Here is a 56,633-nt window from a genome sequence, read left to right as displayed (position 1 = left end):
CTCGGCGGCCTGTTCGTGCTGATCACCATGTCGGTGGTCATCCAGGTCGGCTCCTTCAAGCTCACCGGCAAGCGCGTCTTCCGGATGGCGCCACTCCAGCACCACTTCGAACTCAAGGGCTGGTCCGAGGTCCTGGTGGTGGTCCGCTTCTGGATCATCCAGGGCATCTGTGTGATCGTCGGACTGGGCCTCTTCTACGCGGGATGGGCAGCGGACAAGTGACCGACTGGCAGGGGAAGAACGTCACCGTCGCCGGGCTCGGCGTCTCCGGCATCCCGGCGGCCAAGGCGCTGCACGGGCTCGGCGCGAACGTCACGGTCGTCAACGACGGCGACGACGCACGCGCGCGTGAACAGGCCGCCGAGCTCCGGGCCCTGGGCGTCACCGTGCGCCTCGGCGACGGGGCCACCCTGCCCGAAGGCACCGAACTCGTCGTCACCGCACCCGGCTGGAAGCCCGACAAGCCCCTCTTCACGGCCGCACGCGAAGCCGGTGTGCCGGTCTGGGGCGACGTCGAACTGGCCTGGCGGCTCAGGGGACCCGACGCGGCTCCCTGGCTGTGCGTCACCGGCACCAACGGCAAGACGACCACCACCCAGATGCTGGCGTCGATCCTGAAGGCGGCCGGCCTGCGCACGGCGGCCGTCGGCAACATCGGCGTCTCCCTGCTGGACGCCGTCCTCGGCGAGGAGCGCCACGACGTCCTCGCCGTGGAACTCTCCAGCTACCAGCTGCACTGGGCGCCCTCGCTGCGCGCCCACTCCGCCGCCGTCCTCAACCTCGCCCCCGACCACCTCGACTGGCACGGCTCCATGGAGGCGTACGCCAAGGACAAGGGCCGTATCTACGAGGGCAATCGGGTCGCCTGCGTCTACAACGTCGCCGACAAGGCCACCGAGGACCTGGTGCGCGAGGCGGACGTCGAGGAGGGCTGCCGGGCCGTCGGCTTCACCCTCGGCGCGCCCGCCCCGTCCCAACTCGGCGTGGTGGACGGCATCCTGGTCGACCGCGCCTTCGTCGAGAACCGGCAGAAGAACGCCCAGGAGCTCGCCGAGGTCTGCGACGTCAACCCGCCCGCCCCGCACAACATCGCCAACGCCCTTGCCGCAGCGGCCCTCGCCCGTGCCTTCGGGGTGCCCCCCAAGGCCGTCCGGGACGGCCTGCGGGCCTTCACCCCCGACGCCCACCGCATCGCCCTCGTGGCGGACCTGGACGGCGTCGCCTACGTCGACGACTCCAAGGCCACCAACACGCACGCGGCACAAGCCTCCTTGGCCGCGTACGAGTCGATCGTCTGGATCGCGGGCGGGCTCGCCAAGGGCGCGACCTTCGACGAGCTGGTCGCGGGGTCGGCAAAGCGACTTCGCGGAGTCGTGCTCATCGGCGCGGATCGCGCCCTGATCCGTGAAGCCCTGGCGCGACACGCCCCGGAAGTACCCGTCGTCGACCTCGACCGGACCGACACTGGGGCGATGCTCGCGGCTGTCCAGGAGGCCCGGCGCCTCGCAGTCGAAGGCGACACGGTGCTGCTCGCCCCGGCCTGCGCCTCCATGGATATGTTCGTCAACTACAACCAGCGCGGTGACGCGTTCGCATCGGCGGTTGGCGAACTCGGAACCTGACCCGGCCGCCTGCCGGGCGACCTTGGGAGGGACGCGTGGGACCGTCACGGCCGACGTACGGCGCAGCGACCGGGTACAGCGCCCGCGCCGCGCACAGCGGAGCAGCGGATGCCCGGTAGCCGTACCGGGCGTCCGCCCGTCCAGCGGACCGTCCGCAGACCCGCCGTCTCCCGGCCGCGCCGCGACAACCCCCTGCGCCGGCTGTACACGCGCGCCCAAAGGGCCTGGGACCGGCCGCTGACCGCGTACTACCTGATCTTCGGCGGCAGCCTGTTGATCACCGTGCTGGGCCTGGTGATGGTCTACTCTGCCTCCCAGATCACCGCGCTGCAGATGTCGTTGCCGGGATCGTTCTTCTTCCGCAAACAGTTCCTGGCCGCCGCCATCGGGGCCGTGCTGCTGCTGGTCGCCTCCCGGATGCCGGTGAAGCTGCACCGGGCGCTGGCCTACCCGATCCTCGCCGGGGCCGTCTTCCTGATGGCCCTGGTGCAGGTGCCGGGGATAGGGATGTCGGTCAACGGCAACCAGAACTGGATCTCGCTCGGCGGCTCCTTTCAGATCCAGCCCAGCGAGTTCGGCAAGCTCGCGCTGGTGCTGTGGGGCGCCGACCTGCTCGCCCGCAAACAGGACAAGAAGCTGCTCACGCAGTGGAAGCACATGCTGGTGCCCCTCGTGCCGGTCGCGTTCATGCTGCTCGGCCTGATCATGCTCGGCGGCGACATGGGCACGGCGATCATCCTCACGGCGATCCTGTTCGGCCTGTTGTGGCTGGCGGGGGCGCCCACCCGGCTCTTCGTCGGGGTGCTGTCGATCGCCGCCACCCTCGGCGTGATCCTCATCAGGACCAGCCCGAACCGCATGGCCCGACTGCAGTGCATCGGCGCGACCGACCCCGGGCCGGGCGACGCCTGCTGGCAGGCCGTGCACGGGATCTACGCCCTGGCCTCGGGCGGGATCTTCGGCTCCGGGCTCGGCGCGAGTGTGGAGAAATGGGGACAACTCCCCGAAGCGCACACCGACTTCATCTTCGCCGTCACCGGTGAGGAACTGGGCCTGGCGGGGACGCTGTCGGTGCTCGCCCTGTTCGCGGCTCTAGGCTATGCGGGTATCCGCGTGGCCGGACGCACGGAGGACCCCTTCGTGAGGTATGCCGCGGGAGGCGTGACCACCTGGATCACCGCTCAGGCGGTGATCAACATCGGTGCGGTGCTCGGCCTGCTGCCGATCGCCGGCGTCCCGCTCCCGCTGTTCTCCTACGGGGGTTCCGCCCTGCTGCCGACCATGTTCGCCATCGGGTTGCTGATCGCCTTCGCACGCGACGAGCCCGCTGCGCGGGCGTCGCTTGCGATGCGACAACCCCGTTTTGGTAGAAAACGGGGGGCGGGGGGCTCTGCCCGGTCCAAAAGGCCGGCCGGAGTCTCCCGGAGATGGAACACGATGCGACGGCGTGCCTCGGCGGCGCGCCCGTCCGGAGAGCGGTGAATTTCGGTGCATGTCGTACTCGCTGGTGGGGGGACCGCCGGCCACATCGAGCCCGCGCTCGCCCTCGCGGACGCCCTGCGCAGGCAGGACCCCTCGGTGGGGATCACGGCCCTGGGCACGGAGCGCGGCCTGGAGACCACGCTCGTTCCGCAGCGCGGCTACGAGCTCGCGCTGATCCCCGCCGTGCCGCTGCCGCGTAAGCCCACCCCCGAGCTGATCACCGTCCCGGGCCGGCTGCGCGGCACGATCAAGGCCGCCGAGCAGATCCTGGAGCGCACTCGGGCGGACGCCGTCGTCGGCTTCGGCGGTTACGTCGCCCTGCCCGGCTACCTCGCGGCCAAGCGCCTCGGAGTGCCGATCGTGGTGCACGAGGCCAACGCCCGCCCCGGCCTGGCCAACAAGATCGGCTCGCGCTACGCGGCCCGGGTCGCCGTCTCCACGCCCGACAGCAAGCTCCGGGACGCCCGCTACATCGGCATCCCGCTGCGCCGCTCCATCGCCACCCTGGACCGCGCCGCCATGCGTCCCGAGGCCCGGCACATGTTCGGGCTCGACCCCAACCTGCCCACGCTGCTGGTCTCCGGCGGCTCGCAGGGCGCCCGCCGCCTCAACGAGGTGGTCCAGCAGGTCGCGCCCTGGCTGCAGCAGGCCGGCATCCAGATCCTGCACGCGGTCGGCCCGAAGAACGAACTGCCGCACGTACAGCAGATGCCGGGAATGCCCCCCTACATCCCGGTACCGTACGTGGACCGGATGGACCTCGCGTACGCCGCCGCCGACATGATGCTCTGCCGCGCGGGCGCGATGACCGTCGCCGAACTCTCCGCCGTCGGGCTCCCGGCCGCCTACGTCCCGCTGCCCATCGGCAACGGCGAACAGCGGCTGAACGCCCAGCCGGTGGTCAAGGCGGGCGGCGGACTGCTGGTCGACGACGCGGAACTGACCCCCGAGTGGGTCCGGGAGACCGTCCTGCCCGTCCTCGCCGACCCCCACCGGCTGTACGAGATGTCCCGCGCGGCCAGCGAGTTCGGTCGCCGGGACGCCGACGACCTGCTCGTCGGCATGGTGTACGAGGCGATCGCGGCCTCTCGTGCACACCGATAGGCGCGGGTGACGAAAGGACAGGGAGCGTGGCCGGATCCGCCACCGCCGAGCGCGGGGCACGCCAGCAGGAGTCGTCCGGCCCGCCCCTCGTCCGGCGGTTGGGGCCACGCCGACTTCGTATGATCATCGTTCTCGCGCTGGTCGTCGTGCTCCTCGGCGCGGGCGCGGTCTGGGTGTTGTACGGCTCGCCGTGGCTGCGGGTGGAGCGCGTCACGGTCTCCGGTACGAGTGTGCTGACGCCGCAGCAGGTGCGCGAAGCCGCCGACGTGCCGGTCGGATCACCGTTGATCTCCGTCGACACCGATGCGATCGAAACCCGGCTCCGTACGGAACTGCCGCGAATCGACTCGGTCGACGTGGTTCGTTCCTGGCCCCGTGGAATCGGCCTGAAAGTGACCGAGCGTACGCCGGTTCTGCTGGTCCGAAAAGGGGCGAAGTTCGTGGAAGTGGACGACGAAGGCGTCCGTTTCGCTACGGTTTCCGAGGCCCCGAAAGGCGTTCCGCTTCTCGAAATGGCCGTTTCCTCCTCACGGTCGGTCGCCGCGAGCCTGCGCCGCTTCGGCGAGGACCGACTGGTACGGGAGGCGGTGAAGGCCGCCGGCTCCCTTCCGGCCGCCGTCACGCGGGAGACCCGGCTGGTCAAGGTCCGTTCCTACGACGACATCTCGCTGGAGTTGGGCGGCGGCCGCACGGTCGCGTGGGGCAGTGCCGAGAAGGGCGCCGCGAAGGGCCGTGCACTCACCGCTCTCATGAAAGCCGCCCCGGCCGCACGGCACTTCGATGTCAGTGCTCCCACCGCCCCTGCGTCATCGGGGAGTTGACGCACATCCGCGCAGGCCAGCACCCTGGTTGGGCAGCGACACGGCTGATCACATAGGGTGAAAAGAAAAACGGGAGGTTCGGCGTGTTCGTTGAACGGGCGCCACTTGTCGACTTAGTGTCCTGTTCAGAAGACTTCAAGGAACAGACACACTGGTAACCCTAAACTTCAGCGTTAGGGTTCGGGTCGGCGAAACGGACCGTCCCATTCGGCATCAGTCGTCGGATCGCATCACCTGTGAGGCGACGACACGTAACTCGAGGCGAGAGGCCTTCGACGTGGCAGCACCGCAGAACTACCTCGCAGTCATCAAAGTCATCGGTGTCGGCGGCGGTGGTGTCAATGCCATCAACCGGATGATCGAGGTCGGTCTCAAGGGCGTCGAGTTCATCGCCATCAACACCGACGCGCAGGCGCTGTTGATGAGCGACGCCGACGTCAAACTCGACGTCGGCCGCGAACTGACCCGCGGACTCGGCGCCGGCGCCAACCCGGCCGTCGGCCGCAAGGCCGCCGAGGACCACCGCGAGGAGATCGAGGAGGTCCTCAAGGGGGCCGACATGGTCTTCGTGACGGCCGGTGAAGGCGGCGGCACCGGCACCGGCGGCGCGCCCGTCGTGGCCAACATCGCCCGCTCCCTGGGCGCCCTCACCATCGGCGTGGTCACCCGCCCGTTCACCTTCGAGGGCCGGCGCCGCGCCAACCAGGCCGAGGACGGCATCGCCGAACTCCGCGAAGAGGTCGACACCCTCATCGTCATCCCCAACGACCGGCTGCTGTCCATCTCGGACCGCCAGGTCTCGGTCCTGGACGCCTTCAAGTCGGCCGACCAGGTCCTGCTCTCCGGCGTCCAGGGCATCACCGACCTGATCACCACCCCCGGTCTGATCAACCTCGACTTCGCCGACGTCAAGTCGGTCATGTCCGAGGCGGGTTCGGCCCTCATGGGCATCGGCTCGGCCCGCGGCGACGACCGCGCGGTGGCCGCCGCCGAGATGGCGATCTCCTCGCCGCTCCTGGAGGCCTCCATCGACGGCGCCCGGGGCGTCCTGCTCTCCATCTCCGGCGGCTCCGACCTCGGCCTGTTCGAGATCAACGAGGCCGCCCAGCTGGTCAGCGAGGCCGCCCACCCCGAGGCCAACATCATCTTCGGCGCGGTCATCGACGACGCGCTGGGCGACGAGGTCCGGGTCACCGTCATCGCGGCCGGCTTCGACGGGGGCCAGCCCCCGGCCCGCCGGGAGACCGTCATGGGCTCCTCGTCGGCCTCGGCCCGCCGCGACGAGCCCACTCCGGTACGGCAGCCCGAGAGCCGCCCGTCCTTCGGCTCGCTCGGCAGCGTGACGCCCAAGGAGGAGCCGGAGCCGGCGCCCGAGCCGGTGGCCGACCTCCCGGTCTCCCCGCCGGTGCCGCCGTCGCGGACCTACTCGGACAGCGCCGCCGAGGAACTGGACGTCCCGGACTTCCTGAAGTGATAGGACAGCGCGAGAGCGTGAGCGGCGCGCACTTCGCCTTCACCGACCGGTGGGGCGGGGTGAGCGCCGCTCCGTATGCGGAGCTCAACCTCGGCGGAGCGGTGGGCGACGACGCCGAGGCCGTACGCGCCAACCGCGAGCTCGCCGCCAAGACGCTGGGACTCGACCCGGGCCTGGTCGTCTGGATGAACCAGGTGCACGGCAGCGAGGTGGCCGAGGTCGACGGCCCGTGGAATGTGCGGAACGTGCCGCAGGTCGACGGACTGGTGACGTTCGGACGGGGAGTCGCTCTCGCCGTGCTCACCGCCGACTGCGTGCCGGTCCTGCTGGCCGACCCGGTCGCCCAAGTGGTCGGCGCGGCCCACGCGGGCCGGCCCGGCATGGTCGCCGGGATCGTCCCCGAAACCGTACGGACCATGGTGCGGCTCGGCGCCGACCCAGCCCGGATCGTCGCCCGCACCGGCCCCGCCGTCTGCGGCCGGTGCTACGAGGTGCCGGAGACGATGCGCGTCGAGGTGGCCGCCGTGGAGCCTGCGGCGCACGCCGAGACAAGCTGGGGCACGCCCGCCGTCGACGTCACCGCCGGGGTGCACGCGCAGCTCGACCGGCTCGGAGTGCACGACCGGGAGCGGTCGCCGGTGTGCACCCGGGAGTCGGAGGACCACTTCTCGTACCGCCGCGATCGCACCACGGGGCGACTCGCGGGATATGTCTGGCTGGACTGATCGGACATGACGGACCGTAAGGATGAACTCGCCGGAAATCTGGCGAAGGTGGAGGAGCGCATCGCCGCCGCGTGCGCGGCCGCCGGGCGGGGGCGGGAGGAGGTGACCCTGATCGTGGTCACCAAGACCTACCCGGCGAGCGATGTGCGGATCCTGTCGGAACTCGGCGTGCGCCATGTCGCCGAGAACAAGGACCAGGACGCGGCGCCCAAGGCCGCCGACTGCTCGGACCTGCCCCTTCAGTGGCACTTCGTCGGCCAGTTGCAGACCAATAAGGTGCGATCCGTGGTCGGTTACGCGGATGTCGTGCAGTCGGTCGACCGCGCCAGGCTGGTGACGGCCCTGTCGAAGGAGGCCGTGCGCGCCGCGCGCGAGGTGGGCTGCCTGATCCAGGTGGCCCTCGATGCCGGGGACAGCGAGCGGGGTGAGCGGGGTGGCGTGGCCCCCGGCGGCGTCGAGGAGCTGGCCGCTCTGGTCGCCGGCTCCCCGGGGCTGCGACTCGACGGACTGATGACCGTCGCACCCCTGACCGGGGAGTACGCGGGGCGCCAACGAGCGGCGTTCGGGCGGTTGATGGATTTGTCGACTGACCTGCGCCGAGCCCATCCGGCTGCGAACATGGTGTCGGCAGGGATGAGTGCGGACCTCGAGGAGGCCGTGGCGGCCGGAGCGACACATGTACGCGTAGGCACCGCGGTACTCGGAGTCCGCCCCAGGCTCGGGTAACGTCGCCAGGAAGTCGGACCACAGCAGAAAATATGGTCATTACCGCCGAAAGGCGGGTATAACGGCCACGTGGATCGCGGGACTTGGCAGTCGAAAGTCGATCCACCACAGAGCGGAGGACTCAGAGCATGGCCGGCGCGATGCGCAAGATGGCGGTCTACCTCGGCCTCGTGGAGGACGATGGGTACGACGGCCGGGGATTCGATCCCGACGACGACTTCGAACCCGAGCTCGATCCCGAGCCCGAGCGGGACCACCGGCGGCACGAGCCGGCCCACCAGTCCCACAGTGCACATCCGTCCCAAAGGGACGAAGAGGTGCGAACCGTACAGCCGCCCGCCCCCCGTGAGCCGGTGGCCCGGTCGGCTTCGCTCGCCGCGGAATCCGGGCGTCCGGCGCGGATCGCGCCCGTGGCATCCATCACACAAGAACGTCAGTCCCTGGAGAAGAACGCACCGGTGATCATGCCCAAGGTCGTGTCGGAACGAGAGCCGTACCGGATCACCACGCTTCACCCCCGGACCTACAACGAGGCCCGTACCATCGGGGAACACTTCCGTGAGGGCACCCCGGTGATCATGAATCTGACTGAGATGGATGACACAGACGCGAAGCGACTTGTCGACTTTGCGGCCGGTTTGGTGTTTGGTCTTCACGGCAGCATCGAGCGGGTGACGCAGAAGGTGTTCCTGTTGTCGCCTGCTAACGTCGATGTCACGGCGGAGGACAAGGCCCGCATCGCAGAGGGCGGGTTCTTCAACCAGAGCTGAGACGCAAGACCGGAAAAGCAGTACAGAGCAGTACAGATCAGCAGCACGGAACAGGGGAGAGGGAAGCACCGAACATGAGCGTGGTCCTGGATGTCGTCTACATCGCGCTGATGGTCTTCCTCATCGTGCTCATCTTCCGGTTGGTCATGGACTACGTCTTCCAGTTCGCCCGCTCATGGCAGCCCGGCAAGGCGATGGTGGTCGTTCTGGAGGCCACCTACACTGTCACCGATCCACCGCTCAAGCTTCTGCGGCGGGTAATCCCGCCGTTGCGTCTCGGGGGCGTGGCGCTCGACCTGTCCTTCTTCGTACTGATGATCATCGTCTACATCCTGATCTCGATCGTGAGCCGGCTGTGAGCGATGTGAACTACCGTCTTGCCGATGCCGACGACTACGTTGAGGTGAAGAGATGCCGTTGACCCCCGAGGACGTGCGGAACAAGCAGTTCACGACCGTCCGCCTCCGAGAAGGCTATGACGAGGACGAGGTCGATGCCTTCCTCGACGAGGTCGAAGCCGAACTGACCCGCCTGCTCCGGGAGAACGAGGACCTGCGCGCCAAACTGGCCGCGGCGACGCGTGCTGCTGCCCAGAACCAGCAGAACATGCGCAAGCCTCCGGAGCAGGACCAGCAGCAGGGCGGCATGCAGCAGCAAGGTGGCATGCCGCAGCAGGGCATGCAGCAAGGCGGTATGCAGCAGGGCGGCATGCAGCAGGGCGGTATGCAGCAGCAGGGCATGCCGCAGCAGGGCATGCCCCAGCAGGGGATGCCGCAGCAGGGCATGCGAGGTCCCGGCGGCCCGGTGCCCGCCGGCATATCGGGCCCGCCGCAGCAGCAGATGGGTGGCCCCATGGGTGGCCCGCCCCAGCTGCCGAGCGGTGCCCCGCAGCTGCCCGCCGGTCCCGGCGGTGGTCAGGGCGGTCCCCAGGGTCCCGGTCCGATGGGCCAGGGTCCGATGGGCCAGGGCCCCATGGGTCAGGGTCCGATGGGCGGCCAGCCCCCCATGCAGCAGCAGATGGGTGGTCCGATGGGCGGCCCCATGGGCGGTCCTATGGGCGGCCCCGGTCAGGGCCCCGGTGGCGACAGCGCCGCCCGTGTCCTCTCGCTGGCTCAGCAGACCGCCGACCAGGCGATCGCCGAGGCCCGCTCCGAAGCCAACAAGATCGTCGGTGAGGCGCGTTCGCGTGCCGAGGGTCTCGAGCGTGACGCCCGTGCCAAGGCCGACGCCCTGGAGCGGGACGCCCAGGAGAAGCACCGCGTCGCCATGGGCTCCCTGGAGTCCGCCCGCGCGACGCTGGAGCGCAAGGTCGAGGACCTGCGTGGCTTCGAGCGCGAGTACCGCACGCGGCTGAAGTCCTACCTCGAGTCGCAGCTGCGTCAGCTGGAGACCCAGGCGGACGACTCGCTCGCCCCGCCGCGCACTCCGGCCACGGCCTCCCTGCCGCCGTCCCCGGCGCCCTCGATGGCTCCGGCCGGCGCGAGCGCCCCGTCCTACGGCGGCAACCCGGGCATGGGCGCGCCGAGCCCGGCCGCTCCGTCCTACGGCGGCCAGCAGCAGATGTCCCCGGCCATGACGCAGCCGATGGCGCCGGTGCGGCCGCAGGGCCCCTCCCCGATGGGCCAGGCTCCCTCGCCGATGCGCGGCTTCCTCATCGACGAGGACGACAACTGACGGCCAGTAGTACGCCTTAGGCGTCGGCAGCGTTCAAAGGGCGGGACCCCGGATTTTCGATCCGGGGTCCCGCCCTTTTTACGCGTGTTGACGATGTTGACGAAGTCACCGGAGATGTCGACCGGGGATGTGGGCCTGAGATGTCGAAGGGCCCGGTTCCCCAGGGGACCGGGCCCTTCTCGTCGCCGTTATGCCTTGCGCAGGCGGAACGTCAGCGTCAGGCTCTCGTCGGTGAACGGGGCGCCGTAGGCGTCGTCGGCCTCCCCCTGGGCGAAGTCCGTGGCGAGGACCTCGTCGGCGATCAGGGCCGAGTGACCGGCGAGCGCGTCGACGGTCGCCGGGTCCGTCGCGGTCCAGCGCAGCGCGATGCGGTCGGCGACGTCGAGGCCGCTGTTCTTGCGGGCCTCCTGGATCAGCCGGATCGCGTCACGGGCCAGGCCGGCCCGGCGCAGTTCCTCGGTGATCTCCAGGTCCAGGGCGACCGTGGCACCGGAGTCGGAGGCGACCGACCAGCCCTCGCGCGGGGTCTCCGTGATGATCACCTCGTCGGGGGCGAGGGCGACGGTCTCGCCGTCCACGTCCACGGACGCCGTGCCCTCGCGCAGGGCGAGGGACAGCGCGGCCGCGTCGGCGTTCGCGACGGCCTTGGCCACGTCCTGCACGCGCTTGCCGAACCGCTTGCCCAGGGCCCGGAAGTTGGCCTTGGCGGTGGTGTCCACCAGGCTGCCGCCCACCTCCGACAGGGACGCCAGGGACTCGACGTTCAGCTCCTCCGTGATCTGCGTGTGCAGCTCGGGGGAGAGGGCGTCGAAGCCGGTGGCCGCGATGAGCGCCCGGGACAGCGGCTGGCGCGTCTTGACGCCCGACTCCGCACGCGTGGCGCGTCCCAGCTCCACCAGGCGGCGGACCAGGACCATCTGCTTCGACAGCTCCGGGTCGATGGCGGCGAGGTCGGCCGCCGGCCAGGAGGAGAGGTGGACCGACTCCGGGGCGCCCGGGGTGACCGGCACGATCAGGTCCTGCCAGACCCGCTCGGTGATGAACGGCGTCAGCGGTGCCATCAGCTTGGTGACCGTCTCGACGACCTCGTGCAGGGTGCGCAGCGCGGCCTTGTCGCCCTGCCAGAAGCGGCGCCGGGAGCGGCGCACGTACCAGTTGGACAGGTCGTCGACGAACGCCGAGAGCAGCTTGCCGGCCCGCTGGGTGTCGTAGCTCTCCAGAGCCTGCGTCACCTGGTCGGTGAGGGCGTGGAGTTCGGACAGCAGCCAGCGGTCCAGGACGGGCCGCTCAGCCGGGGCCGGGTCGGCCCCACTGGGCGCCCAGCCGGACGTGCGGGCGTACAGGGCCTGGAAGGCGACCGTGTTCCAGTAGGTGAGGAGCGTCTTGCGGACGACCTCCTGGATGGTGCCGTGGCCCACCCGGCGGGCCGCCCAGGGCGAGCCGCCGGCCGCCATGAACCAGCGGACCGCGTCGGCACCGTGCTGATCCATCAGCGGGATCGGCTCGAGGGTGTTGCCCAGGTGCTTGGACATCTTGCGGCCGTCCTCGGCGAGGATGTGGCCGAGGCAGACGACGTTCTCGTACGACGACTCGTCGAAGACCAGGGTGCCGACCGCCATCAGCGTGTAGAACCAGCCGCGGGTCTGGTCGATGGCCTCGGAGATGAACTGCGCCGGGTAGCGGGACTCGAAGAGTTCCTTGTTCTTGTACGGGTAGCCCCACTGCGCGAACGGCATGGAACCCGAGTCGTACCAGGCGTCGATGACCTCCGGCACGCGCGTGGCCGTGCGCCCGCAGTCGTCCTGGGGGCACGCGAAGGTGACCGCGTCGATGAACGGGCGGTGCGGGTCCAGCTGCGACTGGTCGGCGCCGGTCAGTTCGGTGAGCTCCGCGCGCGAGCCGACGACGGTGAGGTGGTCGTCCTCGCAGCGCCAGATCGGCAGCGGGGTGCCCCAGTAGCGGTTGCGGGAGAGCGCCCAGTCGATGTTGTTGTTCAGCCAGTCGCCGTACCGGCCGTGCTTGACCGTGTCCGGGAACCAGTTGGTCTTCTCGTTCTCCTGGAGGAGGCGGTCCTTGACGGCTGTGGTGCGGATGTACCAGGACGGCTGCGCGTAGTAGAGGAGCGCGGTGTGGCAGCGCCAGCAGTGCGGGTAGCTGTGCTCGTACGGGATGTGCCTGAAGAGGAGGCCGCGCTGCTGAAGGTCCTCGGTGAGCTGTTCGTCCGCCTTCTTGAAGAAGACGCCGCCGACCAGCGGTACGGACTCCTCGAAGGTGCCGTCCGGGCGCACCGGGTTCACCACCGGCAGGCCGTAGGAGCGGCAGACCTTGAGGTCGTCCTCACCGAAGGCGGGGGACTGGTGGACCAGACCCGTGCCGTCCTCGGTGGTGACGTACTCGGCGTTGACCACGTAGTGCGTTTCGACGTCGGCCGGGAACTCCACGAGCTCGAACGGACGTTGGTAGGACCAGCGCTCCATTTCGGCGCCGGTGAAGGTCTGGCCGGTGGTCTCCCAGCCTTCGCCGAGCGCCTTGGCGAGAAGCGGCTCGGCGACGACGAGCTTCTCCTCGCCGTCGGTCGCTACGACGTAGGTCACGTCGGGATGCGCGGCCACGGCCGTGTTGGAGACCAGTGTCCAGGGGGTCGTCGTCCACACCAGGAGGGCGGCTTCATCGGCGAGCGGACCGGAGGTGAGGGGGAAACGGACGTACACGGAGGGGTCGACGACCGTCTCGTAGCCCTGGGCCAGCTCGTGGTCGGAGAGGCCGGTGCCGCAGCGCGGGCACCAGGGGGCGACGCGGTAGTCCTGGACCAGCAGGCCCTTGCCGAAGATCTCCTTGAGCGACCACCAGACCGACTCGATGTACGCGGGGTCCATCGTGACGTAGGCGTCGTCGAGGTCGACCCAGTAGCCCATGCGGGTCGTCAGCTCGGAGAAGGCGTCGGTGTGGCGGAGCACGGACTCGCGGCACTTGGCGTTGAAGTCGGCGATGCCGTAGGCCTCGATGTCCTTCTTGCCGCTGAAGCCGAGTTCCTTCTCGACCGCCAGCTCCACCGGGAGGCCGTGGCAGTCCCAGCCGGCCTTGCGGGCCACGTGGTAGCCGCGCATGGTGCGGAAGCGGGGGAAGACGTCCTTGAAGACGCGTGCCTCGATGTGGTGGGCGCCCGGCATGCCGTTGGCGGTGGGCGGGCCCTCGTAGAACACCCACTCGGGGCGGCCCTCGGACTGCTCCAGGCTCTTGGCAAAGATCTTCTGCTCGCGCCAGAAGTCGAGCACCGCGTGCTCGAGGGCGGGCAGGTCGACCTGGGCGGGCACCTGGCGGTACTGCGTCATCGATCTTCCTCCGGCGGACGTACTGCCTTCCGTCGGAGGGACGAGAGCCTTGTTGTCTGTCTACGCCGTGTGCGGCGCGCTCCCGCGGTACCACCCTCCTTGGCCCTCCGGTGCGCTCTACGCGCCGGTGAGCCCCCTCATTGGGGTCGCGATGCCGGTTCTACCAACCCGGGGAGGGTCTTCTTCCGGCGGCTCCGGGGTGATCTTCACGTCGCGCTCGCCCCCGGGCTTCCACCGTCCCCGGGTCGCTCTGGGCTGCGTACGCCGCTACTCGTCCCCATCCACGCTTTTCGCTCCGCCCAGTGTACGGCTCCCCGACGACAGCAGCCGACCGGTTTACGGGGCCGTCGGGCGCGGGGCATAGGCAGGTCCGGGATGCCCCGAATGGTGGCTCTATGTGGAGATACGCGTGTTCGCATTCCGGGATGCCCGGATCGGCGGATTACCCGGCGGGGAGCTGGGCACAACGCATGCAGGCTTGCCGCGTGGCGTGCGCGAGGCGGGCGAATCGGGCGGTGCGCCCCGTTGCCGCGGGCTCCAAGTCGATTTATCGTCCCAGCACGATTCGCGTGCAAGATCACAATATGTGAAGGGGCCGCGGCCATGGTGGCGAAGAAGACCGCCGTACAGCAGTCGGCATCCGGCAGGTCCAGGGGTGCCTCCGGCGGCGCGGCCAAGGACGCCAAGGACGCCAAGGCCGTGAAGACGGTGCGGTCGTCCGCCGTCACGGGGACGAAGAAGGCGGCACCCGAGAAGACGACCGCGAAGAAGGCGGCGGCCAGGAAGGCGGTGGTCAAGAAGGCGGCGGACCGAAGACCTGTGGAGAAGGCGGCGGAACCCGTCGGGAGGGCGAGGCCGGTCGGGAAGGCGGCCGCGAAGAAGCCGGCCGCGAAGAAGGCCACCGCCGACAAGAAGATCGGTGGTGCCAAGGGCGTGGCCGCGGCGAGCGCGGGCAGGAAGAGCACGGCCAAGAAGGTGGGCGCGGCCTCGGCCGCGGAGCAGACGGGAGCCACGACAGTGGTTGCGAAGAAGACTCCGGGTACGGCCACGGCGGCGAAGACCGCCGTCCCCAAGGCACGCCTCGCCGCGGTGGAGCCGGGCGAGCTCGCGGTGCGCCCCGGCGAGGAGCCGTGGACGCCCGAGGAGGTCGAGGAGGCCCGCACGGACCTCGAGTCCGAGCAGGCGCGGCTGCGGGCGGAGCTCGCCTCGTCCGAGACGGCCCTGGCGGGGCTGATGAGGGACTCGGGGGACGGCGCCGGCGACGACCAGGCGGACACCGGGACGAAGAACATCACCCGCGAGCACGAACTGGCGCTGGCCGCCAACGCGCGCGAGATGCTGATCCAGACCGAGCACGCCCTGGAACGGCTGGACGCCGGTACCTACGGGCTGTGCGAGAACTGCGGCAAACCCATCGGCAAGGCCCGGATGCAGGCCTTCCCGCGGGCCACGCTGTGCGTCGAGTGCAAACAGAAGCAAGAGCGCCGGTACTGATCTCCTGGCTGTCGGGGGGCGTGCCGTACCCTCGTCCTCAGTCAGGTACCTAAGTTGAGGGACTCACGTGGCAGAGGCGGAGCGCGTCATCGGTACGCCGGACACCCCAGAGGCGGGGTCCGAGCCGGAGCAGTCATCCGGCCCGGGCGAGCAGGAGAGCACCGAGGCACGGCCCAGGGGCAAGCGCCGGATCGCCGTGCTCTTCGCCGTGGCCACGTTCGCGTACGTACTCGACCTGGTCAGCAAGATGATCGTGGTCGCCAAGCTGGAGCACCACGCACCGATCGAGATCGTCGGTGACTGGCTGAAGTTCGAGGCCATCCGCAACGCGGGCGCGGCCTTCGGCTTCGGGGAGGCCTTCACCATCATCTTCACGGTGATCGCCGCGGCCGTGATCGTGGTGATCGCCCGGCTCGCCCGCAAGCTCTACAGCCTGCCCTGGGCGATCGCGCTGGGCCTGCTGCTGGGCGGCGCGCTGGGCAACCTCACCGACCGGATCTTCCGTGCGCCGGGCGTCTTCGAGGGCGCGGTCGTGGACTTCATCGCACCGAAGCACTTCGCGGTCTTCAACCTCGCCGACTCGGCGATCGTGTGCGGCGGAATCCTGATCGTGCTGCTGTCCTTCAAGGGGCTGGACCCGGACGGCACCGTCCACAAGGACTGAGCGTGCGTTCGGGGGTGTCCGACCCGTCCGGCATACTCGACGGGTGAGCACGATTCCCGAGATCCGTACCCTGCCCGTGCCGGACGGCCTGGAGGGCGAGCGCGTCGACGCCGCCATCTCCCGCATGTTCGGCTTCTCCCGCACCAAGGCCGCTGAGCTCGCCGCGGCGGGGAAGGTCTCGGTCGACGGCTCGGTGGTCGGGAAGTCCGAGCGGGTGAGCGGCGGGGCCTGGCTGGAGGTCGAGATGCCGCAGGCCCCCGCGCCCGTGCAGATCGTGGCCGAGCCGGTCGAGGGCATGGAGATCGTGCACGACGACGAGGACGTCGTCGTGATCGTCAAGCCGGTCGGCGTGGCCGCGCACCCGTCGCCGGGCTGGAGCGGGCCCACCGTCATCGGCGGGCTCGCCGCGGCCGGCTACCGCATCTCCACCTCCGGCGCCGCCGAGCGCCAGGGCATCGTGCACCGCCTCGACGTCGGCACGTCCGGTCTGATGGTGGTCGCCAAGTCGGAGCGGGCGTACACGTCACTGAAGCGCCAGTTCAAGGAGCGCACGGTCGACAAGCGCTACCACACGCTCGTCCAGGGCCACCCCGACCCGACGAGCGGCACAATCGACGCGCCCATCGGCCGACACCCCCAGCACGACTACAAGTGGGCGGTCACGGCCGAGGGCAAGCCCTCCGTCACGCACTACGACCTGATCGAGGCGTTCCGCGCGGCCTCCCTGCTGGACGTGAAGCTGGAGACGGGCCGTACACACCAGATCCGCGTCCACATGGCCGCCCACCGCCACCCCTGCGTCGGTGACCTGACGTACGGCGCCGACCCGACGCTCGGCAAGCGGCTGGGGCTGACCCGGCAGTGGCTGCACGCCGTCCGGCTGGGCTTCGAGCACCCCGGGGACGGGGAGTGGGCGGAGTTCGCCAGCGACTACCCCGAGGATCTGCGGAAGGCGCTGGACCAGGTTCGCGAGGAGACCTACGGATGAGCACCCCGCGCGCGTACACGGTGCGCGTCGCCGAGGACCCCGCCGACCGCGAGGCGTGTTTCGCGGTGCGCAAGGAGGTCTTCGTCGGCGAGCAGGGCGTGCCGGAGGACCTGGAGTACGACGCGCATGACGCCGGCGCCGTGCATGTGCTGGCGGTGGGGGAGGACGGCCTGCCGCTCGGGACCGGGCGGCTGCTGTACGGCGAGGCGGCCGCGGCCAGGACCGGCGGCGATCCGTCGGTGGGCTCGCTGGGGCGGCTCGCCGTGAGGTGCGAGGCGCGCGGGCTGGGCGTGGGGGTGGCGCTGGTGCGGGCCATCGAGGAAGCGGCACACGCGCGTGGGCTCAGGGCCGTGGACCTGCACGCGCAGACGCACGCACTGGGCTTCTACGAGCGGCTGGGGTACGTGGCGTACGGGCCGGAGGACCTGGAGGCGGGGATCGCGCACAGGTCAATGCGGCGTTCGCTGTAGCCCCCGGTGGCCGTGCGACGCTTGAGGTCTGGATGCTCTTGATCGTCTAGACCCCGGAGCCTGACCGTGGATCAGTTGGCCCTGTTGTTCATCCTGTTGCTCGGGGCCGTGGTGAGCGTCCCGTTCGGCGACCGGCTGGGGCTGCCCGCGCCGGTGCTGATGACGTTGCTCGGGATCGTTCTCGCGGTGCTCGACTTCGTGCCCAACGTGAACATCCCGCCGGACCTCATCCTGCCCCTTCTGCTGCCGCCCCTGCTGTACGCGGCGGTACGGCGGACCTCCTGGCGGCAGTTCGCGGCGAACGTGCGGCCGATCATCCTGCTCGCCGTGGCGCTGGTGTTCGTCACGACGGTGTGCGTGGCGGCCGTGGCCCACGCGATCGTGCCGGGACTGCCGGTCGCCGCGGCCGTCGCGCTCGGGGCGCTGGTCGCACCGCCCGACCCCGTCGCCGCCACCGCCGTGGCCGGACAGCTCGGGCTGCCCCGCCGGCTGGTGTCCATCCTGGAGGGCGAGGGGCTGTTCAACGACGTGACGGCCATCGTGCTGTACCACGTCGCGATCGCCGCGGCCGTGAGCGGGACGTTCTCACCGTGGCGGGCCGGGCTCGACCTGGTGCTGTCCGCCGTGGTGGCGGTGGCCGTGGGCGTCGCGCTCGGCTGGGGCGCGAACAGGCTGCTGGACGTGCTCGGCGACACGACCCTGCAGATCGGGCTGACGCTGCTGGTGCCGTACGCCTCGTACGTGCTGGCGGAGGAGTTCCACGGGTCCGGGGTGCTGGCCGTGCTGACCACCGCGATGTTCCTCGCGGAGTACGCCACCGACCCCGACGACGTGCTGACCCGGCTGGCCGGTCACACCTTCTGGGACATCATCGACACCCTCGTCACGGGCGTCGCGTTCGGCCTGATCGGCCTGGAGCTGCACAACGCGATCCGCACGGCGTCCGGGCGCTGGGGGGAGATGCTGGGCTGGGCGGGCGTCATCGTGGCCGTGGTCGTCGTCGTACGGCTGCTGTGGCTGATGCCGGCCACCTGGCTGACGAAGCGGCTGCACGCCCGGCGGGACCACGACGAGGACATTCCGATGAGCTGGCGGGAGACCGTCGTCATGTGGTGGTCCGGGATGCGCGGGGTGGCGTCGGTGGCGCTGGCGCTGGCCGTGCCGCTGAAGACCGAGGACGGGGGCGCCTTTCCCGACCGGGACGAGATCGTCTTCATCGCGTTCGGCGTGATCATGGCGACGCTGATCCTTCAGGGGCTGACCCTGCCGTGGCTGGTCAAGCGGCTCGATGTGCAGTCGGACGCCGACCACGAGAAGGAGTTCGAGAAGGAGCTCGCGGTGCGGGCCGCGAAGGCGGCGAAGCGGCGGCTGCGGGAGATCGAGGCCGAGGAGGAGCTGCCGGAGGAGTTGTCCGAGCAGATGCTGCGGCGGGCCTTCGACATCGGGCTGCGGATCAGCCCGGACGTCGGGGAGGACGAGCGGCGGGAGGCGCACGAGCACCGGGTGCGGCGGCTGAAGCGGGTGCGGCGGATCCAGGGGGAGATGCTGAGCGCGGCGCGGCACGAGGTGGTGGCGGCGCGGAGCGAGCCGGGCGCGGATCCGGAGATCGTGGACCGGGTGCTGCGGCATCTGGACGTCCGCAGCCTGCGGTGACCCCGGTCCCCGGTCCCCGAGCCGGCTCGCCTCACCCGTGGCGGACGGCCCCGTCCGGGGAGGCGGCACCGTCCCGGGAGGAGGACTGGGCCGGGAGGCGTCCGCCCGGCGGTGGCGTCGCGTCGGCCGTGTTGACCCTGGGGAGCGCGTAGGGGTGCTCCCGGGCCAGCCAGCGGACCATCTGCTCGCGGACCGTGACCCGCACCGTCCAGATGTCGTCGGCGTCCTTCGCCGTGACCAGGGCCCGCACCTGCATCGTGTTCGGGGTGGTGTCGGTGACGTCCAGGCCGCAGGCGCGGCCGTCCCAGGCGGGACACTCGCGCAGGATGTCGCGCAGCTTCTCGCGCATCGCCTCGATCGGCGCCGTGTGGTCGACGTGGAAGTAGACGATGCCGGTCATCTGCGGGGTGCCGCGCGACCAGTTCTCGAACGGCTTCGAGGTGAAGTACGACACCGGCATGGTGATCCGGCGCTCGTCCCACGTGCGGACGGTCAGGAAGGTCAGGGTGATCTCCTCGACCGTGCCCCACTCGCCGTCCACCACCACGGTGTCGCCGATGCGCACCATGTCGCCGAAGGCGATCTGCAGCCCGGCGAACATGTTGCTCAGCGTCGACTGGGCGGCCACACCGGCGACGACGCCGAGGATGCCGGCCGAGGCCAGCAGCGAGGCGCCCGCGGCGCGCATGGCGGGGAACGTCAGCAGCATCGCGGCCACGGCCACCACGCCGACGACGGCCGCCACCACTCGCATGATCAGCGACACCTGGGTCCGCACCCGTCGCACCCGTGCGGGATCGCGGTGCATGCGCGCATAGCGCGAGTACGACGTCTCCACGATCGCCGCCGCGATCCGGATCACCAGCCACGCCGCCGAGCCGATCAGCACCAGGGTGAGGGCCTGGCCGATGCCGGTCCGATGGTCCTGAAGCATCTGCGCGGCGTCGTAGGACCCTCTCAGCATCGCCGCGCACAGCACGAGCTGGTACGGGATGCGGCCACGGCGCAGCAGACCCCACATCGGGGTCTCGGGGTGGCGCAGGTCGGCCTTGGACAGCAGACGGTCGGTGGCCCAGCCGATGAGGACTGTCAGCACGACCGAACCGCCGACCACGATCACGGGGCGGAGCAGGTTCTCCATGCCTTCGAACGTAACCGGACGGGCGGGACCTTGAACATGCGACTTCTGTGAAGAGGCGCACGCACGGCGTTGTCAGTGCAGGCTGGCACCATGGGCGCATGAACATCATGCTCTTTCACTCGACCTATGGCCTTCGGCCCGCGGTGCGTGCGGCGGCGGACCGGCTGCGTGCCGCCGGGCACGAGGTGTGGACGCCGGACCTCTTCGAGGGGCGCACGTTCGACACGGTCGAGGAGGGCATGGCCCACAACGAGGAGATCGGCAAGGACGAGCTGTTGAAGAGAGCCGTCCTGGCCGCCGCGCCCTATTCGGAGCGTGGGCTCGTGTACGCGGGGTTCTCGCTGGGCGCGTCGATCGCGCAGACCCTCGCCCTCGGCGACGACAAGGCGCGGGGCCTGCTGCTCCTGCACGGCACCTCGGACCTCGCGCCGAACGTCTCGGTGGACGACCTGCCGGTGCAGCTGCATGTCGCGGAGCCGGACCAGTTCGAGACGGACGACTGGCTGAGCGCCTGGTATCTGCAGATGGGCAGAGCCGGCGCCGATGTGGAGATCTACCGGTACGCGGGCGCCGGGCATCTGTACACCGACCCCGACCTGCCCGACTACGACGAGGAGGCCGCCGAGGCCACCTGGCGGGTGGCACTCGGCTTCCTCGACTCGCTGTAGCGGCCCGCCGCACCGGGGCGGCGGGCCACACCTCTACACCGGGTCGTAGGTGCGCTCGACCTTCTGTGTGCCGGTGCGCGTGCGGTACGAACGGGCCCAGGCCGAGGTCGCGTCGGCTTTCGTGCGGTCGGACAGGACGTAGTAGTCCATCTGCGCGCGCTCGGCGGTGATGTCCAGGACGCCGTAGCCGTGCCGGTCGGTGTCCACGAAGTGGACGTGCCGGTTGGCCGCCCGGATGATCGGCGAGGTCAGCGCGGTCAGGGTGCCCTCGGGGACCTTGACGATGTCGTCGAGGTTGTCGGAGGTCACCGAGGTGACCACGAACTCCGTGGCGGCCGACGCCGACAGGGGGTAGGTGCCCGCGTCCACCGGCACGTCGTTGGCCCACGCCATGTGGATGTCACCGGTCAGGAAGACGGTGTTGCCGATGGCGTTCGAGCGCAGATGGGCGAGGAGTTCGCGGCGGTCGTCGGTGTAGCCGTCCCACTGGTCGGTGTTGAGGGCCAGGCCCTCCTGCGGCAGCCCGAGCAGCTTGGCGAGCGGCTTGAGCAGGTCGGCGGAGAGCGAACCGATGGCGAACGGCGAGATCATCACCGAGTTGCCGACCAGCCGCCAGGTGGTGTCGGACGCCTTCAACCCGGCCTTCAGCCAGTCGAGCTGGGCGCGGCCGGTGATCGTGCGGTCCGGGTCGTCGACGGTGCCGTTGCCGACCTTGACCTGCTGCGAGCGGAACGAACGCAGGTCCAGCAGGGACAGGTCGGCGAGCTTGCCGAAACGCAGCCGCCGGTAGGTGGTGCCGGCGAGGGCGGGGCGGACCGGCATCCACTCGAAGTAGGCCTGCTTGGCGGCCGCCTGACGGGCCGACCAGGCGCCCTCGGCGCCCTCGGTGTGGTTCTCCGCGCCGCCCGACCAGGCGTCGTTGGCGAACTCGTGGTCGTCCCAGATCGCGACGACCGGCGCCTTGGCGTGCAGGGCCTGAAGGTCCGGGTCGGTCTTGTACTTGCCGTGCCGGGTGCGGTAGTCGGCGAGCGTGAGGATCTCGTGCGTGGGCGCCGTCTGCCGGACGACGGTGCCGCGGGCGCCGTACTGGCCGGTGCCGTACTCGTAGATGTAGTCGCCGAGGTGCAGCCAGGCGTCCAGGTCGCCGCGGGCCGCGAGGTGGCGGTACGAGGAGAAGTAGCCGGCCTCCCAGTTGGCGCAGGAGACCACGCCGAAGCGCAAGGAGGGCACGGCCGCGTCCGCCGCCGGCGCGGTGCGGGTGCGCGCCACCGGGGAGTCGGCGCCGCCGGCCGAGAAGCGGAAGTAGTAGTCGGTCGCGGGCGCGAGGCCCCGGATGTCGGCCTTGACGGTGTGGTCGGTCGCGGCCGAGGCGGTGGTGGAGCCCTTGGCCACGATGTTCGTCAGCGCCTTGTCCTTGGCGACGACCCAGCTCACCTCGGTGTCGGGGCCGAGTCCGGAGCCGGGTATCGCCTCGGCGGTGGGCGTCACGCGGGTCCACAGCAGCACGCCGTCGGGCAGCGGATCGCCGGAGGCGAGGCCGTGCAGGAAGGCCGGAGTGTCCGCGGCTGCGCGGGCCGGGAGCGCGGCGGCGAGCGGGCCGGCCAGAACCGCGGTCGCCGCCGCGGCCTTGACGACCGTACGGCGGCGGGGCGAAAGGGAGTTGGGGCCCTGGGGCGCCTCGGGTGATCTGTGTCGACTGGTCACGACCGATCAGGTTACTGATCGGTATGTGCCGGGAGCGGGCGAACTCGAAAAGTTCGCCCGCTCTTCACGCGGCGGCTGGGTTCCCCGTCGGCGTCAGCCCTTGAGGGCCTCGCCCACCACCTTGTCGAAGTCGGCCACCGTCAGCAGCGGGGTGCCGTTGTTGAGCTGCTTGCCGTCCATGACGAAGCCCGGCGTGCCCTTCACACCCTCCTTGTTGGTGTCGAAGGTCTTCGACATGGCCATCGCCCAGGCGTCGTAGGTGCCCTTCTTGACCGCGTCCTGGAACTTGGTGTTGTTCTTCAGCGCGGTGACGGTGTTCGCGACCTTGATGAGGTAGGCGTCGTCCTTGAACTCGTCGCTCGACTCGTCCGGGTGCCACTTCGCCGAGTACAGCGCCGTCTTGTACTCGAGGAACGCCTCGGGGCTGACGTTCAGCGCGGCGCCCAGGGCGCTCAGCGCGTTCTTGGAGCCCTCGCCGTTGTCCTTGTTGTCGATGAACGTGGCGCCGATGTACTGGAACTTGAACTTGCCGTCGTCGATGTCCTTCTTCACCGTCGAGCCGACGGTCTGCTCGAACTGCGCGCACACGGGGCAGCGCGGGTCCTCGTAGATCTTGAGGGTCTTCTTCGCGGTGCTCTTGCCGATGACCACGGTGGTGCCGTCGGTGCCCGTCGTGTTGGCGGGGGCGACCACCTTGGCGTCCTTCGCCTCGTCCCAGTAGCTGGGCTTGTTGGCCTGGACGACGGCGTAGCCTATGCCGCCGGCCGCGGCCAGGACGCCGACGGCCGAGCAGGCGACGATGATCTGCCGCCTGACCTTGGCGCGCTTGGCCTCGCGCTCGCGCTCGATGCGCAGCCGCTCGCGGGCCGCCGTCTTCGCCGCCGCACTGTTCCGCTTGCTCATGGTGTTCTCCAAAGGGGACGCGCACAGGGAGTGCGCGGAAGTGTGTGTGGGGACTGCTGGTGGGGAGCTCAGGTGCTCAGCTGCGCGGCCCTGGTCGGACGGAGGGTCCGCCTCAGAGCGCGGCGGCCGAGCACGGCGGTCCACGCCGTCCCAGGGAGTGCACGAGGATCCGCTCGCGGACGGTGGTCGCACGGCGCGTGGGCCGCGGCAGGCGGCGGGCCGCCGGGGCGCGTCGTACGGTCACCGCGGCCACGGCCAGCAGCAGCGGGCGGAAGGTGGTCGCGGTCGCCGCCCGCAGCAGCTGCGCCAGCGCACGCTCGCCCCGGCGCAGCCAGGCGGCCGCGATCAGGCCGACGGTGACGTGCGCGGCGAGCAGCAGCCATGCGGTGGCCGGGTCGGCGTGGGCGAGAAGACCACCGAGCTTGTCGGTGTCGGTGCCGGTGACCTGGGCCAGCGGGCTGCCGACGGGCGTGCCGTCGCCGCACAGCACGTCCCAGCCGACCGAGGCCAGCGGGCCGGCGACCGGGCCGCCGGCCCGGCCGTAGCAGACGTGCTGGCCGGTGGTGAAGACGGTGTCGGCCGCCAGCTCCAGCGGGATCAGCAGGGCGGCGATCCGCCCGAAGCCGCACTCGCGGGCCGCGAGGGCGTACGCGAGCACGAACACGGCGGCCGCGACGGCGGCCACCGTGTTGAGCGGCAGCGGAGCCCGCGACAGCAGCACGTGCGACGCGGTGCTGAGCGTCACGACGAGTGCCGTGAACAGCGCCGCGCGTACGGCTCTGAGGCGGGTCCCGGATATGTCCATAGCGGAGGAAGTGTGTCACGCGCTCCGGTAAGAGACCCCTAAAGGGTGCCTGTGAGAAAGCGGACTGTTGGAGAGCTGTTGTCAGAGGCCGGGAATCCGGCCGTTGCGGAACAGGTCGACGAAGATCTGGTGGTCGGCGCGCGCGCGTGCCCCGTAGGCGTGCGCGAAGTCGACCAGCAGGGGCGCGAAGCCCTCCTCGTCGGCCGCGATCGCCGCGTCGATGGCCCGCTCCGTGGAGAACGGCACCAGGGACTCGCCGGAGGTGTCGTCCGCCGCCGCGTGCATCGTGGCCGTGGCGCGGCCCAGGTCGGCGACGACGCCCGCGATCTCCTCCGGGTCGTCGATGTCGCCCCAGTCCAGATCGACCGCGTACGGCGACACCTCGGCGACCAGCTGCCCCGCGCCGTCCAGCTCGGTCCAGCCCAGCCAGGGGTCCGCGTGCGCCTGCAGGGCGCGCTGGGAGATCACCGTGCGGTGCCCCTCGTGCTGGAAGTAGCCCCGGATCGCCGGGTCGGTGATGTGCCGGGAGACGGCCGGGGTCTGGGCCTGCTTGATGTAGATCACGACATCGTTCTCCAGGGCGTCGCTGTGGCCCTCCAGGAGGATGTTGTACGACGGCAGACCGGCCGAGCCGATGCCGATGCCGCGGCGGCCGACGACGTCCTTCACCCGGTAGGAGTCCGGGCGGGCCAGCGACGTCTCCGGCAGCGTCTCCAGATAGCCGTCGAAGGCCGCGAGGACCTTGTAGCGGGTCGCCGCGTCCAGCTCGATGGAGCCGCCGCCCGGCGCGAAACGGCGCTCGAAGTCACGGATCTCCGTCATGGAGTCCAGCAGTCCGAAGCGGGTCAGGGAGCGGGCGTCGCGCAGCGCGTCGAGCAGCGGGCCCTGGGCGGTGTCCAGGGTGAACGGCGGCACCTCATCGCTCTTGGCGCCGGTGGCCAGGGCGTGGATGCGCTCGCGGTACGCGCCCGCGTACACCTCCACCAGCTCGCTGATCTGCTCGTCGCCGAGCGCCTTGGCGTAGCCGATGAGGGCGAGGGAGGCGGACAGGCGCTTGAGGTCCCAGGTGAAGGGGCCGACGTACGCCTCGTCGAAGTCGTTGACGTTGAAGATCAGCCGACCGTTGGCGTCCATGTACGTGCCGAAGTTCTCCGCGTGCAGATCGCCGTGGATCCACACGCGCGAGGTGCGCTCGTCCAGGAACGGGCCGCCCCGCTTCGACCCAAACTGATTATTTGCAGTGAGGTCGTAGTAGAAGAGGCCCGCCGTGCCCCGGTAGAACGCGAACGCCGAGGCGGCCATCTTCCGGAACTTCACGCGGAACGCGGCCGGGTCGGCGGCCAGGAGCTCGCCGAACGCGGTGTCGAAGACGGCGAGGATCTCCTCGCCGCGGTGCTCGTCGCCTGGCTGCGAAACCGACATCGCTGGGTGCCTCCTGGTGCAGGTGGAGCGTGACGTGTGGGACGGATGTGCCGTCTCCCCCGGACGGCCGTCCGTCATCTTGCAACGCTCGAAGGTACTCGGGAGTGCCCGACGATTGTCAGTGCCGAGGCATAGACTTCGACGCTGTCCCCCAGACTGTCCGCCAGCCTGTCGCCGAGCGTTTTCCATGGAGGCCACGCCGTGTCAAAGCCGCCGTTCACGCACCTGCACGTCCACACCCAGTACTCGCTGCTGGACGGTGCCGCGCGGCTGAAGGACATGTTCAACGCGTGCAACGAGATGGGCATGACCCATATCGCCATGTCCGACCACGGCAACCTGCACGGGGCGTACGACTTCTTCCATTCCGCGAAGAAGGCCGGCGTCACCCCGATCATCGGGATCGAGGCGTATGTCGCCCCCGAGTCGCGGCGCAACAAGCGCAAGATCCAGTGGGGCCAGCCGCACCAGAAGCGCGACGACGTCTCCGGTTCGGGCGGTTACACCCACAAGACGATCTGGGCGGCGAACGCGACGGGCCTGCACAACCTCTTCCGGCTCTCCTCGGACGCGTACGCCGAGGGCTGGCTGCAGAAGTGGCCCCGGATGGACAAGGAGACCATCGCCCAGTGGTCCGAGGGGCTCATCGCCTCCACCGGCTGCCCCTCCGGCGAGCTCCAGACCCGGCTGCGCCTCGGCCAGTACGACGAGGCGCTGAAGGCGGCCTCCGACTACCAGGACATCTTCGGCAAGGACCGCTACTTCCTGGAGCTGATGGACCACGGCATCGAGATCGAGCGCCGGGTCCGCGACGGCCTCCTCGACATCGGCAAGAAGCTCGGCATCCCGCCGCTGGTGACGAACGACTCGCACTACACGTACGCGCACGAGGCGACCGCGCACGACGCGCTGCTGTGCATCCAGACCGGCAAGAACCTCTCCGACCCGGACCGCTTCAAGTTCGACGGCACCGGCTACTACCTGAAGTCCACGGACGAGATGTACGCCATCGACTCCTCGGACGCCTGGCAGGAGGGCTGCGCCAACACCCTCCTGGTCGCCGAGCAGATCGACACCACCGGCATGTTCGAGGCGAAGAACCTCATGCCGAAGTTCGACATCCCCGAGGGCTTCACCGAAGTCAGCTGGTTCAAGGAGGAGGTCCGCCGGGGCATGGACCGCCGCTTCCCCGGCGGTGTCCCCGAGGACCGGCAGAAGCAGGTCGAGTACGAGATGGACGTCATCATCCAGATGGGGTTCCCGGGCTACTTCCTCGTCGTCGCCGACTTCATCATGTGGGCCAAGAAGAACGGCATCGCGGTCGGCCCCGGCCGAGGCTCCGCGGCCGGTTCGATCGTCGCCTACGCCATGGGCATCACCGACCTCGACCCGATCCCGCACGGTCTGATCTTCGAGCGGTTCCTCAACCCCGAGCGCGTCTCCATGCCGGATGTCGACATCGACTTCGACGAGCGCAGGCGCGTCGAGGTGATCCGGTACGTCACCGAGAAGTACGGCGCCGACAAGGTCGCCATGATCGGCACCTACGGCAAGATCAAGGCCAAGAACGCGATCAAGGACTCCGCGCGCGTGCTGGGCTACCCGTACGCCATGGGCGATCGGCTCACCAAGGCCATGCCCGCCGACGTCCTCGGCAAGGGCATCGACCTCAACGGCATCACCGACCCCTCGCACCCCCGTTACAGCGAGGCGGGCGAGATCCGCGCGATGTACGAGAACGAGCCGGACGTCAAGAAGGTCATCGACACCGCCAAGGGCGTCGAGGGCCTGGTCCGGCAGATGGGCGTGCACGCCGCCGGCGTGATCATGTCCAGTGAGCCCATCGTCGACCACGCCCCGATCTGGGTGCGGCACACGGACGGCGTGACCATCACCCAGTGGGACTACCCGCAGTGCGAGTCGCTCGGCCTGCTGAAGATGGACTTCCTCGGCCTGCGCAACCTGACGATCATGGACGACGCCGTCAAGATGGTGAAGTCCAACAAGGGCATCGACCTGGACCTGCTGGCCCTGCCGCTCGACGATCCGAAGACCTTCGAACTGCTCCAGCGCGGCGAGACCCTCGGCGTCTTCCAGTTCGACGGCGGACCCATGCGCTCGCTGCTGCGCCTGATGAAGCCCGACAACTTCGAAGACATCTCCGCCGTCTCCGCGCTCTACCGTCCGGGCCCGATGGGCATGGACTCGCACACCAACTACGCGCTCCGCAAGAACAAGCTCCAGGAGATCACCCCGATCCACAAGGAGCTGGAGGAGCCCCTGGAAGAGGTCCTGGCCGTCACCTACGGCCTGATCGTCTACCAGGAGCAGGTGCAGAAGGCCGCCCAGATCATCGCCGGGTACTCGCTCGGCGAGGCCGACATCCTGCGCCGCGTGATGGGCAAGAAGAAGCCCGACGAGCTGGCGAAGAACTTCACCATCTTCCAGGCCGGCGCCAAGAAGAACGGCTACAGCGACGAGGCCATCCAGGCCCTGTGGGACGTACTGGTCCCGTTCGCCGGCTACGCCTTCAACAAGGCGCACTCCGCCGCGTACGGCCTGGTCTCGTACTGGACCGCCTATCTGAAGGCGAACCACCCCGCCGAGTACATGGCCGGACTGCTCACGTCGGTGAAGGACGACAAGGACAAGTCGGCCGTCTATCTCAACGAGTGCCGGCGCATGGGCATCAAGGTGCTCCCGCCGAACGTCAACGAGTCGGTGCACAACTTCGCCGCCCAGGGTGACGACGTGATCCTCTTCGGCCTCGAAGCCGTGCGCAACGTCGGCACCAACGTGGTGGAGTCGATCATCAGGAGCCGCAGGGCCAAGGGGAAGTACGCCTCCTTCCCCGACTACCTCGACAAGGTCGAGGCGGTCGCCTGCAACAAGCGCACCACGGAGTCGCTGATCAAGGCGGGCGCGTTCGACACCCTCGGGCACACCCGCAAGGGCCTCACCGCGCAGTTCGAGCCGATGATCGACAACGTGGTGGCGGTCAAGCGCAAGGAGGCCGAGGGGCAGTTCGACCTCTTCGGCGGCATGGGCGAGGAGGAGACGACCGAGCCCGGCTTCGGACTCGACGTCGAGTTCACCACCGACGAGTGGGAGAAGACGTATCTGCTCGCCCAGGAGCGGGAGATGCTCGGTCTGTACGTCTCCGACCACCCGCTGTTCGGCCTGGAGCACGTGCTGTCCGACAAGGCCGACGCGGGCATCGCCCAGCTCACCGGAGGTGAGCACGCGGACGGCGCGGTGGTGACCATCGGCGGCATCATCTCCGGTCTCCAGCGCAAGATGACCAAGCAGGGCAACGCCTGGGCGATCGCCACCGTCGAGGACCTCGCCGGCTCCATCGAGTGCATGTTCTTCCCGGCGACCTACCAGCTCGTGTCGACCCAACTCATCGAGGACGCCGTCGTCTTCGTCAAGGGCCGCCTCGACAAGCGGGAGGACGTGCCGCGGCTCGTCGCCATGGAGCTCCAGGTGCCGGACCTGTCGAACGCGGGCACCAACGCGCCCGTGATCCTCACCATCCCGGCGACCCGGGTCACCCCGCCGATGATCAACCGCCTCGGTGAGATCCTCACCCACCACAAGGGCGACAGCGAGGTCCGGATCAAACTCCAGGGCCCGACGAAGACGACCGTCCTGCGCCTGGACCGGCACCGGGTCAAGCCCGACCCCGCGCTGTTCGGCGATCTGAAGGTGCTGCTCGGCCCGTCCTGCCTGGCCGGCTGACGGACGAAGCGGCCGACGCACTGAGCGGCTGACGCGACTCAAGCGCGAGGGGCGCATCCGGTTTCGGATGCGCCCCTCGGTGTGCTTGGGCTGCAACAGCCCGCCCTGCGGACGTCAGTTGTGGCCGAAGCGCTTCTGCCGGCCCTTGCGGGCGACATCGGCAGGCGTCACCTGCGAGATGCGCTGCTCGGCCTGGTCCTGCATCGAGGACTGCTGGGCCTGCTGCTGACCACGCTCGGACTGCGGCTGTTTACGATCCTGCTTCTTGTTCTTGGCCATGGTGATCTGCCTCCTGGGGGGATCTGAGGGCCAGAGACGGGACCAGATTCACATAGGCTGACTTACGACGCATTTCGGATAATTACCTTCTGTAACAGGGGTTGTCGGAGCGCAAGTGCCGCAAACGCCACGCCGAAGATCGAGTTCGGGCCGTTAACCCCCGTCAGGTCGGGCAGACTCGAAGGAAGCCCAAAGCAAACCTCCCGTAAAGAGGGTGAGTCGTGTGGACCGCTGCATCGTCCTGGTGGACGCCGGGTATCTGCTGGGGGCCGCCGCCAGTCTCCTTGCCGGAGAGCCCTCGCGGTCCCGGATCACCGTGGATCACGCCGCCCTCGTCCAGGGCCTGCGCGAACAGGCCGAGTCCGAGACCGAGCGGCCACTGCTGCGCATCTACTGGTTCGACGGCGCCCCGGACCGCGTCCCCCAGCCCGAGCACCGCAGGCTGCGCGTGATGCCCAGGGTGACGGTCCGGCTGGGCGCGCTGACCCGCAGTGACGGCCGCTGGGCCCAGAAGGGCGTCGACGCGGCCATGCACGCCGAGCTGACCGAACTGGCCCGCAACCGCGCCTGCTCCGACGTCGTCCTCGTCACCGGCGACGGCGACCTGCTGCCCGGCATGATGGCCGCCAAGGAGCACGGCGTCGCCGTCCACCTGTGGGCCGTACAGGCCGCCGACGGCGACTACAACCAGTCCGAGGACCTCGTCGCCGAGGCCGACGAGCGGCGCGTCCTGGACCGGACGTGGATCACCAAGGCCGTCCGCGCCAAGGAGACCGGCGGGATCTGCGCCCCGCCGCCCGCGCCCCGGCCCGAGATCGCCGCGATCCTCTCCGCGCCGCTGCCCGACTCCGGCCTCGCCCCCGCCGCCGAGCGGACCGCCGAGGAGGCCGAGCACCCTTCCGGGGCCGGCGCCTCCCAGAACGGCGCGCAGGAGCGCGTCCCCGCCCCCAAGGGCGTCCCGACCCCCAAGGACCTGGCGGCCCTGCGCGCACCGGGCGAGCGGGCCGCCCAGCACCCCACCACCGCGACCCTGCGCTGGTCCTCCGACAAGGGCTGGGTCGACCGCCCCGGCGCCGCCGCCGAGCCCTCCGAGGTCGCCTCGATGCCGACGCTCGCGCAGCTCACCACCGCGGAGCAGCGGTGGGCCGACCGCGAGGAGGACATCACCACCGTCGGCGGGGACCCCTACGAGGTGGGGCAGGTCTTCGCGCGCCGGTGGATGGAACGCCTCGGCGACCAGGGCCATCTGCAGAAGCTGTCGGGCATGTACCCGCGGATCCCGCACCGGATCGACGGCGAGCTGCTGCGGTACGCGGCCCGCTTCGGACTGCTCGCCCACAAGGACGACCAGATCGACGAACACGACCGGTACGCCATCCGGGCGGGCTTCTGGCGCGAGATCGACGTACGGACGGCGGCCGAGCACGCCCCGGCGGGGGACTGAACCGGGCACTCGGGACGCCCCCGACGGCGGGCGGAGGTCCCCGACCCCGTAGTCTCGTGCCTTGTGAGTACGCGCGCGGCACCGGTGACTCGGCACAGGGACGAGGTCGTGTGTGCCGTGCGCGGGCTGACCAAGACGTATCCGGCGGTCCGGGGCCGGCGCGGCACCCCCGCGACCCCCGAGGTCCGGGCCACCGACGACGTACGGCTGGACATCCGGCGCGGTGAGATCTTCGGGCTGCTCGGGCCGAACGGTGCCGGCAAGTCCACCCTCGTCCGGCAGTTGACCGGGCTCATGCGGCCGGACACGGGCAGCGTGGAGATCCTCGGCCACGACATCGTGCGCCACCCCGAGCGGGCCGCGCGGATCCTCGCCTACCTCGGGCAGGAGTCCACCGCCCTCGACGAACTCACCGTCTCCCTCGCCGCCGAGACCACCGGACGGCTGCGCGGCCTCGACGTGCGCGCCGCCCGCCGGGAGCGGGACGCCGTCCTCGACGAGCTGGGCCTCACGCCGATCGCGGGCAGGCCGCTGCGCAAGCTGTCCGGCGGGCAGCGGCGGCTGGCCTGCTTCGCGGCCGTGCTGGTGGGGGAGCGGCCCCTGCTGGTGCTGGACGAGCCGACCACCGGGATGGACCCCGTCGCGCGCCGGGCCGTGTGGGCCGCCGTGGACCGGCGGCGGGCCGAACGCGGGGCGACCGTGCTGCTCGTCACCCACAACGTCATCGAGGCGGAGACCGTCCTCGACCGGGTCGCCGTCCTCGACCAGGGCCGGGTCATCGCCTGTGACACCCCCTCCGGGCTCAAGGAGCAGGTCGCCGGGGAGGTGCGGGTCGAGCTGGTGTGGCGGGAGCGGGCGCCGCTGGACGTGCCCGAGGTCGCCGCGCTGCGCGAGCGGGCCGTGGAGTCCGGGCGCCGCTGGACGCTGCGGCTCGCCCCCGACGAGGCCCGCGCGATCGTCGCCACCGTCACCGGCGGGGCCGCCTTCGCCGCGCTCGACGACTTCACCCTGGCCACCCCGAGCCTGGAGGACGTCTACCTGGCGCTGGGCGGGGCGGCACGGCAGGGGCTGGTGCGGGCATGAGCGCGAGGACCGTGCGCGCGAGAGCCGTGAGCGCGAGGGCGGTCGTCTCCGTATGGGACGGTATGAGAACCGTAGGGAAGAGGAGCAACGTCACGTGAGTGTCGTACCCGCCGAGGTTCTGCCGGGGAGCGCCGGGGCCGTCACGGAGCCGGTCCACCGTGCCGTCGCCGAGCTGGCGCCGCGCGCGCGGCTGTGGCCGTCGCTCGTGGCCGTGTACCGGGCGCAGCTGTCCCGGGCGCGGGTGGCGCGCATTCCGCTGCTGTTCGTGGCGACCTTCCAGTCGGTCGGCATCCTGATCATGATGCGGGGCGTGGTGGACGGCGGGCGCGAGGCGGAGGCCGTCGTCGCGGGGTCGGCCGTACTGGTCGTCGCCTTCGTCGCGCTGAACCTGCTCGCGCAGTACTTCGGGCAGCTGCGGGCGAGCGGCGGGCTGGATCACTACGCGACTCTGCCGGTGCCGCCGGCGGCCGTGGTGCTGGGCGCGGCCGGGGCGTACGCCTCGTTCACCGTGCCGGGGACGCTGGTGACGGCCGTGTTCGGGTGCGTGCTGTTCGGGCTGCCGCTGACGCATCTGTGGGTGCTCGCGGCTGTGATCCCGCTGGCGGGCGCCGCACTGTCCGGGCTCGGGGCGGCCTTCGGGCTGCTCGCGCCGCGGCCGGAGCTGGCCACCGTGCTGGGGCAGCTCGGCATGTCGGCCGCGCTGCTGCTGGGCGTGCTGCCGCCGGACCGGATGCCGGAGGCGGTGCGCTTCGCCCGCGACCTGCTGCCGTCGACGTACGGCGTCGAGGCCTTCGCGCGTACGTTCGGGGCTGATCCCGACTGGGCGTTCGTCCTCGGCGACCTCGCCGTGTGCGCGGGCGTGGGCGTCGTCTCGCTCGCCGTCGCCACCTGGGCTTACCGTCGGGCCGCCGTCCGGTGACGCGCCGCACAGGCGGGCCTGGCACGATGGCAGGGTGACCGCACCGCTGACTCCGCCTCCGCCGCCGCACGAGCCGTCCCCGCACGTACCGTCCTCGCCCGAGCCGTCCCCGCGCCGGCCGTCTCCGCACGAGGCGTGGCCGCCGTCGCCCGGAGGGTACGCGGGGATGGCCGCCGCGCCCCACGAGGTGTCGTACGGACAGGACGGGCCCGGGATGAAGACGGAACTGCGGGAAGCCGCTGTGATCACGGTGGGGGTCGCGCTCAGCGGGGCGCTGCTCGGGCTGCTGTGGGTGTGGCTGGCGCCGAAGGTGCCGCTCGTGGGGGACGTGGTCCAGGGCAACTGGGTCGTCTACTTCAAGGACACCGAGGGGGAGCAGGCGATCGGGGTGGACGGAACGTTCACGCTGCTGGCTCTGGCGTTCGGTGCGGTGAGCGCGGTGGCGGTGTTCGCCTGGCGGCGGCGTGGGGGAGTGCCGCTCGTCGTCGCCCTGGCGCTCGGCGGGTTGCTCGGGTCGCTGCTGGCATGGCGGGTGGGGGTGTGGCTCGGGCCCGACTCCGATGTGCTGGCGCATGCGCGGGCCGCGGGCAAGGGGGTGACGTTCTCGGCGCCGTTGAAGCTCGGGGCGAAGGGGGCGTTGCTGGCGTGGTCGTTGGCCGGGTTGCTGGTCCATCTGGGACTTACGGCGCTGTTCGGGCCTCGGGATCCCGATCCGTATCAGGCGCAGGGGGCTCCGCCTGAGGACGGGTACAGGGCGCCTGTGGCATAGAGGGCGGGATTTCGTCCCCGCCGCCCCTACCCGGTCCCATCCCTGGGGGCTGCGCCCCCAGACCCCCCTTTCGGCCCTTGAAGGGCCTCGTCCTCAAGCTCCCCCAGAGGGGGGACCCCCAACGGGCTGTCATGCGCGGGCGATCGGGGACAGTACCGCCTCCGTCAGGTGGGCCAGATCCTTGGGGGACAGCTCCACCTCCAAGCCCCTGCGGCCCGCCGAGACGCAGATCGTGGGGTGGGTCGTGGCCGAGTCGTCCAGGACCGTGGGGAGTCTCTTGCGCTGGCCCAGGGGGGAGATGCCGCCTCGGACGTAGCCCGTGGTGCGTTCCGCCAGGGTCGGGTCGGCCATGGCCGCCCGCTTGCCGCCGACCGCGGCCGCCAGGGCCTTCAGGTCCAGGGAGCCGGCCACCGGGACCACCGCCACCGTGAGGGCGCCGTCGACGTCCGCGACCAGGGTCTTGAAGACCCGGTCGGGGGAGACGCCCATCGCCTCGGCCGCTTCCTCGCCGTACGACGGGTGGCTCGGGTCGTGGTCGTAGGCGTGGACGGTGAAGTCCACGCCCGCCGCCGTCAGGGCCACCGTCGCGGGTGTGCCGCCCGCCCGTCGCCCGCCACCATCCTTGTTCGCATGCGCTTCGCGCGCCCCGATTCGGTGCTGTTGCTTCTTCGGCTTCTTCGCCATGCTCGGGCCTTCGGTTGCCTTGAGGTGTCTTCAGTTGAGGCTCGTCGGGCCTCGCGTCAGGTCCGACGCGGGCAGCGAGGGCAGGCTGCGGATGATCGCCGTCTCCGCGCGCAGCAGCTTCAGCTCGTCCCGCAGCCGGGAGGCCGTGTCGGGGGCCTGGAGGAGGCGCTGCTTGGCCGGGGTGTCCAGCATCATCGCGGCCGCCACCAGGTACGACACGACCGACGGGTCGTCGGGGAGGTCCGCGCCCGTGGCCAGGGAGCGTTCGCGGGCGCCCGCCAGACGCTTCTGGTACTGGCGGAAGGCCCGCAGCACGCCTTCCGCGAGGGCGCCCGCCTCGTCCCCCGGGTCCTCCGGCAGCTCCTGGAGCTCGGCCGTCAGGAACGGGCCCGAGGCGTCCACCGACAGCAGCTTCACGCGGGTCGTGCCCGTCGCCAGCACCTCGAACGTGCCGTCGGCCCGCTCGCGGATCGTCGCCGCGTCGGCCACGCAGCCGACGCGGTGCAGCGCCTTGACCGGGTCGTCCCCGAAGCCGGCCGTGGGGCCGCGCTCGGGCAGCGCGGTCTGGTCGGGCAGCCCCGGGCCGCTGGGCGCCACCTCGTGGCCGTCGCGGATGGCGACGACGGCGAACCGGCGCGATTCGTCCTCGGGGGTCTTCAACAGATCGCGCATCATGGCGCGATAGCGCTCCTCGAAGACGTTGAGCGGGAGCACGAGTCCCGGGAACAACACCGAGTTCAGGGGGAAGAGCGGCAGGCGGACGGTGGTCACGACGCAGAAGCCTAGTGGTCCAGCGCGCGGGCTGGTCCGCCGTGCCCGTTCCCCGGATGCCACGGGGTCTGCCCCGACGGCCCCGAGCGCACTTCCTCGCGTACGGCCAGGAAGTGCCCGAGGGGGTCGTCCGACAGGCGGCCCCAGGGGAAGGAGGTGGCGTACGGGCCGATCAGGCGCAGCTGCGCGAGGGCGTCGTCGCGGCGGCCCAGCCGGACCAGGACGTACGTCAGGACGTTGCGGATCTCGGCCGGCCACGGGTCGGCGGCGGGGAACCGCGCGGAGAGCGCGAGGGCGCGGTCGGCCGCCGCGTCCAGCCGCTCGCGCGGCACCTCGGGGCCGCAGCCGTCGGTGAGGTACGCGAAGGCGGCCCGCGCGGGCAGCGCCTGGACGAGGGAACCGGGCGGGGCGTCCTGCGCGGCCCGGTCGGCGAAGTCGAAGCACTCCCGGTGGGAGCCGTGCCACGACTCGGCCAGATAGCGCTTGGCGGCCACATGGCAGCCGTAGTGGTGCGGGGCGCGGCGGACCGCGGCCGCCCACAGCTCGCCGAAGTACTTGTGCCCGGCCCGCGCCCCGCGCGCGTGGTCCAGGGCGATCCGCCACGGCACCGGGTCGCGGACGTCGCTCTGCGCGGCCGCCGTGATCAGCGGGCTCACCTCGCGCAGCAGTTCGGCCCGGGCCGGTGACTGCCAGGCGCGCGCCACCGCGAGCTGGGCGGCGACGAGGAGGACGTCGGGGTCGCGCGGGGCGGCGGCGCCCCACTCCTCGAACCACTCCGGACGCGAGCGCGCGAAGGACGCCAGCCGGGTCACGTACCGGTCGCGGTACTCCCACTCGGCCCGTTCCCGAGTGTGGGCCAGCATCTCGGCGGCGGGCGCGTAGGCGCCCAGGCCGGCGGCGACCAGCGCGGGCCCGAGCCGGTCGTCGGGCACGTCGAGGAGCACCTCGTCGTCGGCGGGGAGCCCGGCGGCGCTGTGGGGGGCGGCGTTCCGCGCCGTCCGGGAGAACCGGGAGGCGCGGATGAACGGGGGCAGCAGAGCCATGGTGCCGACCATTGAAAAGCCGCTGGTTCAGATTGCGCCAGAGGGTTCGGGCAACCTGTGGAAAGTTGTACGGCCCCGGGTCAAGGGACGGTAAAGGTGAAGGGGGGCGGGGTGCTCAGCCCCGGCGCAGCAGTCGCGTCGCCCCCGCCGCCACCGTCGTGGCCAGGATCCAGCCGAGCAGGATCAGTGCCGCCGACAGCCACTGCCAGCCGCCGCGCAGCTGCCACTGTCCGGCCTGCCCCAGGTCGATGACGGGCAGCAGCAGGTCGAGGGCGAGGAGCGCCGGGTTCCAGGGCGGGTGTCCGGTGCGGTCGACGGGCGGATGCGGGGCGTGTGCGAAGGCCAGGGAGCTCGCCGCCCACAGCACCGCCATCCACACCGCCGCCCGGCCCGGCCGGTACCCGTAGGCGACCGTCCAGTCCTGGACGTATCCCAGCACCTTCGCGGCCGGCGGAAGCGTCTCCCGGCGGCGGCGCTGCTTGGCCAGCAGCACCTCGCGGGCGTCCTCGTCCTCCCCGCCGGCCCGCAGCACGGCCGCCAGCCGCTCGTACGGCTCCGGGGCGTACTCGGCGGTCGCCGCGGCCACCCAGCGCAGCCGCTCGGCCAGCGGGAACGGGCCCTGCGGCACCAGGTTCTCGTACACGAAGCCGCCCATGTGCAGGTTGCCCGGATCCGGCCAGGCGCTCGCCCGGTCCACCAGGTTGATCACCCGGGCGCCGGACAGCACCACCTTGCCGCGCCTCGGCCGCTCCCCGAGGAAGCGCAGCTCGGGCGTCTGCACCCGGCGCAGCGACAGCTCCTGGTCCTCCGTGAAGGTGAACCGGGCCCGCTCCAGGTCCACGGCGTCCCCGAACCGTCCGTCGTCCAGCCGCACCCCGCCTTGGCACTCGAAGCGCTGGATGCGCGTCCCGCGCGCGGGCGTCGTGCCGCTCAGCGCCTGGCCGCCGACGCCGGCCGGGGTCAGGTACAGCGAGCGCCCCACGGTGAGCTGGGGCGCGTTCAGCGCGAGCCGCGTGTAGGGGTTGGTCAGCCGGGCCCCGCGCAGGCTCAGCGACACGCCGATCTGGGCGCTGCGCAGACTCAGCTCCCCGTGCGACTCCAGCAGCTCCGCCTGGAGGTCCTGGCCGACCGACATGCCGTCGGCGGCGATCGAGCGCCCGGAGCGGTCGCGGTAGACGATCGCCTGGTTGAGCAGCAGGTCCGTGCCGATGTGCGCGTCGGTGAGCCGGACGCCGTTGTGGAAGCGGCAGCGGGGCAGGTGCAGATCGCCCTCGGTGTGCACCCGGGCCGCCTCCAGGCGCGGCACCTGGCAGTCCACCATCCGCAGGGTCGTGAACCGCGCCTCCGGCACCAGCACCTCCCGCTCGAACCGGCAGCGCTGCATCTCCACATACGGCACCACCGTGCCGCCCGCGAGGTCCAGGGTGCCGCTGATCTGCACGCCGACCAGCTTCAGCGAGGAGACCCGCCCGGCCAGCGCGGGCGGACCGGCCAGCAGCAGCCAGGCGACGATACGGGCCCGCACGGTGCGCGCCTCGCCCCAGGGATGCCCGCCGTGCGGGTCGTCGACGACCGGGTCCCCGCTGCTCAGGTCGTACGCGCTGCCGTTGCGGAAGGCCTGCCACATGCCGGCCTCGGCGGCGGTCAGGTCGTCCGGCAGGTCTCCGGCGGCATCCCCGGTACGGATGCCCGCCCCCTCGGTCACACGGTTCACCCCCTTCGTTTCTGTCGTTACTCACAGGTTTCGCACAGCTGTTCATGCCCGTTGAGTGACCCCCCGAACGCTCCCAGTGAAGGTGATCTTCCGATTTCCGGCCAGGTTCTGTATCAGCCATTGATACGCGCGGACGACGCCCGATCCCGGTCTGAGAGAATTGACCGCGTGATCTCCCGAATCGATCTGCGCGGCGACGCCCTCCCCGAGGGACCCGCCCTGCGCGACCTGCTGCCCCGAGCCGACTTCGACGTCTCGGCCGCCCTGGAGAAGGTGCGTCCGATCTGCGAGGCCGTGCATCATCGGGGCGACGCGGCGCTGATCGACTTCGCGGAGAAGTTCGACGGGGTGCGGCTGGAATCCGTACGGGTCCCGGCGCAGGCCCTCGCCGACGCGCTGGAGCGGCTCGACCCGGCCGTGCGCGCGGCCCTGGAGGAGTCCATCCGGCGCGCCCGTCTCGTCCACCGCGCACAGCGTCGTACGACGCACACGACCCAGGTCGTGCCCGGCGGCTCGGTGACCGAGAAGTGGGTGCCGGTCGACCGGGTCGGGCTGTACGCGCCGGGCGGCCGGTCGGTGTACCCGTCCTCGGTCGTCATGAACGTGGTGCCCGCGCAGGAGGCCGGCGTCGAGTCCATCGCGCTCGCCTCCCCCGCCCAGGCCGAGTTCGACGGCCTGCCGCACCCGACGATCCTCGCCGCGTGCGCGCTGCTCGGCGTCGACGAGGTGTACGCGGCCGGCGGCGCCACCGCCGTCGCGATGTTCGCGTACGGCACCGAGTCCTGCCCGCCCGCCGACATGGTCACCGGCCCCGGCAACATCTGGGTCGCCGCCGCCAAGCGCTACTTCACCGGCAGGATCGGCATCGACGCCGAGGCCGGCCCGACCGAGATCGCCGTCCTGGCCGACGACAGCGCCGACCCGGCGCATGTCGCCGCCGACCTGATCAGCCAGGCCGAGCACGACCCGCTGGCGGCAGCGGTGCTGGTCACCGACTCCGTCGCACTGGCGGACGCGGTCGAGAAGGAGCTGGAGCCGCAGGTCGCAGCCACCAAGCACATCGAGGACCGGATCGTCCCGGCGCTCAAGGGCCGGCAGTCGGCGATCGTGCTCGTCGACGGGATCGACGAAGGCCTGCGCGTCGTCGACGCGTACGGCGCCGAGCACCTGGAGATCCAGACGGCCGACGCCGCCGCCGTGGCCGACCGGGTCAGGAACGCGGGCGCGATCTTCATCGGCCCCTGGGCGCCGGTGTCCCTCGGCGACTACGCCGCGGGGTCCAACCACGTGCTCCCCACGGGCGGCTGCGCCTGCCACTCCTCCGGGCTGTCCGTGCAGTCCTTCCTGAGGGGCATCCACATCGTCGACTACACGCGGGACGCGCTGGCCGAGGTCGCGCATCACGTGGTGACGCTGGCGGAGGCGGAGGACCTGCCCGCGCACGGCGCGGCGGTCAAGGCGAGGTTCGGTTGGAAGGTACCTGAGAGCAAGTGAGCTTCGGAATCGACGATCTTCCCGTACGGGACGAGCTGCGCGGCAAGTCCCCCTACGGCGCGCCCCAGTTGGACGTCCCCGTACGGCTGAACACCAACGAGAACCCCTACCCGCTGCCCGCGCCGCTGGTCGAGCGGATCGCGGAGCGGGTGCGCGAGGCGGCCCGCGACCTCAACCGCTACCCGGACCGCGACGCCGTGGAGCTGCGCACCCGGCTCGCGAAGTACCTGACGGACACCGCCGGGTACGAGGTGGGCCTGGCGAACGTGTGGGCGGCGAACGGCTCCAACGAGGTCATCCAGCAGCTGCTGCAGACCTTCGGCGGACCGGGTCGTACGGCGATCGGCTTCGAGCCGTCGTACTCGATGCACGCTCTCATCGCGCGCGGCACCGGGACCGGATGGATCTCGGGCCCGCGGGGCGAGGACTTCACGATCGACCTCGGGGCGGCCGAGAAGGCCATCGCCGAGCACCGGCCCGACGTCGTCTTCATCACCACCCCCAACAACCCCACCGGCACCGCGGTCCCGGCCGCGACGGTCCTCGCGCTGTACGAGGCGGCGCAGGCCGCGAATCCGTCGATGGTCGTCGCCGACGAGGCGTACATCGAGTTCAGCCACGGCGACTCGCTGCTGCCGCTGCTCGAAGGCCGGCCGAATCTCGTCGTCTCGCGGACGATGTCGAAGGCCTTCGGCGCCGCCGGCCTGCGCCTTGGCTACCTCGCCGCGCACCCCGCGGTCGTGGACGCCGTCCAGCTCGTCCGGCTGCCGTACCATCTGTCGGCCGTCACGCAGGCGACCGCGCTGGCCGCCCTGGAGTACACCGACACGCTGCTGAAGTACGTCGAGCAGCTGAAGTCGGAGCGGGACCGGCTGGTGAGCGAGCTGCTCGCGATCGGGTACGAGGTCACGCCGTCCGACGCCAACTTCGTGCAGTTCGGGCGGTTCGCCGACGCCCACGCCGTCTGGCAGCGGATCCTCGACCGGGGCGTCCTGGTCCGCGACAACGGCGTGCCCGGCTGGCTGCGGGTCAGCGCCGGAACCCCCGAAGAGAACGACGCGTTCCTCGACGCGGTCCGTGAAGTCAAGAAGGAGCAGAGCTCATGAGCCGCGTAGGACGCGTGGAGCGCACCACCAAGGAGACCTCGGTCCTCGTCGAGATCAACCTCGACGGCACCGGCAAGGTCGATGTGTCGACCGGTGTCGGCTTCTACGACCACATGCTCGACCAGCTCGGCCGGCACGGCCTGTTCGACCTGACCGTGAAGACCGACGGCGACCTGCACATCGACTCCCACCACACCATCGAGGACACCGCCCTCGCGCTCGGCGCCGCCTTCAAGCAGGCACTCGGCGACAAGGTGGGCATCTACCGCTTCGGCAACTGCACGGTCCCGCTGGACGAGTCGCTCGCCCAGGTGACCGTCGACCTGTCCGGCCGCCCCTACCTCGTGCACACCGAGCCCGAGAACATGGCGCCGATGATCGGCGAGTACGACACCACGATGACCCGGCACATCCTGGAGTCCTTCGTCGCCCAGGCGCAGATCGCGCTGCACGTGCACGTGCCCTACGGGCGCAACGCGCACCACATCGTGGAGTGCCAGTTCAAGGCGCTGGCCCGGGCCCTGCGCTACGCCTCCGAGCGCGACCCGCGCGCGGCCGGCATCCTCCCCTCCACGAAGGGCGCGCTGTAAAGCCATGACCGGACTGTCGACCCTCCTGATCGTCGTCGGCCTCTTCCTGGCCGGCGGCATCTACTCTTTCGTCAAGCAGCAGATGCCGAAGAGCCTGATCGTGCTGCTCTCGATCGGCGCCACGATGTGTCTCGTGGCGGGTGTGGTGCGGCTGGAGGTGTGGAATTGAGCACCGCTGAAAAGGCCGGAGCCGCCAAGAAGGTCGTGGTCTTCGACTACGGCTTCGGCAACGTGCGCTCCGCCGAGCGTGCCCTCGCGCGCGCCGGCGCCGACGTGGAGATCACGCGCGACTACGACACGGCCATGAACGCCGACGGGCTGCTGGTGCCGGGCGTCGGCGCCTTCGCCGCCTGCATGAAGGGCCTGAAGGAGGCCCGCGGCGACTGGATCATCGACCGGCGGCTGTCCGGCGGCCGCCCGGTCCTGGGCATCTGCGTCGGCATGCAGATCCTCTTCGCGCGCGGCATCGAGCACGGCGTCCAGACCGACGGCCTGGACGAATGGCCCGGCGCGGTCGAGCCGCTCCAGGCCGAGATCGTGCCCCACATGGGCTGGAACACCGTCGACGCCCCGGCCGGCTCCGAGCTGTTCGCCGGGCTGGACGCGGACGCGCGCTTCTACTTCGTGCACTCCTACGCCGTCCACGACTGGTCCCTGGACGTGCACAACCCGCTGATGCGCGCTCCCAAGGTCACCTGGTCGACGCACGGGAAGCCGTTCGTGGCCGCCGTGGAGAACGGCGCCCTGTGGGCCACGCAGTTCCACCCCGAGAAGTCCGGCGACGCCGGAGCCCAGCTCCTCACCAACTGGATCGGAACCCTGTGAGCAAGCTCGAACTCCTCCCCGCCGTCGACGTCCGCGACGGCCAGGCCGTCCGCCTCGTGCACGGCGAGTCGGGGACGGAAACTTCTTACGGTTCGCCCCTGGAAGCCGCTCTGGCCTGGCAACGCTCGGGCGCCGAGTGGCTGCACCTGGTCGACCTGGACGCCGCGTTCGGCACCGGCGACAACCGCGCGCTGATCGCCGAGGTCGCGGGGGCCATGGACATCAAGGTGGAGCTGTCCGGCGGCATCCGCGACAACGACACCCTCGCCGCCGCCCTCGCCACCGGCTGCACGCGCGTGAACCTGGGCACGGCCGCCCTGGAGACGCCCCAGTGGGTCGCCGAGGTCATCGCCGAGCACGGCGACAAGATCGCCGTCGGCCTCGACGTCCGCGGCACGACCCTGCGCGGGCGTGGCTGGACCCGTGACGGCGGCGACCTCTACGAGACGCTGGAGCGCCTCGACAAGGAGGGCTGCGCGCGGTACGTCGTCACCGACATCGCCAAGGACGGCACGCTCGAGGGCCCGAACCTGGAGCTGCTGAGGAACGTCTGCGCGGCCACCGACCGTCCGGTCGTGGCGTCGGGCGGCGTGTCCTGCCTCGACGACCTGCGGGCCCTCGCCGAGCTGGTGCCCCTCGGCGTCGAGGGCTCCATCGTCGGCAAGGCCCTCTACGCCAAGGCGTTCACGCTGGAAGAGGCCCTGGAGGCGGTGGCCCGGTGAGCGACGTACGACGCGTCACCACGGGCGCGCCCTGGGAGGAGGTCTTCGGCTACTCCCGCGCGGTGGAGCTGCCGAACGGCCTGGTGCTGGTCTCCGGCTGCACGTCGATAGTGGACGGGGAGATCGCCGGGGGCGGCCCCTACGAGCAGACGGTCAACGCCTTCAACGTCGCGTTCGCGGCGCTGGAGCAGCTGGGTCTCGGACGCGACGACGTCGTGCGGACGCGCATGTACATCACCCACGCGCGGGACGTGGACGACGTCGGACGCGCCCACAAGGAGCTGTTCGACTCCGTCCGGCCCGCCGCCTCCATGATCATCGTCTCCGGATTCGTGGACCCGTCCCTGGTCGTCGAGGTCGAGGTGGAGGCGTTCCGGGGAGTGCCGTCATGACCCTGGCGATCCGAGTCATCCCCTGCCTGGACGTGGACAACGGCCGGGTCGTCAAGGGCGTCAACTTCCAGAACCTGCGCGACGCGGGCGACCCCGTCGAGATGGCCAAGGTCTACGACGCCGAGGGCGCCGACGAGCTGACGTTCCTGGACATCACCGCCTCCTCCGGCAACCGCGAGACCACCTACGACGTGGTGCGCCGCACCGCCGAGCAGGTGTTCATCCCGCTCACCGTCGGCGGCGGGGTGCGCACCCCCGAGGATGTCGACAAACTGCTGCGCGCGGGTGCCGACAAGGTGGGCGTGAACACGGCCGCGATCGCCCGCCCCGAGCTGATCAAGGAGATCGCCGAGCGGTTCGGCAGCCAGGTGCTGGTGCTGTCGGTGGACGCCCGGCGGACCCCTTCGGGAAGCTTCGAGGTGACCACTCACGGCGGTCGCAAGGGCACCGGCATCGACGCGATCGAGTGGGCGCACCGGGCGGCCGAGCTGGGCGCCGGGGAGATCCTGCTCAACTCGATGGACGCCGACGGCACCAAGGACGGCTACGACCTGGAGATGATCGCGGCCGTGCGCAGGCACGTGACGGTCCCGGTGATCGCCTCCGGCGGCGCCGGCCGGCTCGCCGACTTCCCGCCGGCGGTCGAGGCGGGCGCGGACGCGGTGCTGGCCGCGTCGGTGTTCCACTTCGGCGACCTGCGGATCGGGCAGGTGAAGGACACGCTGCGGGAGGCGGGACACCCTGTGCGGTGACGCCATGGGGCGTTGTGAGGACGTGGGGTAAGCCCCGACCACCCGGTGGTCGGGGCTTACCCACACCTGGACAGGAAAGAAAAGTTGCGCAAAATAAATTGCGCAACTTTTCTTTCCTGTCTAGGGTGGCGGCATGACAGGCAAGGAGAGAGACCGCCGGATCACGGACCTGGGCACCCTCAAGGCCCTCGCCCACCCCCTGCGGATGAAGCTGTACCGAGGCCTGACGGTCGCCCGGGTCGCCACCGCCTCCCAGCTCGCCGAACAGGTCGACGAGGCCGTCTCGCTCGTCAGCTACCACCTGCGCAAGCTCGCCGAGCACGGCCTGATCGAGGAGGCCGAGCCGCAGAGCGGGGACGGCCGGGAGCGCTGGTGGCAGCCCGCCTCCGACGGGGTGAGCATCCGCGACGAGGACTTCCGCGACGCCCCCGAGAAGGCCGCCGCCCACACGGCGGCCAGCAGGTTCTTCGCCGAACAGCGCATGGACATGTACCGGCGCTGGCTCGACGAGCGCGCCCACTGGAGCCCCGAGTGGAACCGGACGGCCCAGTCCTCCGAGGCGACGCTGCGCCTCACGGCGGACGAACTGGCCGAGCTCACCCAGGAGATGCTCGCCCTCCTCCACACGTACGACGAGCGTGGCCGGGCCGCCGAGACCGCAGGCGACACCGAAGGCCGCGAGAACGTCGCGGTGCACACGTACGCGTTCCCGTTCCGGATCTGAGAGAGGCCGCCCGTGACCGCCACCGCGCACGAGACCGAGCTGCGGACCGCTCAGCCGGTCGCACCCGAGCCGCCCGCCCATCGCGACCCCAACGTGCTTCGCTGGCTCGCCGCCTACACCGCCTCGATGGTCGGCGACAGCGTCTACTACATCGCCCTGTCCTGGGCCGCCGTACAGGCCGGTACGCCCTCACAGGCCGGGCTGGTGATGACGGCGAGCGCACTGCCGAGAGCACTGTTGATGCTGGGCGGGGGAGTGATCGCCGACCGGCTGGGTCCGCGCCGGGTCGTCATCGGCAGCGACGTCGTGCGCTGCGCGGCCGTCCTCGCGGTGGCCGCGCTGCTGTACGCGACCTCTCCCGGCCTGTGGCCGCTGGCTCTGCTGGCGCTGGTCTTCGGCGCCGTCGACGCCGTGTTCGTGCCGGCCGTGGGCGCCCTGCCCGCGCGCGTGACACGGCGTGACCAACTCGCGCGCGTGCAGGGCATGCGCGGACTGGCGATCCGGTTCGCGAGCGTCGTCGGCGCCCCGCTCGGCGGCTTCGGCGTGGCGGCGGGCGGCGCCACGGCCGCGTTCGCGATCGCCGGGCTGCTCATCGCGGTGTCGGTGCCGCTGCTGCTCTGCGTGCGGATGCGCGACCTACCGCCGGACGACGCCACCGCCGACGCGACAGCCGACACCACTGCCGACGCCGGCGCGCCGAACGCGACCGCCTGGGCCGACCTCGTGGCCGGTCTGGGATACATCCGCCGCCACCGCGTTCTCGCCCCGCTGATGGCGGCCATCGCCCTCGGCGACCTCGGCTTCGTCGGACCGCTCAACGTGGGCCTGACCCTGCTGGCCGACGAACGCGGGTGGGGCGCCTCCGGCATGGGCTGGGTGCTCTGCGGGTTCGGCGTCGGCGCGGGCGCCGCCTCGCTGCTGCTGACCCTGCGCGGGCGGCTCCCGCACGCCGGACAGGTCGCCGGCTGGTCGATCCTCGCCGGTTCGCTGGCCATCGGCTCCCTCGCGTACGCGCCGACGGTCGCCGCAGCCGTCGGCACGGCCCTGCTCATCGGGCTGCTCGCCGGCCTCAGCGGCGCCATGTGCGGCGCCCTGCTGCAGACCCAGGCCGACCCCGCCTACCTGGGCCGCGTCACCGCCGTCTCCAGCCTCGTCAGCCTCGGCCTCACCCCGCTCAGCATGCCGCTGTCGGCCGCCGCCATCGGCGCCTGGGGCACCGGGCCCGTGTTCGTCGTCAGCGCCGCGGTCTGCGGGCTCGGCGGGATCGTGGCCCTGTGCGTCCCCGGCCTGCGCCACGCCGAACTCCCCCGCTGACGTCACCCGCAGCCCTCGCCCCCGCCCGCGGCCTCGTCCCTTCGTCCCTCACCCTTTCGGCTGAGACAGCTGCACCAGATTGCCCCCGGTGTCGTCCAGGACGGCCGTCACGAAAGGCCCCTGCTCCTGCGGCCCCTGCGTGAAGTGCACACCGAGCCCTCGCAGCGATCGGCCCCTGGCCGGGTTCCAGCAGCAACTGGAGATCCCGCTGGGCCCGTCATCGCGACCTCGATCACGACCGGTGCGCCCCTCAGATCCCGAGCTGCTTGCCGCCGTGCAGCTTCTCGAGCGCGTCCTTCTCGCCCACCAGCTCCACCTTGGCGGCGCTCTGCCGGCCGTACAGGAACAGCAGCAGCTCGGACGGCTCCCCGGTCGCCGTCACCACCGGCGTGCCCCGGTTGGCGACCGCGGTACGGCCGTCCGCGCGGCGCAGGACCAGACCCGTGGGGGTGGAGCGGCCCATCAGCCGGGCGGTGCGCTCCAGCCGGGACCACAGGGCGTCCTGGAAGACCGGATCGAGCTCGCGCGGCGTCCAGTCCGGCTGGGCGCGGCGGACGTCCTCGGTGTGGACGTAGAACTCGGTCGTGTTCGACGCCTCGTCGACCTGCTTGAGCTGGAAGGGCGAGAAGCGCGGCGGACCGGTCCGGATCAGCTGGATGAGCTCCTCGTACGGCTTGGCAGCGAACTCCTCCATCACCTTGTCCAGCCGGGACGCGAGCTGTGGGATCAGGATGCCGCCGGCGGCGTCCGGGCGGCGCTCGCGCACCACCACGTGCGCGGCCAGGTCCCGGGTCTGCCAGCCCTCGCAGAGGGTCGGCGCCTCGGGACCCGCGGTCTCCAAGAGGTCGGCGAGGAGAAGCCGTTCACGCTTGGCGAAAGTCGACATGCAGTCAGCCTACGACCGTGCGGAAGGTCCGCCCACCCGTCTCCCGGCCACCACCCCCCCACCGAGCCGGTTCGCGCCGCCCTTCCCAGTCAGTGGACACCGAGCCGTCACTGTCAGTGGCGCGCGGCAGAATGGCAGCATGACCAGCACGCGCCCTCCCAGCAGCCTGGACCCCGAGATCGCCGCGCGCCTCAGGCGCAGCGCCGACGGGCTCGTCCCCGCCATCGCCCAGCAGTACGACACCGGTGAGGTGCTCATGCTCGGCTGGATGGACGACGAGGCGCTGCACCGCACCCTCACCACCGGCCGCTGCACGTACTGGTCGCGCAGCCGCCAGGAGTACTGGGTCAAGGGCGACACCTCCGGCCACTTCCAGTGGGTCAAGTCCGTCGCCCTCGACTGCGACGCCGACACCGTGCTGGTCAAGGTCGACCAGGTCGGCGCCGCCTGCCACACCGGCGCGCGCACCTGCTTCGACGCCGACGTGCTCCTCAAGGACGCCGATTCCGGCGTAACCGCCTCGGATCAGTAAGGTCAGCCGCCATGGACCTCGAGACGTTCCGCAAGCTGGCCGGCGACCGCCGTGTCATCCCGGTCACCCGCAAGCTCCTCGCCGACGGCGACACCCCGGTCGCGCTCTACCGCAAGCTCGCCGCCGAGCGCACCGGCACCTTCCTGCTGGAGTCCGCGGAGAACGGCCGCTCCTGGTCCCGGTACTCCTTCGTGGGCGTCCGCAGCTCCGCCACCCTCACCGCGCTCGACGGCCAGGCCCACTGGCTCGGCACCCCGCCCGTCGGGGTCCCCACGGACGGCGACCCGCTGGCCGCCCTGCGCGCCACCATCGAGGCGCTGCACACCCCGCACCAGGAGGGCATGCCGCCCTTCACCGGCGGCATGGTCGGCTACCTCGGCTACGACATCGTGCGCCGCCTGGAGAAGATCGGCCCCGGCGAGCGGGACGACCTGAAACTGCCCGAGCTGACCATGCTCCTGACCAGCGACCTCGCCGTCATGGACCACTGGGAGGGCTCCGTCCTGCTGATCGCCAACGCGATCAACCACAACGACCTCGACACGGGCGTCGACGAGGCCCACGCGGACGCGGTCGCCCGCCTGGACGCCATGGAGGCCGACCTCTCCCGCCCGGTCGCCCAGCCCCCGGCCGTCCTCCCGCCCTCCGAGCTGCCCGAGTACACCGCGCTGTGGGGCGGCCCCGACTTCCAGAGGGCCGTCGAGGACGTCAAGGAGCGCATCCGCGCGGGCGAGGCCTTCCAGGTCGTCCCCTCCCAGCGCTTCGAAACGCCCTGCACGGCAAGCGCGTTGGACGTGTACCGCGTGCTGCGGGCCACCAACCCCTCCCCGTACATGTACCTCTTCCGCTTCGACGGCTTCGACGTCGTGGGCTCCAGCCCCGAGGCGCTCGTCAAGGTCGCGGACGGCACTGCGATGGTCCACCCCATCGCCGGCACCCGGCACCGCGGGGCCACCCCCCAGGAGGACCAGGCCCTCGCCGACGAACTGCTCGCGGACCCCAAGGAACGCGCCGAGCACCTCATGCTCGTCGACCTCGGCCGCAACGACCTGGGCCGGGTCTGCGAGCCGGGCTCGGTCGAGGTCGTCGACTTCATGTCCGTCGAGCGGTACTCGCACGTGATGCACATCGTCTCCACCGTCACCGGCAGGGTCGCCACCGGCCGCACCGCCTTCGACGTCCTCACCGCCTGCTTCCCCGCCGGCACCCTCTCCGGCGCCCCCAAGCCGCGCGCCATGCAGATCATCGACGAGCTGGAACCCTCCCGACGCGGCCTGTACGGCGGCTGCGTCGGCTACCTGGACTTCGCGGGCGACTCCGACACCGCCATCGCCATCCGCACCGCCCTGCTGCGCGACGGCACGGCCTACGTCCAGGCCGGCGCCGGCATCGTCGCCGACTCCGACCCGGTCGCTGAGGACCAGGAGTGCCGCAACAAGGCCGCGGCGGTCCTGCGCGCCGTCCACACGGCCAACCGTCTCGGGCGGCCCGCGCACGAGTAGGGCTCTTTCCGGGCGACTCCGGGACGACTGCGGGCCCCTTCGGGACGAACTCCGGGACGACTTCGGACGGCTCCCCGCAGGCTCTCCGCACAGTAGGACGCGTCTCACGTGCGCCCCGGGTGACGGTTCGCCCGGGGTTCAGGCGATAGTGGGGTACGTGACTGCTGTTCCTCACCCCCGTTCCGTATCCGACGCCGCCGCCCGGTCCGGCCGCCGCAGCCTCGCCCTCGCCCTGCTGTGCGGTGCGCTGGGCGCGGCCGTGGCCCTGCTGTCGACCCGGCAGCGCTGGTCGCACGGCACGGCGACGGTGGCCGGCGGCGCCTTCCCCCTGACCGCCAAGGGCAGCGACGTCACGGGCGTGCCCGCGGCGCTCGCCATAGTGGGTCTCGCCGCGCTCGTCGCCGTCTTCGCCGTCCGCAGGGCCGGCCGCTTCGCGGTCTCCGCCCTGCTCGCGCTCTCCGGCGCCGGCATCATCACCGCCGCCCTGCTCGGCGCCTCCGACGGCTCCGCACTCGACGAGCAGGCCGCGAAGGCCTCCGGCGACACCTCCGCCACCGTCGCCTCGTTCACCCACACCGCCTGGCCCTACGCGGCGGCCGCGGGCGGCGCCCTGATCCTCCTGGCCGGCCTGCTCGCCCTGCGCTACGGCCGCCTGTGGCCCGCCATGTCCGGCCGCTACGAACGCGACGGCGCCCCGCGCCCCCGGCGCGCGCAGGCGCCCGTCGACCCCGACCGGCCCGAGGACATGTGGAAGGCCCTGGACCGAGGCGAGGACCCCACCGGCATGGGCCCGGCCTGAACCGGCCCGACCAGGTCGCCGTCCCCGGTTCCCGATGTGGCGAATCAGACGCGACCGGATACCACCCCCGCGTCCGGCACGCGCCTGCGTACGGGACAATGGATGACGAGCGTCCGGCTCGGACGGACACAGAGACAGCAATGAGGAGCAAGTCATGGCGGGCAGCAGCCACGGACACACCCCGGCCGCCTGGACCGGCGTCATCATCGCCATCATCGGTTTCACCGTCGCGGGCGCGTTCATGGTGATGGCCGAGCCGCTCGGGTTCTGGGCCGGCATGGCGATCGTGGCCCTCTCCGGTGTGGTCGGCATGGCGATGAGCGCCGCGGGCCTGGGCCAGTCGAAGGACGTGCACCCGGTGCACCAGGTCGCGGCGACCCCGGAGCCGGCGAGCGTCGAGGGCTGAGGTCCCGTACGACTTCGTGAGGGGCGGCCGGTGCGGAACCGGCCGCCCCTCACGCGCGCGCGGCGCCCTGCCGGGGCACAATGCGAGGCGTGAACGCCGACAGCCAGAGGGTGACCTCGACGACCGCCGCACGACTCGCCGTGCCCGCCGGGATCCTCGCGGTCGTCGTCGCCGCCTTCGCCTACGTCGCGACCGTCGACCCCAACGAACCCGGCCACTACCCGGCCTGCCCGCTGCTGCGCTACACCGGCCTGTACTGCCCCGGCTGCGGCGGCCTGCGCAGCGCGCACGCCTTCGCGCACGGGGACTTCCAGGCCGCCCTCCAGGACAACGCGCCGGCCGTCGCCGCCTATCTGGGCTTCGCGGTGCTGTGGACCGTCTGGGTGACCCGCGCGGCCCGCGGACGCCCCCTGCGCGTCGACCTCACCCCGGTGCGGCTCTGGGCGCTGGGCGCGACGCTGCTGATCTTCACGGTTGTCCGGAACCTGCCGTTCGGCGGCTGGCTGCATCCTTGATCAACCGGGGATCAACCGGCGAACGTCCAGGTACTGGGACCGCCGTCAGCCGGATGTGAGGCCTTCGCCTTCCTCCGGATACCATCACAGTGACCATCGTTTTCCACCGCTTGCCGGAAGGAGGCCGCTCGCGTGAGTGTCCTCGACGAGATCATCGACGGAGTCCGTGCCGACCTCGCGGAGCGGCAGGCGCGCGTCAGCCTCGACGAGCTCAAGGAGCGCGCGGCGAAGGCCCCTGCCGCCAAGGACGGCGTCGCCGCCCTGCGCGGCGACGGCGTCAAGGTCATCTGCGAGGTCAAGCGCTCCAGCCCGTCCAAGGGCGCGCTGGCCGCCATCGCCGACCCGGCCGGCCTGGCCGCCGACTACGAGGCGGGCGGCGCGGCCGTCATCTCCGTCCTCACCGAACAGCGCCGTTTCGGCGGCTCGTTGGCCGACCTCGAAGCGGTACGCGCGCGCGTGGACATCCCCGTGCTGCGCAAGGACTTCATCGTCACCTCGTACCAGCTGTGGGAGGCCCGCGCGTACGGCGCCGACCTCGCGCTGCTGATCGTGGCCGCCCTGGAGCAGTCCGCCCTGGAGTCGCTCATCGAGCGCGCCGTCTCCATCGGCCTCACCCCGCTCGTCGAGGTCCACGACGAGGACGAGGTGGAGCGCGCCGTCGACGCGGGCGCCAAGGTGATCGGCGTCAACGCGCGCAACCTGAAGACCCTCGAGGTGGACCGCGGCACCTTCGACCGCGTCGCCCCCGAGATCCCGGCCCACATCGTCAAGGTCGCCGAGTCCGGCGTCCGAGGCCCGCACGACCTCATCGCCTACGCCAACGCCGGCGCCGACGCGGTCCTGGTCGGCGAGTCCCTGGTGACGGGCCGCGACCCCAAGACGGCGGTCGCCGACCTGGTGGCAGCGGGCGAACACCCGGCACTGCGCCACGGCCGCGGCTGATCACCGGCTAGGCTTGCCCCGATGACTCTCACCGTGACGACCGTGGACCGGTACGCCCGCCTCGCGCGCGGCTGCCGCCCGAGGGGCTGCCGAGCCCCGGCGAGGCGCGTCCACGGCCGCCGCGTGCGGTACGTCATCGGAGACGAACCGGGACAGGTCAACGGACGTCGATGGCAGCGCGCCCCTCAGGGGCGCGGGGCTCTGTTCGATCTGCGGCTACCGTCGCGCGTGCGCGACCAGCCACACACGGCCTGAGGTCGTACGACAGGCTCCGCCCCCACGGCGAATCGTGTTCTTTCATCGGCACTCACCGTGAGGTTTCCGCATGCCCAGCGAGTTCTTCATTCCCGACCCGGAGGGTCAAATCCCCAGCGCCGAAGGCTACTTCGGCGCGTTCGGCGGCAAGTTCATCCCGGAGGCCCTCGTCGCCGCCGTGGACGAGGTGGCCGTCGAGTACGACAAGGCCAAGCACGACCCCGAGTTCGCCCGCGAACTCGACGACCTGCTCGTCAACTACACGGGTCGCCCCTCCGCGCTCACCGAGGTCCCCCGTTTCGCCGCGGAAGCGGGCGGCGCCCGGATGTTCCTCAAGCGCGAGGACCTCAACCACACCGGCTCCCACAAGATCAACAACGTGCTCGGCCAGGCGCTGCTCACCAAGCGCATGGGCAAGACACGTGTGATCGCCGAGACCGGAGCGGGCCAGCACGGCGTGGCCACGGCCACCGCCTGCGCCCTCTTCGGCCTCGAGTGCACGATCTACATGGGCGAGATCGACACCCAGCGCCAGGCCCTCAACGTGGCCCGGATGCGCATGCTGGGCGCCGAGGTCGTGGCCGTGAAGTCCGGCAGCCGCACCCTGAAGGACGCCATCAACGAGGCGTTCAGAGACTGGGTCGCCAACGTCGACCACACCCACTACCTGTTCGGCACGGTCGCCGGACCGCACCCCTTCCCGGCGATGGTCCGCGACTTCCACCGCGTCATCGGCGTCGAGGCCCGCCGCCAGCTCCTGGAGCGCGCCGGACGACTGCCCGACGCGGCTGTCGCCTGCGTCGGCGGCGGGTCGAACGCCATCGGCCTCTTCCACGCCTTCATCCCGGACGCCTCCGTCCGCCTCATCGGCTGCGAGCCGGCCGGCCACGGCCTCGAGACCGGCGAGCACGCGGCGACCCTGACCGCGGGCGAGCCCGGCATCCTGCACGGTTCGCGCTCCTACGTCCTCCAGGACGACGAGGGCCAGATCACCGAGCCGTACTCCATCTCGGCGGGCCTGGACTATCCGGGCATCGGCCCCGAGCACTCCTACCTCAAGGACAGTGGGCGCGGCGAGTACCGCGCGGTCACCGACGACGCGGCCATGCAGGCGCTGCGTCTGCTGTCACGCACCGAGGGCATCATCCCGGCCATCGAGAGCGCGCACGCGCTGGCCGGCGCCCTGGAGGTCGGCAGGGAACTCGGCAAGGACGGCCTGATCATCGTCAACCTGTCCGGCCGCGGCGACAAGGACATGGACACGGCAGCCCGCTACTTCGGGCTGTACGACAACGGCGTGGACGCCGAGGTCGCCGCCGACGCGGCCGCCACCGCGGAGATCGAGGGGGACGCCAAGTGAGCGGGGCCGCATTGAACAGTACGAAGGGTCGGCTGCTGTCCGACACCCTCGCCGGCACCAAGGCCGAGGGCCGCGCCGCGCTCATCGCCTACCTCCCGGCCGGGTTCCCGACCGTGGACGGCGGCATCGAGGCGATCAAGGCCGTCCTCGACGGCGGCGCGGACGTCATCGAGGTCGGTCTGCCGCACAGCGACCCCGTCCTCGACGGACCGGTCATCCAGACCGCCGACGACATCGCCCTGCGGGGCGGGGTGCGGATCGCGGACGTCATGCGCACGGTCCGCGAGGTCTTCGCGGCGACCGGGAAGCCGGTCCTCGTCATGACGTACTGGAACCCGATCGACCGCTACGGCGTCGAGCGGTTCACCGCCGAGCTGGCCGAGGCGGGCGGCGCGGGCTGCATCCTGCCCGACCTGCCCGTGCAGGAGTCGGCGCTGTGGAGGGAGCACGCCGACAAGCACGGTCTCGCGACGGTCTTCGTCGTGGCGCCGAGCAGCAAGGACGCGAGGCTCGCCCAGATCACCGAGGCGGGCAGCGGCTTCGTCTACGCGGCCTCGCTGATGGGCGTCACCGGCACCCGGGAGTCGGTGGGCGCGCAGGCCCAGGACCTGGTCGAGCGGACCCGGGCCACCGGCACCGGGCTTCCCGTCTGCGTCGGCCTCGGCGTGTCCGACGCCGCGCAGGCCGCCGAGGTGGCCGGCTTCGCCGACGGCGTGATCGTCGGCTCGGCCTTCGTCAAGCGGATGCTGGACGCGCCGGACGACGCGGCCGGCGTCGAGGCCGTCCGCGCGCTCGCGGGCGAGCTGGCGAAGGGCGTGCGCCGACAGGTGTGACAAGAGCGTCGCTCACCCGAACGGGTGGACCTGGGGTCGGGGAGGCGCAATGCGCCTCCCCGGTTCGTTCTGGGGGTGTGAGCGAGAAGAACCGTGACGGAAAGCGCAACGCCCGGGAACGGCTGGCGGCGGAGCGCGAGAAGCAGAAGGCCGCCGAGCGGCGGCGGCGCACACTGATCGTCGGCGCGAGCGTGGTCTGTGTGCTGGGTCTGGCGGCGGTGATCGGCGTCGTCGCCGCGAACTCCGGCAAGGACAACAGCAGTGACAAGGCGGGCCCGGTCGTGGCGCCGTCGGGCGCCCAGGGCCAGGACGCGCTGGCGATCCCGGTCGGCAAGGGCGGCGCCAGGTCCACGCTCACCGTGTGGGAGGACTTCCGCTGCCCGGCCTGCAAGGCTTTCGAGACGGCGTACCGCCCGACGATCCACGAGCTGACGCAGGCCGGAAAACTCAAGGTCGAGTACCACCTGGCCACCCTCATCGACGGCAACCTGGGCGGCAGCGGCTCCCGCAACGCGGCGAACGCGGCGGCCTGCGCCCAGGACACCGGAAAGTTCCCCGCCTACCACGACGTGCTGTACGAGAACCAGCCGGAGGAAACGAACGACGCCTATGCCAAGAACGCCAAGGTCATCGAGCTCGCGGGCAAGGTCGACGGCCTGGACACGCCGGCGTTTCGCACCTGCGTCGAGGACGGCACGCACAACAGCTGGGTCGTGAAGTCCAACCAGGCCTTCCAGAGCGGTCACTTCGGCGGCACCCCGACCGTCCTGTTCAACGGAAAGAACATCTACGCGGACCGGTCGATGACACCGGCGAAGCTGAAGCAGATGGTGGAGCAGGCCGACAAAGGGTGACAAGGGGTAAGGCCCTTTCACACCTGCCCGTTATGGAGCCGTTGCCGGGCTGCCTGCCGTCGGCCCGGTCCGGCACGGTAGCGTCGACCTTGCCATGGAAATTGCCTACATTCCCAGCCCGTCGCACGGGGTGCTGTACCTCGGCCCCATTCCGCTGCGCGGCTACGCGTTCTGCATCATCATCGGCGTCTTCGTCGCGGTCTGGCTCGGCAACAGGCGCTGGGTCGCCCGGGGCGGGCGGGCCGGCACGGTGGCCGACATCGCCGTCTGGGCGGTGCCCTTCGGGCTGGTCGGAGGCCGGCTCTACCACGTGATCACGGACTACGAGCTGTACTTCAGCGAGGGCCGTGACTGGGTGGACGCCTTCAAGGTCTGGGAGGGCGGCCTCGGCATCTGGGGCGCGATCGCGCTCGGAGCGGTCGGCGCGTGGATCGGCTGTCGCCGCCGGGGCATCGCCCTGCCCGCGTACGCCGACGCCATCGCGCCCGGTATCGCCCTCGCGCAGGCGATCGGCCGCTGGGGCAACTGGTTCAACCAGGAGCTGTACGGCAAGGAGACCGACCTCCCCTGGGCGCTGCACATCACGTCCTCGGCGGACGGCCGGGTGCCCGGGTACTACCACCCGACGTTCCTGTACGAGTCGCTGTGGTGCATCGGCGTCGCCCTTCTCGTCCTCTGGGCCGACCGCCGCTTCAAACTGGGCCATGGCCGGGCCTTCGCGCTGTACGTCGCCGCGTACTGCGTGGGCCGGGCGTGGATCGAGTACATGCGCGTCGACGACGCCCACCACATCCTGGGCCTGCGGCTGAACGACTGGACCGCGCTGGTCGTGTTCCTGCTCGCGGTGATGTACATCGTGATCTCGGCGAAGAAGCGGCCGGGCCGTGAGGCGGTCGTGGAGCCGGGTGTCTCCGAGGACGCCTCCGGCGGTGAGGCCGGTGAGGTCTCCGAGGACGAGGACAAGACCGCGGGCCCGGACAAGGGCGAGGCCGAGGCGGAGGGCAAGGAAGAGTCCGAGGCCAAGGTCGACGAGAGCGCCGAGGCCAAGGTCGAGGAAGAGGCCCCGGTGAAGGACGAGGCCAACGCAGGAGCGAAGGGCGCGGCGAAGGCCGAGGCGGAGCCCGCCGAGGTGAAGACCGACGTTCAGACCGAAGTGAAGACCGAGGTCAAGGACGAGGCCGAGTCGGCCGGCAAGAAGAGCTGACGGCTGACCGTACGACACGACGAGGGCGCCCGGGTTTACCGGGCGCCCTCGTCGTGTGTGGGGGCGGTGGGCGAGGGTTCAGCCCTTGCGGGGCGCCAGCGACAGGGTGCGCTGTGCCGTCGCCACCACCGCCGCGTCGATGAAGCGGCCGTCCGGGAGGGCCTGGGCGCCCTGGTCCCGGGCCGCGGCCTTGACGATCGTCTCGGCCTCTTCCAGCTCCCGTTCCGTGGGCAGATAGGCCCGTTCGATGATCGGGAGCTGGCGGGGGTGGATGGCGGCACGGCCCAGGAAGCCGAGGGTGCGGCCGTGGGCGCAGGTGGTGGCCAGGCCCTCCAGGTCGCGGATGTCGGGGTACACCGACTGGGGCGGGGACGCCAGGCCCGCGGCCCGGGCGGCGACCACGACACGGGAGCGGCACCAGTCGAGGCCCGCGTCGTCACGCAGGCCCAGGTCGGCGCGCAGATCCGCCTCGCCGAGGGCGATGCCGCGCAGGCAGGGGTGGGCGCGGGCGATGGCGTAGGCGTGTTCGATGCCGAG

56 protein-coding genes and 1 pseudogene (2 of these 57 only partly in view) are annotated in these 56,633 nt (G+C 71.1%); 43 read left to right on the top strand and 14 right to left on the bottom strand.

Annotated features, from left to right (window positions below; translation table 11 throughout):
• From mraY to ACIBTS_RS34570, 11 genes are all read left to right on the top strand, one after another.
• Positions 1-222, top strand: partial view of a phospho-N-acetylmuramoyl-pentapeptide-transferase gene (gene mraY / locus ACIBTS_RS34620; protein WP_079662913.1) — the end only. 852 nt of this gene lie to the left of the window's left edge; only the last 222 of its 1,074 coding nucleotides appear in the window; its start codon lies beyond the left edge, outside the window; the stop codon is at positions 220-222.
• On the top strand, positions 204-1,622 hold the full coding sequence (gene murD / locus ACIBTS_RS34615; RefSeq protein ID WP_399324657.1) for a UDP-N-acetylmuramoyl-L-alanine--D-glutamate ligase: 1,419 nt from the start codon (positions 204-206) through the stop codon (positions 1,620-1,622). Before mraY ends, murD begins: the two co-directional genes overlap by 19 nt.
• 108 nt (positions 1,623-1,730) lie before the next feature.
• The gene (ftsW, locus tag ACIBTS_RS34610; protein WP_079662915.1) at positions 1,731-3,104 is read left to right on the top strand and encodes a putative lipid II flippase FtsW; all 1,374 of its coding nucleotides are present in this window, start codon (positions 1,731-1,733) and stop codon (positions 3,102-3,104) included.
• 6 nt (positions 3,105-3,110) lie between these two features.
• Entirely contained in the window at positions 3,111-4,208 is a 1,098-nt protein-coding gene (gene murG, locus ACIBTS_RS34605) for an undecaprenyldiphospho-muramoylpentapeptide beta-N-acetylglucosaminyltransferase (protein WP_079662916.1), read from the top strand.
• 26 nt (positions 4,209-4,234) lie between these two features.
• Entirely contained in the window at positions 4,235-5,029 is a 795-nt protein-coding gene (locus ACIBTS_RS34600) for a cell division protein FtsQ/DivIB (RefSeq protein ID WP_399324656.1), read from the top strand.
• A 277-nt stretch (positions 5,030-5,306) separates the two neighbouring features.
• Positions 5,307-6,503, top strand: a complete 1,197-nt coding sequence (gene ftsZ / locus ACIBTS_RS34595; protein WP_099937549.1) for a cell division protein FtsZ — start codon at positions 5,307-5,309, stop codon at positions 6,501-6,503.
• A complete protein-coding gene (gene pgeF / locus ACIBTS_RS34590; RefSeq protein WP_399324655.1) occupies positions 6,500-7,228 on the top strand; it encodes a peptidoglycan editing factor PgeF in 729 nt (242 codons plus the stop codon). The genes ftsZ and pgeF overlap by 4 nt, the downstream gene beginning before the upstream one ends.
• A 6-nt stretch (positions 7,229-7,234) precedes the next feature.
• On the top strand, positions 7,235-7,954 hold the full coding sequence (locus ACIBTS_RS34585; RefSeq protein ID WP_319338771.1) for a YggS family pyridoxal phosphate-dependent enzyme: 720 nt from the start codon (positions 7,235-7,237) through the stop codon (positions 7,952-7,954).
• Positions 7,955-8,082: 128 nt separating this feature from the next.
• Positions 8,083-8,724, top strand: coding sequence for a cell division protein SepF (locus tag ACIBTS_RS34580; RefSeq protein ID WP_399324654.1), 642 nt, complete (start codon positions 8,083-8,085; stop codon positions 8,722-8,724).
• Positions 8,725-8,798: 74 nt separating this feature from the next.
• Complete coding sequence (locus ACIBTS_RS34575; RefSeq protein WP_020129925.1) at positions 8,799-9,083, top strand: YggT family protein; 285 nt, start codon at positions 8,799-8,801, stop codon at positions 9,081-9,083.
• 52 nt (positions 9,084-9,135) lie between these two features.
• Positions 9,136-10,398 carry a DivIVA domain-containing protein gene (locus tag ACIBTS_RS34570; RefSeq protein WP_399324653.1) on the top strand — a complete coding sequence of 421 codons (1,263 nt, stop codon included), beginning with the start codon at positions 9,136-9,138 and terminating at the stop codon, positions 10,396-10,398.
• A 188-nt stretch (positions 10,399-10,586) separates the two neighbouring features.
• On the opposite strand, the gene ileS is transcribed toward ACIBTS_RS34570, so the two are convergent.
• Complete coding sequence (gene ileS / locus ACIBTS_RS34565) at positions 10,587-13,730, bottom strand: isoleucine--tRNA ligase (RefSeq protein WP_399324652.1); 3,144 nt, start codon at positions 13,728-13,730, stop codon at positions 10,587-10,589.
• A gap of 603 nt (positions 13,731-14,333) precedes the next feature.
• Here ileS and ACIBTS_RS34560 point away from each other — a divergent pair.
• The 5 genes from ACIBTS_RS34560 to ACIBTS_RS34540 all read left to right on the top strand — a co-directional run bounded on the left by ACIBTS_RS34560 (position 14,334) and on the right by ACIBTS_RS34540 (position 18,999).
• Positions 14,334-15,224 (top strand): TraR/DksA family transcriptional regulator, encoded by an 891-nt coding sequence (locus ACIBTS_RS34560; protein WP_399324651.1) that lies wholly within the window; start codon positions 14,334-14,336, stop codon positions 15,222-15,224.
• Between the two features lie 67 nt (positions 15,225-15,291).
• Positions 15,292-15,888, top strand: a complete 597-nt coding sequence (lspA, locus tag ACIBTS_RS34555) for a signal peptidase II (protein ID WP_079662925.1) — start codon at positions 15,292-15,294, stop codon at positions 15,886-15,888.
• A gap of 43 nt (positions 15,889-15,931) precedes the next feature.
• Complete coding sequence (locus ACIBTS_RS34550) at positions 15,932-16,876, top strand: RluA family pseudouridine synthase (RefSeq protein ID WP_079662926.1); 945 nt, start codon at positions 15,932-15,934, stop codon at positions 16,874-16,876.
• On the top strand, positions 16,873-17,346 hold the full coding sequence (locus ACIBTS_RS34545; RefSeq protein WP_399324650.1) for a GNAT family N-acetyltransferase: 474 nt from the start codon (positions 16,873-16,875) through the stop codon (positions 17,344-17,346). Before ACIBTS_RS34550 ends, ACIBTS_RS34545 begins: the two co-directional genes overlap by 4 nt.
• Positions 17,347-17,412: 66 nt before the next feature.
• Positions 17,413-18,999, top strand: a complete 1,587-nt coding sequence (locus tag ACIBTS_RS34540) for a Na+/H+ antiporter (RefSeq protein WP_399324649.1) — start codon at positions 17,413-17,415, stop codon at positions 18,997-18,999.
• Between the two features lie 31 nt (positions 19,000-19,030).
• On the opposite strand, the gene ACIBTS_RS34535 is transcribed toward ACIBTS_RS34540, so the two are convergent.
• Positions 19,031-20,140, bottom strand: coding sequence for a mechanosensitive ion channel family protein (locus ACIBTS_RS34535; RefSeq protein WP_399324648.1), 1,110 nt, complete (start codon positions 20,138-20,140; stop codon positions 19,031-19,033).
• A gap of 98 nt (positions 20,141-20,238) precedes the next feature.
• On the opposite strand from ACIBTS_RS34535, the gene ACIBTS_RS34530 reads away from it, so the two are divergent.
• Positions 20,239-20,808, top strand: a complete 570-nt coding sequence (locus ACIBTS_RS34530; RefSeq protein WP_079662930.1) for a dienelactone hydrolase family protein — start codon at positions 20,239-20,241, stop codon at positions 20,806-20,808.
• A gap of 33 nt (positions 20,809-20,841) precedes the next feature.
• On the opposite strand, the gene ACIBTS_RS34525 is transcribed toward ACIBTS_RS34530, so the two are convergent.
• The 4 genes from ACIBTS_RS34525 to ACIBTS_RS34510 all read right to left on the bottom strand — a co-directional run bounded on the left by ACIBTS_RS34525 (position 20,842) and on the right by ACIBTS_RS34510 (position 25,642).
• Positions 20,842-22,512: an alkaline phosphatase D family protein gene (locus tag ACIBTS_RS34525; protein WP_399324647.1), complete on the bottom strand. Its 1,671-nt coding sequence runs from the start codon at positions 22,510-22,512 to the stop codon at positions 20,842-20,844.
• A gap of 93 nt (positions 22,513-22,605) precedes the next feature.
• Positions 22,606-23,415 (bottom strand): thioredoxin domain-containing protein, encoded by an 810-nt coding sequence (locus ACIBTS_RS34520; protein ID WP_399324646.1) that lies wholly within the window; start codon positions 23,413-23,415, stop codon positions 22,606-22,608.
• 112 nt (positions 23,416-23,527) lie between these two features.
• Positions 23,528-24,220 carry a hypothetical protein gene (locus ACIBTS_RS34515; protein ID WP_319671265.1) on the bottom strand — a complete coding sequence of 231 codons (693 nt, stop codon included), beginning with the start codon at positions 24,218-24,220 and terminating at the stop codon, positions 23,528-23,530.
• 81 nt (positions 24,221-24,301) lie between these two features.
• A complete protein-coding gene (locus ACIBTS_RS34510) occupies positions 24,302-25,642 on the bottom strand; it encodes a DUF2252 domain-containing protein (protein ID WP_399324645.1) in 1,341 nt (446 codons plus the stop codon).
• Between the two features lie 201 nt (positions 25,643-25,843).
• On the opposite strand from ACIBTS_RS34510, the gene dnaE reads away from it, so the two are divergent.
• Positions 25,844-29,383, top strand: a complete 3,540-nt coding sequence (gene dnaE / locus ACIBTS_RS34505) for a DNA polymerase III subunit alpha (RefSeq protein WP_399324644.1) — start codon at positions 25,844-25,846, stop codon at positions 29,381-29,383.
• A gap of 114 nt (positions 29,384-29,497) precedes the next feature.
• Here the strand turns inward: dnaE and ACIBTS_RS34500 are convergent, their stop codons facing one another.
• Positions 29,498-29,662 (bottom strand): hypothetical protein, encoded by a 165-nt coding sequence (locus tag ACIBTS_RS34500; RefSeq protein ID WP_099937555.1) that lies wholly within the window; start codon positions 29,660-29,662, stop codon positions 29,498-29,500.
• 223 nt (positions 29,663-29,885) lie between these two features.
• On the opposite strand from ACIBTS_RS34500, the gene ACIBTS_RS34495 reads away from it, so the two are divergent.
• The 4 genes from ACIBTS_RS34495 to ACIBTS_RS34480 all read left to right on the top strand — a co-directional run bounded on the left by ACIBTS_RS34495 (position 29,886) and on the right by ACIBTS_RS34480 (position 33,877).
• Positions 29,886-31,106 carry an NYN domain-containing protein gene (locus ACIBTS_RS34495; protein ID WP_399324643.1) on the top strand — a complete coding sequence of 407 codons (1,221 nt, stop codon included), beginning with the start codon at positions 29,886-29,888 and terminating at the stop codon, positions 31,104-31,106.
• A gap of 108 nt (positions 31,107-31,214) precedes the next feature.
• Positions 31,215-32,189 carry an ABC transporter ATP-binding protein gene (locus ACIBTS_RS34490; protein ID WP_319671268.1) on the top strand — a complete coding sequence of 325 codons (975 nt, stop codon included), beginning with the start codon at positions 31,215-31,217 and terminating at the stop codon, positions 32,187-32,189.
• A gap of 94 nt (positions 32,190-32,283) precedes the next feature.
• Positions 32,284-33,108 (top strand): ABC transporter permease, encoded by an 825-nt coding sequence (locus ACIBTS_RS34485; RefSeq protein WP_399324642.1) that lies wholly within the window; start codon positions 32,284-32,286, stop codon positions 33,106-33,108.
• A gap of 34 nt (positions 33,109-33,142) precedes the next feature.
• Positions 33,143-33,877 (top strand): DUF2567 domain-containing protein, encoded by a 735-nt coding sequence (locus tag ACIBTS_RS34480; protein ID WP_399324641.1) that lies wholly within the window; start codon positions 33,143-33,145, stop codon positions 33,875-33,877.
• A 129-nt stretch (positions 33,878-34,006) separates the two neighbouring features.
• Here ACIBTS_RS34480 and ybaK read toward each other — a convergent pair whose 3' ends face one another.
• From ybaK to ACIBTS_RS34460, 4 genes are all read right to left on the bottom strand, one after another.
• Positions 34,007-34,561: a Cys-tRNA(Pro) deacylase gene (ybaK, locus tag ACIBTS_RS34475; RefSeq protein ID WP_399324640.1), complete on the bottom strand. Its 555-nt coding sequence runs from the start codon at positions 34,559-34,561 to the stop codon at positions 34,007-34,009.
• Between the two features lie 30 nt (positions 34,562-34,591).
• Complete coding sequence (locus ACIBTS_RS34470; protein ID WP_399324639.1) at positions 34,592-35,332, bottom strand: LON peptidase substrate-binding domain-containing protein; 741 nt, start codon at positions 35,330-35,332, stop codon at positions 34,592-34,594.
• Positions 35,333-35,343: 11 nt separating this feature from the next.
• Positions 35,344-36,387 (bottom strand): hypothetical protein, encoded by a 1,044-nt coding sequence (locus ACIBTS_RS34465; RefSeq protein WP_399324638.1) that lies wholly within the window; start codon positions 36,385-36,387, stop codon positions 35,344-35,346.
• 103 nt (positions 36,388-36,490) lie between these two features.
• Complete coding sequence (locus ACIBTS_RS34460) at positions 36,491-38,080, bottom strand: oxidoreductase (protein ID WP_399324637.1); 1,590 nt, start codon at positions 38,078-38,080, stop codon at positions 36,491-36,493.
• A gap of 177 nt (positions 38,081-38,257) precedes the next feature.
• Here ACIBTS_RS34460 and hisD point away from each other — a divergent pair, with 177 nt between their 5' ends.
• The 10 genes from hisD (at position 38,258) to ACIBTS_RS34410 (ending at position 46,008) form a co-directional block, all read left to right on the top strand.
• Positions 38,258-39,583, top strand: a complete 1,326-nt coding sequence (gene hisD / locus ACIBTS_RS34455) for a histidinol dehydrogenase (protein ID WP_319671274.1) — start codon at positions 38,258-38,260, stop codon at positions 39,581-39,583.
• Positions 39,580-40,689, top strand: a complete 1,110-nt coding sequence (locus ACIBTS_RS34450) for a histidinol-phosphate transaminase (RefSeq protein ID WP_399324636.1) — start codon at positions 39,580-39,582, stop codon at positions 40,687-40,689. Before hisD ends, ACIBTS_RS34450 begins: the two co-directional genes overlap by 4 nt.
• On the top strand, positions 40,686-41,279 hold the full coding sequence (gene hisB / locus ACIBTS_RS34445) for an imidazoleglycerol-phosphate dehydratase HisB (RefSeq protein ID WP_079662945.1): 594 nt from the start codon (positions 40,686-40,688) through the stop codon (positions 41,277-41,279). Before ACIBTS_RS34450 ends, hisB begins: the two co-directional genes overlap by 4 nt.
• Positions 41,280-41,283: 4 nt before the next feature.
• Positions 41,284-41,448, top strand: coding sequence for a hypothetical protein (locus tag ACIBTS_RS34440; protein WP_319671275.1), 165 nt, complete (start codon positions 41,284-41,286; stop codon positions 41,446-41,448).
• Complete coding sequence (hisH, locus tag ACIBTS_RS34435; RefSeq protein ID WP_399324635.1) at positions 41,445-42,104, top strand: imidazole glycerol phosphate synthase subunit HisH; 660 nt, start codon at positions 41,445-41,447, stop codon at positions 42,102-42,104. The genes ACIBTS_RS34440 and hisH overlap by 4 nt, the downstream gene beginning before the upstream one ends.
• Positions 42,101-42,826: a bifunctional 1-(5-phosphoribosyl)-5-((5-phosphoribosylamino)methylideneamino)imidazole-4-carboxamide isomerase/phosphoribosylanthranilate isomerase PriA gene (gene priA, locus ACIBTS_RS34430; RefSeq protein ID WP_399324634.1), complete on the top strand. Its 726-nt coding sequence runs from the start codon at positions 42,101-42,103 to the stop codon at positions 42,824-42,826. The genes hisH and priA overlap by 4 nt, the downstream gene beginning before the upstream one ends.
• Positions 42,823-43,218, top strand: coding sequence for a RidA family protein (locus ACIBTS_RS34425; protein WP_079662948.1), 396 nt, complete (start codon positions 42,823-42,825; stop codon positions 43,216-43,218). The genes priA and ACIBTS_RS34425 overlap by 4 nt, the downstream gene beginning before the upstream one ends.
• On the top strand, positions 43,215-43,970 hold the full coding sequence (hisF, locus tag ACIBTS_RS34420; protein WP_319671278.1) for an imidazole glycerol phosphate synthase subunit HisF: 756 nt from the start codon (positions 43,215-43,217) through the stop codon (positions 43,968-43,970). The genes ACIBTS_RS34425 and hisF overlap by 4 nt, the downstream gene beginning before the upstream one ends.
• Positions 43,971-44,103: 133 nt before the next feature.
• Positions 44,104-44,694, top strand: coding sequence for an ArsR/SmtB family transcription factor (locus tag ACIBTS_RS34415; protein WP_399324633.1), 591 nt, complete (start codon positions 44,104-44,106; stop codon positions 44,692-44,694).
• Between the two features lie 12 nt (positions 44,695-44,706).
• The gene (locus ACIBTS_RS34410; protein WP_399324632.1) at positions 44,707-46,008 is read left to right on the top strand and encodes an MFS transporter; all 1,302 of its coding nucleotides are present in this window, start codon (positions 44,707-44,709) and stop codon (positions 46,006-46,008) included.
• 48 nt (positions 46,009-46,056) lie between these two features.
• Here the strand turns inward: ACIBTS_RS34410 and ACIBTS_RS34405 are convergent.
• Together ACIBTS_RS34405 and ACIBTS_RS34400 are read right to left on the bottom strand one after the other, a co-directional pair.
• Positions 46,057-46,222, bottom strand: a pseudogene (locus tag ACIBTS_RS34405) (VOC family protein); the annotation flags it as partial.
• A gap of 36 nt (positions 46,223-46,258) precedes the next feature.
• Positions 46,259-46,894: a TIGR03085 family metal-binding protein gene (locus ACIBTS_RS34400; protein ID WP_399324631.1), complete on the bottom strand. Its 636-nt coding sequence runs from the start codon at positions 46,892-46,894 to the stop codon at positions 46,259-46,261.
• 139 nt (positions 46,895-47,033) lie between these two features.
• Between ACIBTS_RS34400 and hisI the strand changes: the two genes are divergently transcribed.
• From hisI to lgt, 11 genes are all read left to right on the top strand, one after another.
• Positions 47,034-47,426 carry a phosphoribosyl-AMP cyclohydrolase gene (gene hisI, locus ACIBTS_RS34395; RefSeq protein WP_319677802.1) on the top strand — a complete coding sequence of 131 codons (393 nt, stop codon included), beginning with the start codon at positions 47,034-47,036 and terminating at the stop codon, positions 47,424-47,426.
• Between the two features lie 11 nt (positions 47,427-47,437).
• Positions 47,438-48,928 carry an anthranilate synthase component I gene (locus ACIBTS_RS34390; protein ID WP_399324630.1) on the top strand — a complete coding sequence of 497 codons (1,491 nt, stop codon included), beginning with the start codon at positions 47,438-47,440 and terminating at the stop codon, positions 48,926-48,928.
• A gap of 148 nt (positions 48,929-49,076) precedes the next feature.
• On the top strand, positions 49,077-49,727 hold the full coding sequence (locus tag ACIBTS_RS34385) for a TIGR02234 family membrane protein (RefSeq protein WP_399324629.1): 651 nt from the start codon (positions 49,077-49,079) through the stop codon (positions 49,725-49,727).
• A gap of 154 nt (positions 49,728-49,881) precedes the next feature.
• Positions 49,882-50,133: an HGxxPAAW family protein gene (locus ACIBTS_RS34380; protein WP_319676118.1), complete on the top strand. Its 252-nt coding sequence runs from the start codon at positions 49,882-49,884 to the stop codon at positions 50,131-50,133.
• An 80-nt stretch (positions 50,134-50,213) separates the two neighbouring features.
• Positions 50,214-50,648, top strand: coding sequence for a DUF2752 domain-containing protein (locus ACIBTS_RS34375; RefSeq protein WP_399324628.1), 435 nt, complete (start codon positions 50,214-50,216; stop codon positions 50,646-50,648).
• A 132-nt stretch (positions 50,649-50,780) separates the two neighbouring features.
• Entirely contained in the window at positions 50,781-51,590 is an 810-nt protein-coding gene (gene trpC, locus ACIBTS_RS34370; protein WP_079662958.1) for an indole-3-glycerol phosphate synthase TrpC, read from the top strand.
• A gap of 21 nt (positions 51,591-51,611) precedes the next feature.
• The gene (trpM, locus tag ACIBTS_RS34365; protein ID WP_399324627.1) at positions 51,612-51,845 is read left to right on the top strand and encodes a tryptophan biosynthesis modulator TrpM; all 234 of its coding nucleotides are present in this window, start codon (positions 51,612-51,614) and stop codon (positions 51,843-51,845) included.
• 70 nt (positions 51,846-51,915) lie between these two features.
• Positions 51,916-53,205: a tryptophan synthase subunit beta gene (trpB, locus tag ACIBTS_RS34360; protein WP_319676117.1), complete on the top strand. Its 1,290-nt coding sequence runs from the start codon at positions 51,916-51,918 to the stop codon at positions 53,203-53,205.
• Between the two features lie 11 nt (positions 53,206-53,216).
• The gene (trpA, locus tag ACIBTS_RS34355) at positions 53,217-54,038 is read left to right on the top strand and encodes a tryptophan synthase subunit alpha (RefSeq protein WP_079662961.1); all 822 of its coding nucleotides are present in this window, start codon (positions 53,217-53,219) and stop codon (positions 54,036-54,038) included.
• A gap of 77 nt (positions 54,039-54,115) precedes the next feature.
• A complete protein-coding gene (locus tag ACIBTS_RS34350; RefSeq protein WP_399324626.1) occupies positions 54,116-54,892 on the top strand; it encodes a thioredoxin domain-containing protein in 777 nt (258 codons plus the stop codon).
• Between the two features lie 94 nt (positions 54,893-54,986).
• Positions 54,987-56,096, top strand: a complete 1,110-nt coding sequence (lgt, locus tag ACIBTS_RS34345) for a prolipoprotein diacylglyceryl transferase (RefSeq protein WP_399324625.1) — start codon at positions 54,987-54,989, stop codon at positions 56,094-56,096.
• Positions 56,097-56,174: 78 nt separating this feature from the next.
• On the opposite strand, the gene ACIBTS_RS34340 is transcribed toward lgt, so the two are convergent.
• Positions 56,175-56,633 carry the 3' portion of an HpcH/HpaI aldolase/citrate lyase family protein gene (locus ACIBTS_RS34340; RefSeq protein WP_399324624.1) on the bottom strand. It continues 387 nt past the right edge of the window, so only the last 459 of its 846 coding nucleotides appear in the window; its start codon lies beyond the right edge, outside the window — the gene reads right to left on this strand; it ends in the stop codon at positions 56,175-56,177.

Source organism: Streptomyces sp. NPDC050121, from assembly GCF_044460385.1.
GTDB classification, from domain to species: Bacteria; Actinomycetota; Actinomycetes; order Streptomycetales; family Streptomycetaceae; genus Streptomyces; species Streptomyces soliscabiei.
The sequence above is the reverse complement of the archived record's forward strand: the minus strand, read 5'-3'. Positions and strand labels throughout refer to the sequence as shown.

Excerpts from the sequence above, each read along its gene's own strand:
- murD (WP_399324657.1), top strand. The coding sequence starts at position 204 with ATGGGCAGCGGACAAGTGACCGACTGGCAGGGGAAGAACGTCACCGTC.
- ftsW (WP_079662915.1), top strand. The coding sequence starts at position 1,731 with ATGCCCGGTAGCCGTACCGGGCGTCCGCCCGTCCAGCGGACCGTCCGC.
- ACIBTS_RS34585 (WP_319338771.1), top strand. The coding sequence starts at position 7,235 with ATGACGGACCGTAAGGATGAACTCGCCGGAAATCTGGCGAAGGTGGAG.
- ACIBTS_RS34580 (WP_399324654.1), top strand. The coding sequence starts at position 8,083 with ATGGCCGGCGCGATGCGCAAGATGGCGGTCTACCTCGGCCTCGTGGAG.
- ACIBTS_RS34575 (WP_020129925.1), top strand. The coding sequence starts at position 8,799 with ATGAGCGTGGTCCTGGATGTCGTCTACATCGCGCTGATGGTCTTCCTC.
- ACIBTS_RS34570 (WP_399324653.1), top strand. The coding sequence starts at position 9,136 with ATGCCGTTGACCCCCGAGGACGTGCGGAACAAGCAGTTCACGACCGTC.
- ileS (WP_399324652.1), bottom strand. The coding sequence starts at position 13,730 with ATGACGCAGTACCGCCAGGTGCCCGCCCAGGTCGACCTGCCCGCCCTC.
- ACIBTS_RS34560 (WP_399324651.1), top strand. The coding sequence starts at position 14,334 with ATGGTGGCGAAGAAGACCGCCGTACAGCAGTCGGCATCCGGCAGGTCC.
- ACIBTS_RS34545 (WP_399324650.1), top strand. The coding sequence starts at position 16,873 with ATGAGCACCCCGCGCGCGTACACGGTGCGCGTCGCCGAGGACCCCGCC.
- ACIBTS_RS34535 (WP_399324648.1), bottom strand. The coding sequence starts at position 20,140 with ATGGAGAACCTGCTCCGCCCCGTGATCGTGGTCGGCGGTTCGGTCGTG.
- ACIBTS_RS34530 (WP_079662930.1), top strand. The coding sequence starts at position 20,239 with ATGAACATCATGCTCTTTCACTCGACCTATGGCCTTCGGCCCGCGGTG.
- ACIBTS_RS34520 (WP_399324646.1), bottom strand. The coding sequence starts at position 23,415 with ATGAGCAAGCGGAACAGTGCGGCGGCGAAGACGGCGGCCCGCGAGCGG.
- ACIBTS_RS34515 (WP_319671265.1), bottom strand. The coding sequence starts at position 24,220 with ATGGACATATCCGGGACCCGCCTCAGAGCCGTACGCGCGGCGCTGTTC.
- ACIBTS_RS34510 (WP_399324645.1), bottom strand. The coding sequence starts at position 25,642 with ATGTCGGTTTCGCAGCCAGGCGACGAGCACCGCGGCGAGGAGATCCTC.
- ACIBTS_RS34500 (WP_099937555.1), bottom strand. The coding sequence starts at position 29,662 with ATGGCCAAGAACAAGAAGCAGGATCGTAAACAGCCGCAGTCCGAGCGT.
- ybaK (WP_399324640.1), bottom strand. The coding sequence starts at position 34,561 with ATGGCGAAGAAGCCGAAGAAGCAACAGCACCGAATCGGGGCGCGCGAA.
- ACIBTS_RS34465 (WP_399324638.1), bottom strand. The coding sequence starts at position 36,387 with ATGGTCGGCACCATGGCTCTGCTGCCCCCGTTCATCCGCGCCTCCCGG.
- hisB (WP_079662945.1), top strand. The coding sequence starts at position 40,686 with ATGAGCCGCGTAGGACGCGTGGAGCGCACCACCAAGGAGACCTCGGTC.
- ACIBTS_RS34440 (WP_319671275.1), top strand. The coding sequence starts at position 41,284 with ATGACCGGACTGTCGACCCTCCTGATCGTCGTCGGCCTCTTCCTGGCC.
- hisF (WP_319671278.1), top strand. The coding sequence starts at position 43,215 with ATGACCCTGGCGATCCGAGTCATCCCCTGCCTGGACGTGGACAACGGC.
- ACIBTS_RS34415 (WP_399324633.1), top strand. The coding sequence starts at position 44,104 with ATGACAGGCAAGGAGAGAGACCGCCGGATCACGGACCTGGGCACCCTC.
- ACIBTS_RS34400 (WP_399324631.1), bottom strand. The coding sequence starts at position 46,894 with ATGTCGACTTTCGCCAAGCGTGAACGGCTTCTCCTCGCCGACCTCTTG.
- hisI (WP_319677802.1), top strand. The coding sequence starts at position 47,034 with ATGACCAGCACGCGCCCTCCCAGCAGCCTGGACCCCGAGATCGCCGCG.
- ACIBTS_RS34390 (WP_399324630.1), top strand. The coding sequence starts at position 47,438 with ATGGACCTCGAGACGTTCCGCAAGCTGGCCGGCGACCGCCGTGTCATC.
- ACIBTS_RS34380 (WP_319676118.1), top strand. The coding sequence starts at position 49,882 with ATGGCGGGCAGCAGCCACGGACACACCCCGGCCGCCTGGACCGGCGTC.
- ACIBTS_RS34375 (WP_399324628.1), top strand. The coding sequence starts at position 50,214 with ATGCGAGGCGTGAACGCCGACAGCCAGAGGGTGACCTCGACGACCGCC.
- trpM (WP_399324627.1), top strand. The coding sequence starts at position 51,612 with ATGACTCTCACCGTGACGACCGTGGACCGGTACGCCCGCCTCGCGCGC.
- trpB (WP_319676117.1), top strand. The coding sequence starts at position 51,916 with ATGCCCAGCGAGTTCTTCATTCCCGACCCGGAGGGTCAAATCCCCAGC.
- lgt (WP_399324625.1), top strand. The coding sequence starts at position 54,987 with ATGGAAATTGCCTACATTCCCAGCCCGTCGCACGGGGTGCTGTACCTC.